The sequence below is a fragment of the Streptomyces sp. NPDC051940 genome, from assembly GCF_040680895.1.
GTDB lineage: Bacteria > Actinomycetota > Actinomycetes > Streptomycetales > Streptomycetaceae > Streptomyces.
The window spans coordinates 5,227-50,031 of record NZ_JBFAXR010000062.1 but is presented as its reverse complement, the minus strand read 5'-3'; the positions used below and the strand labels follow the sequence as shown (position 1 = coordinate 50,031).

Annotated in this window: 44 protein-coding genes, 1 pseudogene and 1 riboswitch; of the genes and pseudogenes, 23 read left to right on the top strand and 22 right to left on the bottom strand. The window is 73.4% G+C overall.

Annotated features, from left to right (window positions below; all coding sequences use genetic code 11):
- Nucleotides 1–452: 452 nt before the first annotated feature.
- A complete protein-coding gene (locus AB0M28_RS23440) occupies nt 453–734 on the bottom strand; it encodes an Lrp/AsnC ligand binding domain-containing protein (protein ID WP_365408160.1) in 282 nt (93 codons plus the stop codon).
- Between the two features lie 135 nt (nt 735–869).
- Between AB0M28_RS23440 and AB0M28_RS23435 the strand changes: the two genes are divergently transcribed.
- The 5 genes from AB0M28_RS23435 to AB0M28_RS23415 all read left to right on the top strand — a co-directional run bounded on the left by AB0M28_RS23435 (nt 870) and on the right by AB0M28_RS23415 (nt 6,368).
- On the top strand, nt 870–1,118 hold the full coding sequence (locus tag AB0M28_RS23435; RefSeq protein ID WP_365408157.1) for a hypothetical protein: 249 nt from the start codon (nt 870–872) through the stop codon (nt 1,116–1,118).
- Between the two features lie 29 nt (nt 1,119–1,147).
- Nucleotides 1,148–2,512 carry an NYN domain-containing protein gene (locus AB0M28_RS23430; protein ID WP_365408154.1) on the top strand — a complete coding sequence of 455 codons (1,365 nt, stop codon included), beginning with the start codon at nt 1,148–1,150 and terminating at the stop codon, nt 2,510–2,512.
- A 341-nt stretch (nt 2,513–2,853) separates the two neighbouring features.
- Complete coding sequence (locus tag AB0M28_RS23425) at nt 2,854–3,873, top strand: NlpC/P60 family protein (RefSeq protein ID WP_365408151.1); 1,020 nt, start codon at nt 2,854–2,856, stop codon at nt 3,871–3,873.
- A 206-nt stretch (nt 3,874–4,079) separates the two neighbouring features.
- Nucleotides 4,080–5,108, top strand: coding sequence for an NlpC/P60 family protein (locus AB0M28_RS23420; RefSeq protein ID WP_365408148.1), 1,029 nt, complete (start codon nt 4,080–4,082; stop codon nt 5,106–5,108).
- Between the two features lie 30 nt (nt 5,109–5,138).
- Nucleotides 5,139–6,368 carry a hypothetical protein gene (locus AB0M28_RS23415; protein ID WP_365408145.1) on the top strand — a complete coding sequence of 410 codons (1,230 nt, stop codon included), beginning with the start codon at nt 5,139–5,141 and terminating at the stop codon, nt 6,366–6,368.
- A gap of 53 nt (nt 6,369–6,421) precedes the next feature.
- Here AB0M28_RS23415 and AB0M28_RS23410 read toward each other — a convergent pair whose 3' ends face one another.
- From AB0M28_RS23410 to AB0M28_RS23380, 7 genes are all read right to left on the bottom strand, one after another.
- Nucleotides 6,422–7,627, bottom strand: a complete 1,206-nt coding sequence (locus AB0M28_RS23410; RefSeq protein WP_365408142.1) for a hypothetical protein — start codon at nt 7,625–7,627, stop codon at nt 6,422–6,424.
- A gap of 55 nt (nt 7,628–7,682) precedes the next feature.
- Nucleotides 7,683–8,447, bottom strand: coding sequence for an endonuclease/exonuclease/phosphatase family protein (locus AB0M28_RS23405; RefSeq protein WP_365408139.1), 765 nt, complete (start codon nt 8,445–8,447; stop codon nt 7,683–7,685).
- A 4-nt stretch (nt 8,448–8,451) separates the two neighbouring features.
- Nucleotides 8,452–9,396 carry an ROK family glucokinase gene (locus AB0M28_RS23400; RefSeq protein ID WP_365408136.1) on the bottom strand — a complete coding sequence of 315 codons (945 nt, stop codon included), beginning with the start codon at nt 9,394–9,396 and terminating at the stop codon, nt 8,452–8,454.
- Nucleotides 9,397–9,546: 150 nt separating this feature from the next.
- Complete coding sequence (locus tag AB0M28_RS23395; protein ID WP_365408133.1) at nt 9,547–9,972, bottom strand: DUF5304 family protein; 426 nt, start codon at nt 9,970–9,972, stop codon at nt 9,547–9,549.
- Between the two features lie 53 nt (nt 9,973–10,025).
- Complete coding sequence (locus tag AB0M28_RS23390) at nt 10,026–11,255, bottom strand: ArsA-related P-loop ATPase (RefSeq protein ID WP_365408130.1); 1,230 nt, start codon at nt 11,253–11,255, stop codon at nt 10,026–10,028.
- 2 nt (nt 11,256–11,257) lie between these two features.
- Complete coding sequence (locus AB0M28_RS23385) at nt 11,258–11,713, bottom strand: SRPBCC family protein (protein WP_365408127.1); 456 nt, start codon at nt 11,711–11,713, stop codon at nt 11,258–11,260.
- Between the two features lie 51 nt (nt 11,714–11,764).
- Nucleotides 11,765–12,526 (bottom strand): metallophosphoesterase, encoded by a 762-nt coding sequence (locus AB0M28_RS23380; RefSeq protein ID WP_365408124.1) that lies wholly within the window; start codon nt 12,524–12,526, stop codon nt 11,765–11,767.
- A gap of 72 nt (nt 12,527–12,598) precedes the next feature.
- On the opposite strand from AB0M28_RS23380, the gene AB0M28_RS23375 reads away from it, so the two are divergent.
- Nucleotides 12,599–14,398 (top strand): AMP-dependent synthetase/ligase, encoded by a 1,800-nt coding sequence (locus AB0M28_RS23375; protein WP_365408121.1) that lies wholly within the window; start codon nt 12,599–12,601, stop codon nt 14,396–14,398.
- Between the two features lie 56 nt (nt 14,399–14,454).
- Here the strand turns inward: AB0M28_RS23375 and AB0M28_RS23370 are convergent, their stop codons facing one another.
- Together AB0M28_RS23370 and AB0M28_RS23365 are read right to left on the bottom strand one after the other, a co-directional pair.
- A complete protein-coding gene (locus AB0M28_RS23370; protein ID WP_365408118.1) occupies nt 14,455–15,666 on the bottom strand; it encodes a DUF5931 domain-containing protein in 1,212 nt (403 codons plus the stop codon).
- A 32-nt stretch (nt 15,667–15,698) separates the two neighbouring features.
- A complete protein-coding gene (locus AB0M28_RS23365) occupies nt 15,699–16,460 on the bottom strand; it encodes a lysophospholipid acyltransferase family protein (protein WP_365408172.1) in 762 nt (253 codons plus the stop codon).
- A gap of 133 nt (nt 16,461–16,593) precedes the next feature.
- On the opposite strand from AB0M28_RS23365, the gene AB0M28_RS23360 reads away from it, so the two are divergent.
- The 6 genes from AB0M28_RS23360 to AB0M28_RS23335 all read left to right on the top strand — a co-directional run bounded on the left by AB0M28_RS23360 (nt 16,594) and on the right by AB0M28_RS23335 (nt 21,559).
- A complete protein-coding gene (locus tag AB0M28_RS23360; protein WP_365408115.1) occupies nt 16,594–17,424 on the top strand; it encodes an alpha/beta fold hydrolase in 831 nt (276 codons plus the stop codon).
- Nucleotides 17,411–17,995: a hypothetical protein gene (locus AB0M28_RS23355; RefSeq protein WP_365408112.1), complete on the top strand. Its 585-nt coding sequence runs from the start codon at nt 17,411–17,413 to the stop codon at nt 17,993–17,995. The genes AB0M28_RS23360 and AB0M28_RS23355 overlap by 14 nt, the downstream gene beginning before the upstream one ends.
- A 98-nt stretch (nt 17,996–18,093) precedes the next feature.
- Nucleotides 18,094–19,236 carry a glycosyltransferase family 4 protein gene (locus AB0M28_RS23350; protein ID WP_365408109.1) on the top strand — a complete coding sequence of 381 codons (1,143 nt, stop codon included), beginning with the start codon at nt 18,094–18,096 and terminating at the stop codon, nt 19,234–19,236.
- A 16-nt stretch (nt 19,237–19,252) separates the two neighbouring features.
- Complete coding sequence (locus tag AB0M28_RS23345) at nt 19,253–19,600, top strand: DUF488 family protein (protein ID WP_365408106.1); 348 nt, start codon at nt 19,253–19,255, stop codon at nt 19,598–19,600.
- Nucleotides 19,601–19,714: 114 nt separating this feature from the next.
- Complete coding sequence (locus AB0M28_RS23340; RefSeq protein WP_365408169.1) at nt 19,715–20,362, top strand: response regulator transcription factor; 648 nt, start codon at nt 19,715–19,717, stop codon at nt 20,360–20,362.
- A 168-nt stretch (nt 20,363–20,530) separates the two neighbouring features.
- Complete coding sequence (locus AB0M28_RS23335; protein WP_365408103.1) at nt 20,531–21,559, top strand: 6-phosphofructokinase; 1,029 nt, start codon at nt 20,531–20,533, stop codon at nt 21,557–21,559.
- Between the two features lie 60 nt (nt 21,560–21,619).
- On the opposite strand, the gene AB0M28_RS23330 is transcribed toward AB0M28_RS23335, so the two are convergent.
- On the bottom strand, nt 21,620–23,533 hold the full coding sequence (locus tag AB0M28_RS23330) for an anthranilate synthase family protein (protein WP_365408100.1): 1,914 nt from the start codon (nt 23,531–23,533) through the stop codon (nt 21,620–21,622).
- 206 nt (nt 23,534–23,739) lie between these two features.
- Entirely contained in the window at nt 23,740–24,210 is a 471-nt protein-coding gene (locus AB0M28_RS23325; protein ID WP_365408097.1) for a hypothetical protein, read from the bottom strand.
- A gap of 91 nt (nt 24,211–24,301) precedes the next feature.
- Here AB0M28_RS23325 and AB0M28_RS23320 point away from each other — a divergent pair, with 91 nt between their 5' ends.
- Together AB0M28_RS23320 and AB0M28_RS23315 are read left to right on the top strand one after the other, a co-directional pair.
- Nucleotides 24,302–25,669: a class II 3-deoxy-7-phosphoheptulonate synthase gene (locus AB0M28_RS23320; RefSeq protein WP_365408094.1), complete on the top strand. Its 1,368-nt coding sequence runs from the start codon at nt 24,302–24,304 to the stop codon at nt 25,667–25,669.
- A gap of 100 nt (nt 25,670–25,769) precedes the next feature.
- Nucleotides 25,770–26,015 (top strand): (2Fe-2S)-binding protein, encoded by a 246-nt coding sequence (locus AB0M28_RS23315; protein ID WP_365408092.1) that lies wholly within the window; start codon nt 25,770–25,772, stop codon nt 26,013–26,015.
- A gap of 11 nt (nt 26,016–26,026) precedes the next feature.
- On the opposite strand, the gene bfr is transcribed toward AB0M28_RS23315, so the two are convergent.
- Entirely contained in the window at nt 26,027–26,506 is a 480-nt protein-coding gene (bfr, locus tag AB0M28_RS23310) for a bacterioferritin (protein ID WP_365408089.1), read from the bottom strand.
- Nucleotides 26,507–26,685: 179 nt separating this feature from the next.
- On the opposite strand from bfr, the gene AB0M28_RS23305 reads away from it, so the two are divergent.
- Nucleotides 26,686–27,300, top strand: coding sequence for a sulfite oxidase-like oxidoreductase (locus AB0M28_RS23305; protein ID WP_365408086.1), 615 nt, complete (start codon nt 26,686–26,688; stop codon nt 27,298–27,300).
- 12 nt (nt 27,301–27,312) lie between these two features.
- Here AB0M28_RS23305 and AB0M28_RS23300 read toward each other — a convergent pair whose 3' ends face one another.
- The 7 genes from AB0M28_RS23300 to AB0M28_RS23270 form a co-directional block, all read right to left on the bottom strand.
- Nucleotides 27,313–27,852: a DUF4396 domain-containing protein gene (locus tag AB0M28_RS23300; protein ID WP_365408083.1), complete on the bottom strand. Its 540-nt coding sequence runs from the start codon at nt 27,850–27,852 to the stop codon at nt 27,313–27,315.
- 72 nt (nt 27,853–27,924) lie between these two features.
- Nucleotides 27,925–28,815, bottom strand: a complete 891-nt coding sequence (locus AB0M28_RS23295) for a deoxyribonuclease IV (RefSeq protein ID WP_365408080.1) — start codon at nt 28,813–28,815, stop codon at nt 27,925–27,927.
- Nucleotide 28,816: 1 nt separating this feature from the next.
- Nucleotides 28,817–30,736, bottom strand: a complete 1,920-nt coding sequence (gene pknB, locus AB0M28_RS23290; RefSeq protein ID WP_365408077.1) for a Stk1 family PASTA domain-containing Ser/Thr kinase — start codon at nt 30,734–30,736, stop codon at nt 28,817–28,819.
- A gap of 134 nt (nt 30,737–30,870) precedes the next feature.
- Complete coding sequence (locus tag AB0M28_RS23285; RefSeq protein WP_365408074.1) at nt 30,871–31,668, bottom strand: thiazole synthase; 798 nt, start codon at nt 31,666–31,668, stop codon at nt 30,871–30,873.
- 5 nt (nt 31,669–31,673) lie between these two features.
- The gene (gene thiS / locus AB0M28_RS23280) at nt 31,674–31,877 is read right to left on the bottom strand and encodes a sulfur carrier protein ThiS (RefSeq protein ID WP_365408071.1); all 204 of its coding nucleotides are present in this window, start codon (nt 31,875–31,877) and stop codon (nt 31,674–31,676) included.
- Entirely contained in the window at nt 31,874–33,064 is a 1,191-nt protein-coding gene (gene thiO / locus AB0M28_RS23275) for a glycine oxidase ThiO (protein ID WP_365408068.1), read from the bottom strand. The genes thiS and thiO overlap by 4 nt, the downstream gene beginning before the upstream one ends.
- Nucleotides 33,062–33,174, bottom strand: a riboswitch (TPP riboswitch). (Overlaps the previous gene by 3 nt.)
- A gap of 130 nt (nt 33,175–33,304) precedes the next feature.
- Nucleotides 33,305–33,727: an SRPBCC domain-containing protein gene (locus tag AB0M28_RS23270; protein ID WP_365408065.1), complete on the bottom strand. Its 423-nt coding sequence runs from the start codon at nt 33,725–33,727 to the stop codon at nt 33,305–33,307.
- Between the two features lie 176 nt (nt 33,728–33,903).
- Between AB0M28_RS23270 and AB0M28_RS23265 the strand changes: the two genes are divergently transcribed.
- The 5 genes from AB0M28_RS23265 (at nt 33,904) to AB0M28_RS23245 (ending at nt 38,775) form a co-directional block, all read left to right on the top strand.
- On the top strand, nt 33,904–35,082 hold the full coding sequence (locus tag AB0M28_RS23265) for an FAD-dependent oxidoreductase (protein WP_365408166.1): 1,179 nt from the start codon (nt 33,904–33,906) through the stop codon (nt 35,080–35,082).
- Between the two features lie 79 nt (nt 35,083–35,161).
- Nucleotides 35,162–35,527 (top strand): Rv2175c family DNA-binding protein, encoded by a 366-nt coding sequence (locus AB0M28_RS23260; RefSeq protein ID WP_365408062.1) that lies wholly within the window; start codon nt 35,162–35,164, stop codon nt 35,525–35,527.
- A 576-nt stretch (nt 35,528–36,103) separates the two neighbouring features.
- On the top strand, nt 36,104–36,766 hold the full coding sequence (gene thiE / locus AB0M28_RS23255; RefSeq protein WP_365408059.1) for a thiamine phosphate synthase: 663 nt from the start codon (nt 36,104–36,106) through the stop codon (nt 36,764–36,766).
- Between the two features lie 118 nt (nt 36,767–36,884).
- Nucleotides 36,885–37,814, top strand: a complete 930-nt coding sequence (gene metF, locus AB0M28_RS23250) for a methylenetetrahydrofolate reductase [NAD(P)H] (RefSeq protein WP_365408056.1) — start codon at nt 36,885–36,887, stop codon at nt 37,812–37,814.
- Between the two features lie 34 nt (nt 37,815–37,848).
- Entirely contained in the window at nt 37,849–38,775 is a 927-nt protein-coding gene (locus AB0M28_RS23245) for a hypothetical protein (RefSeq protein WP_365408053.1), read from the top strand.
- 41 nt (nt 38,776–38,816) lie between these two features.
- Here the strand turns inward: AB0M28_RS23245 and AB0M28_RS23240 are convergent, their stop codons facing one another.
- Together AB0M28_RS23240 and AB0M28_RS23235 are read right to left on the bottom strand one after the other, a co-directional pair.
- Nucleotides 38,817–40,298 (bottom strand): NAD(P)/FAD-dependent oxidoreductase, encoded by a 1,482-nt coding sequence (locus AB0M28_RS23240; RefSeq protein WP_365408050.1) that lies wholly within the window; start codon nt 40,296–40,298, stop codon nt 38,817–38,819.
- A 74-nt stretch (nt 40,299–40,372) separates the two neighbouring features.
- Nucleotides 40,373–41,002: a DUF4126 domain-containing protein gene (locus AB0M28_RS23235; RefSeq protein WP_365408047.1), complete on the bottom strand. Its 630-nt coding sequence runs from the start codon at nt 41,000–41,002 to the stop codon at nt 40,373–40,375.
- Between the two features lie 627 nt (nt 41,003–41,629).
- Here AB0M28_RS23235 and AB0M28_RS23230 point away from each other — a divergent pair.
- From AB0M28_RS23230 to AB0M28_RS23220, 3 genes and pseudogenes are all read left to right on the top strand, one after another.
- Nucleotides 41,630–42,034, top strand: a pseudogene (locus tag AB0M28_RS23230) (SAV_6107 family HEPN domain-containing protein); the annotation flags it as partial.
- A gap of 106 nt (nt 42,035–42,140) precedes the next feature.
- Entirely contained in the window at nt 42,141–42,911 is a 771-nt protein-coding gene (locus AB0M28_RS23225; RefSeq protein ID WP_365408163.1) for a methyltransferase, read from the top strand.
- A 271-nt stretch (nt 42,912–43,182) separates the two neighbouring features.
- The gene (locus AB0M28_RS23220) at nt 43,183–43,581 is read left to right on the top strand and encodes a DUF3040 domain-containing protein (RefSeq protein ID WP_365408044.1); all 399 of its coding nucleotides are present in this window, start codon (nt 43,183–43,185) and stop codon (nt 43,579–43,581) included.
- Nucleotides 43,582–44,805: the final 1,224 nt, after the last annotated feature.

Here is a 44,805-nt window from a genome sequence, read left to right as displayed (position 1 = left end):
GCCGAGGGATGCCTTCGGTGACCCTGCGGGGTGTGTCGGCTCCGCTGCGCTCCGCCGCCAAAGGCGCCCCTTTCCTGGGTGGACGGGCCCCTTCCGGGGTGACGGACTCCTTCCAGCCTGACCGGCCCCCTTCTCAGCGCGTCCGGCGTTTGAGGACTGAGGCGCGGAGCGCCGAATCGCGCCGCAGGCGCCAGCGCGCACCGCACCGCGCAGCGGGACCGGCGCCCATCCAGCCCGTCCGGCGTTTGAGGACGAGGCGCGCAGCGCCGTTCCGCGTCAGCCGGCGTGACCGCACCGGACCGTCCGGCTCGCGGGCGGAGCCCGTCGTCGGACGCAGCGGGGACAAGGCGCGCAGCCCCCCGCGCAGCGCCCGCGGCGGCGGCCCGCAGCAACGTGCCGGCAGGGCCGAGTGGCGGCGAGGGCGAGGGGCCCGGGGGTGCGCCCCCGGAGGCCTACTCGTCGAGGCCGATGGCGAACGCGGCCTCGAGGTCGTGCTGGCTGTACGTGCGGAACGCGATGTGCGTCTCCGTCGAAGCCACCCCCGGCACCTTGCTGATGTGCCCGGGGATGACATCCGCGAGGTCATCGTGGTGCGCCACCCGGACGACCGCGATGAGGTCGTGCGCCCCCGTCACGGAGTACACCTCGCTCACGCCCTCCAGCGCGGCGATCGCCTCGGCGATCTCCGGGATCCGGTCCACGCTGGTCTTGATGAGCACGATCGCAGTGATCATGACTGGTCGTCTCCCGTCTCCCGCCCGTCGCCGTGTCCACGCCGGGGCCGCGTCACTGTATCCGGCCGCCGTTTCCGGCGGCCCAGGCCAGTAGGGTTGCACACGAGACCCGACGACAGAGGATGGACCACGACGATGGCGGTACCCGTTCCCACGGCCGACACCCGTTGGCGCTGTGCCCTGTGCGGCAACCTGACGCGGTTCGACGTGACCCGTTCGTCCCGGACGGTGGAGTACGTCCACCTCGACCTGGCCGGTGAGGCGAAGGTCGAGGAGCGGGAGGTCCTCAGTGAGACCATCGAGTCGGTGCGCTGCCGTTGGTGCAACGCGGTGGACCAGATCGAGCTCGTGGACCGGCCGGGCGCGGAACCCGAAGCGAAGTAGCCGAAGCGAACGAAGAAGGTGACGGGCGGGTGGCGGAGCGTACCGGTGGTGCGGACCCCTCGCCGGACGAGGAGCAGACGTCCGGCGAGGCTCTCGACCGTCCTCTCCCCGAGGCCGTGCGACGGCGTGTCGTCGCCCTCGCCGGGGAGGGCTTCGGCGGTCTGACGGTCGCCGAGCTGCCCGCCCAGCTCCGGCAGTACGCCCGTTTCACCCCCTCCCGGCGGGCGAAGTTCATGGGCAACGCGATGGCCGCGGCCCTCGAGAACGAGCCCGTGTTCCGCCAGCGCATCGCCGTACGGCTGCGCGAACTGCAGCCGGAGCTGTCCGCGGCCGTGGAGGGCGGCAGCCCGCCCGCCGCCGCCGACCCCGTGGACGTCGCCGCCCTGGCCTACGTGCTGCGTCCCGACGGCTGGATCAAGCTCATCACCGCCGCGAGCGAGGAGGAGCAGCGCGTCCACGCCGAGAAGGTCGGCGAGGAGGCCAGCCGGGAGCTGGACCGGCTGCACCAGCAGGTGGCCGACGCGAAGACCGCGGCGCGCCAGGAGGCGGAGCGCGCCCGCTCCGAACACGACTCGCTCCGCAAGGAGAACGACGTACTGCAGCGCAAGCTGCGCTCGGCCCTCAGCGACGTCAAACGCGGTGAGGCCGCCGTACGGAAGCTGGAGGCGGAGCTGGCCGCCCTGAAGTCCGACTCCGCCACACAGCTCGGTGCGGCCGAGGGCGAGGCGCGGCGGCTGCGCTCGCGGCTGGCCGAGGCCGAGTCGGCGATGGAGGCCAGCCGGCGGGCGGTGCGCGAGGGGCGGTCCGTGGAGGACATGCGCGTACGGCTGCTGCTCGACACCGTCCTGGAGGCCGCGCAGGGCCTGCGCCGCGAACTGGCGCTGCCCCCGGCGGCGATGCGGCCCGCGGACACGGTGTCGGCGGTCGAGCCGGGGCAGATGTCGCCGAAGGACATCGCGGCCCGTGCCCTGTCGGAGACCGACCCGGCGCTGCTGGACCAGCTCCTGGCCCTCCCGCAGGCCCACCTCGTCGTGGACGGCTACAACGTCACCAAGACCGGCTATCCGACCATGCCGCTCGACAAGCAGCGGCTGCGGCTGCTCGGCGGCCTGGCGGTCCTCGCGGCCCAGACGGGCGCGGAGATGACGTGCGTCTTCGACGGCGCCGAGCTGGCGGCGCCCGTGCTCCTCGCCCCGCCGCGCGGCGTACGCGTCCTGTTCAGCAAGCCGGGTGAGACGGCCGACGAACTCATCCGCCGCCTCGTCCGCGCGGAGCCCTCCGGCCGTCCCGTGGTCGTCGTCTCCTCCGACAAGGAGGTCGCCGACGGTGTGGCGAAGGCCGGTGCGCGTCCGGTGGCGTCCGCGCTGCTGTTGAAGCGGCTGGCCCGTACCTGAGGACGGGCCGCCCGGGGCGCTGGGCGACATGGGCGGCATCATCTGGATCAGTGGGGTTGTGTGGCTGATGTCCGTAATTGCCCGGTGAAAAGCGGAGTTCGGAGTTCCAGCTTCATAGCACGACGTCAAGTCGCGGTCACTAGCTGTGTGATGTGAGTAAAGAATTGCGCCCTGAGGCGAGAAAATAGCCGCAAGGATTTGATCCGATCACAAGAGCATCACTAAGGTCGGGCCTCGAACCTTCGTACTGTCGATCACCCATTGGGGGTGGACGCGAGGGTCCCGCAGACACCGCGAAAGCCATCGCGGGCGACGCGGCGAAGGAAGAGGAGCTCGCCTCCGTGGCGTCCCACCGTCGACCTAAGCAGCCGAACCGCACCCGGGTGACCGTGCTCACCGCCGGGGCGGCCGCGGCTGTCGCGCTGACCACGCAGTCGGCTCATGCGGAACCGTCCAAGAGCGACGTCAAGAAGAAGGTTGACGCCCTCTACGAGCAGGCCGAGGCGGCCACCGAGAAGTACAACGCCGCCAAGGAGCGCCAGGAGAAGCTCACCGACCAGGTGGAGAAGATCCAGGACCAGGTGGCCCGCGGCCAGGAGGAGCTCAACGACCTTCGCGACGGCCTCGGCGCGCTGGCCGCCGCGCAGTACCGCGGCGGTGGCATCGACCCCTCCGTCCAGCTCTTCCTCTCGTCCGACCCGGACACCTACCTCGACCGGGCTTCCGCGCTGGACCAGCTCTCCACCAAACAGGCGGACGCGCTGAAGCAGATATCCGCCAAGCAGCGGACCCTGACCCAGCAGCGCCAGGAGGCCGGGCAGAAGCTCGAGGACCTCGAGGCCACCCGCACCGAACTCGGCAAGCGCAAGGCCGAGGTGCAGAAGAAGCTGGCCGCCGCGCAGAAGGTGCTGAACGAGCTGACCGCCGCCGAGCGCGCGGAGCTCGCCGAGGCCAACGCCGCCAGCCGCACCACCACCCGCCCGGACCTGGGCGGCGACGCCCCCGCCTCCTCGCGCGCGGCCGCCGCCCTCTCCTACGCCAAGTCCAAGGTGGGCCTGCCGTACGTGTACGGCGCCACCGGCCCCAGCTCCTTCGACTGCTCGGGCCTGACCTCCGCCGCGTACGCCTCGGCGAATGTCAGCATTCCCCGTACCTCGCAGGCCCAGTTCAGCGGTGCGGGCACCCGGATCTCCGAGAGCAACCTGATGCCCGGCGACCTGGTCTTCTACTACAGCGACCTGCACCACGTCGGCATGTACGCCGGCAACGGCCAGATCGTGCACGCCTCGAACCCGACGACGGGTGTGACGTACGCGCCGCTGCACAGCATGCCGTACATGGGCGCGGTCCGGGTCGGCTGATCCGGCGACGACAGCAACACGGCACGGGGCGGGGCACCTTGACGGGTCCCGCCCCGCGGCATGACATGCCGTCCGTTCGGGGGAATCCCCGCCACGCCGGATGACGCTCCGGGGCGGCGGTGACCTGCGGGGGATGGCGCAGTGTCACCTTCCGCGCCGCGCAAGGTCCTTGGACCCGGCGTGAGCGCGCCGTTACATTCTGCCGCGTGTCTTCTCACCGACGACCCAACGAACCGGTCGGCCTCCTGGGCCACCGCGGCGTCCGCGCCACGGTGCTCACGGCGGCCGCGGCCACCGCTGCGGCGACGTTCTCCGGCTCCTCGGCCGGGGCCGCCCCCCAGACCCGGCCCGCCAGCCCCGAATCGCGTGTGCAGGAGCTCTTCGCACAGGCGGAGCGGGCGACCGAGGAGTACAACGCGGCGAAGGAGCGCTCCGAGCGCCTCCACGACCAGGCCGAGCGGCTGCAGGACCGGGCCGCGCGCAGCGCCGCGGAGCTGAACGAACTGCGCGGCACCCTGGGCCGGCTCGCCGGAGCGCAGTACCGCTCCGGCGGCGTCGACCCCAATCTGAGCCTGCTGCTCTCGCAGGACCCCGACGGCTATCTGGAGCGGGCCGCCACCCTGGAGCGGATCTCCAGCCTGCAGACCGGCCGGCTGACGCGGATGCGGCAGGCCCAGCAGGCCCTGGAGCAGCAGCGGGCGCAGGCCACCGGCGTACTGGCCGATCTGGAGCGCACCCGCGACGTCCTCGCCGGCAAGAAGCGCGCCGTCGTCGCCAAGCTCGCCCAGGCCCGCCGGCTGGCCGCCTCGCTCCCCGGCATGGACGCGGCCGCGGCCAGCCGCAGCGGCGTGGAGCCGCTGCCCGGTTACGGCGCGGGCCTGCCGTCCTCCTCCCGCGCCGCGATGGCCGTGGCCGCAGCCCGCCGGGCGGTGGGCACCCCGTACGTCTGGGGCGGCACCGGCGGCGGCGGCTTCGACTGCTCGGGCCTGACGCAGTGGGCGTACCGCGAGGCCGGCGTCTCCCTGCCGCGCACCTCGCAGGGCCAGCGCTACGCCGGCCGCCGGGTGCCGCTGGGGCAGGCCCGGCCCGGCGACCTCGTGACGTACCGCGGGGACGCCAGCCACGTCGGGATGTACATGGGCAACGGCCAGGTCGTCCACGCGCCGTACCCGGGGGCGTCCGTGCGCTACGACCCCGTGGACATGATGCCCATCGCCTCCGTGACCCGGCCCTGAGCACCCTCCGGCTGCCCTACGATCGGTCGGGTGCACCACCTGAGCCGTTCCCTGACCGCCGCGCTGGCGCTGCTCGTCGTCTGCCTGACGACCGCCGCGCTCGCCGGCTGCGGCGGTCCCGCGGGCTCGGGGAGGCAGCCTCAGGAGGCCGTACAGGCCCTTCTGGACCGGCAGGCGAAGGCGCTCCTCGACCGCGACGAGCCGTCGTTCCTCGCCGCCGTCGACCCCCGGGCGGGGGACTACCGGACCCGGCAGGCGGCGCTCTTCCGCAATCTGACGGACGTGCCGCTGGCCGGCTGGGAGTACCGGCTCACCTCCCCGCCGCGGCGCGAGCCCTCCGGCCGGATACGGGCCGGGGCGGAGCTGCGCTACCGGCTGCGCGGATACGACGAGGCGCCCGTCACCGTCGAGCAGCCGCTGTACCTCAGCGAGCGCGGCGGACGCTGGTACGTGACGGGCACCGCGGCCGGCCCGCCGCAGCTGTGGGACGCCGGCCGGGTGCTGGTCGAGAGGGGCGCGCACAGCCTGGTGCTGGGCACCGGGACCGGGACGGCCGCCCGGGAGCGGCTCCGGGAAATACGTGACATCGCCGAGCGCTCCGTCCCCGCCGTCGACGACGCCTGGGACGGCCCCTGGGCGGGGCGGGTGGTGGTCCTGGCCCCCGCCACCCTCGACGGCATGGCGTCCCTGCTGGACGCCCCCGCCTCCGGATACCAGGGCATCGCGGCGGTGACCACGGGCGAGACCGGCGGCTCCGCGGCCCCCGCCGACCGGGTGGTGATCAATCCGGAGGCGTACGACAGCCTCGGCGGCGTCGGCCGGCGCATCGTGCTCACCCACGAGACCGCGCACGTCGCCACCCGCTCCGCCACCACCGCCGGCACCCCGCTGTGGCTCTCGGAGGGCTTCGCCGACTGGGCCGGCTACCTCGGCAGCCACACCACCGCCCGCCAGGCCGCACCGGAGCTGGCCCGCGCGCTGGGGCGCGGCGAGCTGCCGAAGACCCTGCCGGCGGACGACGACTTCCGCTTCGGCGGCGACGCGGACCACCTCGCGCGGGCGTACGAGGAGTCGTGGCTGGCCTGCGCGCTCATCGCCGAGCGCTGGGGCCCGGACCGGCTGCGCGCCCTGTACCGGGCGGTGGGCGCGGACAAGCGGCCCGGCGACGCGGTGGAGCGGGCCCTGCGGGCGGAGCTGGGCGTCGGCCGGGCCGAGTTCGTACGGCTGTGGCGGGCGTATCTCCGCGACCGCCTCGGCTGACCGGCGTCCTCCGTGATCGCCTCGGCCGGCGTCCGTCCGCCCCGCGCGACGCCTTACGGCGGCCCCGTTCCGTTCAGCCAGAACGCCCCGTACACCGCCGACACCACCGTCAGCGCGCCCGCCACGCACCACGCGGTCCGCGGCCGGGCGCGGGCCATCGCCTGTGCGGCGGGGAGCAGCAGGGGGAACGCCGGGAGCAGCAGCCGCGGCTTCGAGCCGATGAACCCCGACGCGCCCAGCGCCAGCACGACGACCGCCGCCGCGTACGTGAGCAGCGGCAGCGGCTGCCCCCGCCGGACGCACAGCACGAACACCCAGACCAGCAGGGCCACCCCCGCGCCGAGCGCCAGCCCCGCGAGCACGGCCGGTCCCGGGTCCGTCAGCCTGGCGCCGACGAACCGGGCGAAGGCCAGGCCCCCGTCGAAGCCGTTGCCCCACTCCGCCTGGATCTCGAAGTAGCCCAGTGGATCACCGGTCTCCGCCCCGACCCACAGCAAGAACCCGAGCCACCCCAGCGGCGCCAGCGCCATCCCGGCGAGCATCCGCCCCCGGCCCGGCGGGGGAGCGACGCCGGCCAGCAGCCGCCGTACCACCGGCACACCCCGCCGCCGCTCGTCCGCCGCCCACAGCACCGCGAGCCCCGTCAGCCAGATCGCGGCCACCACCGCCGCGCCCACCGGCCGCGTCAGCCCCGCGAGGGCCGACAGCGTGCCCGCCCACACCCAGCGGCCGCTCAGCACGGCGTACAGCGACCACGCCGCCAGCGCGGTGAACAGCGACTCGGAGTACGCCATCGACTGCACGATCCCCACCGGCAGCGCGGCCCACAGCACCGCCAGCGCGATCCCCGCCCGCGCGCCGTACAGCCGCTCCCCGATCGCGTACAGCCCGGCCGCCGCGAGCAGCGACGCCGCGGCGCTGACCACCAGCCCGGCGTCCGCGGGCGACAGCGGCGTCACCGCGGACAGCGCCGACTCCAGCCACGGCAGCAGCGGGAAGAACGCCATGTCGGACAGCACCCGGCCGTCCGGCGCGGTCAGCGTGAAGTCGTAGCCGTGCTCGACCACCCGCACGTACCAGAGCGAGTCCCAGCGCTCGGACAGCAGCGTGCGCACGTCCTTCGCGGGGCGGTCCGACCACAGGGCCAGGGTGGCGATCCCGAGCAGCCGGACGGCCGCGTAGAGCAGCAGCGCGGGCGCCGCGCGGCGCGGCAGGCGGGCTGCGGCGCGCCGGGGCACGGAGAGGGCGAGATCGGACACGCAGGCGATTATTCAGCACCGGGGGACGTGGGGCCGCGCGCCGGGTGCGGCGGGGTCACACCTCGCGGTCTGCCGGCACCCGCACCGCGGCCAGCACCGGGAGGTGGTCGGTGGCCGCCAGCAGATCCGCTTCCGTGACCCCCGGCAGGCCCGTCGGCACCCCGCAGCCCAGCACCTCCACGCCCCGGGAGGCGAAGAGGGCGTCGATGCGCTGGTGCGGGTCGGCGGGCGTGGAGGTGTGCTCCGTACCCCACGGCTCGACCGCCCAGCCGTCCTGCAGCTCCGCCGAGAGCCGGCGGAAGGAGCGGCCCTTCGGGCGTTCGTTCAGATCGCCGGCCACCACCAGATGCTCCGCGCCCAGCGTGCCGAGCCGGCCCAGCAGCAGCCCCGCCTGCTCGAAACGCTCGGCGGACGCCAGGCTCAGATGGCAGGAGACGACACCGAGGCGTGCGTGGGGGCCGAAGCGCAGCACCGCCATCGCCAGACCGCGCTGATGGAGCCCCGGGGTGCGGGGGAGGAGCACCTCCTCCGTGTGCTCCACATGCGCCCGCAGGGACGCCAGCAGCATCGGGCCGGCCGTCGTGGCCCCGCCCGTGACATACGTCAGCCCGGTGTGCCGGGCCAGCCGCGCCGCCTTCTTCCGCCAGCGGAAGAAGCGCGGCGCCTCCTGCACGCACACCACGTCGGGGGCGCAGGCCCGGATCACCCGGGCCAGCGCCGCCGTGTCGTCGCGCATGGAGCGGATGTTGTACGACAGCACGCGGACCACCGCCGAGCCCGCGGGCTCGGTGCGCGAGGCGGGGAGGTCCGCGAGCTCCATCCGGCTACCCCTGGCGGGCCAGGTCGGCGGCGCCGACGATGCCGGCGCGCCCGCCCAGCTGTGCGGCGAGCACGGGAGCCTGCGGGCGGCCCCACGTGTTGCCGACGAGCCAGCGGCGGAACGACTTGCGGATCGGCTCCAGCACCAGGTCGCCCTCGTCCGAGATGCCGCCGCCGACGATGAACGCCGACGGGTCGAAGAGGGAGGCCAGGTCCGCGAGACCGGCGCCCACCCAGCGGGCCAGCTCGCGGAAGGAGTCCACGGCCACCGGGTCGCCCTGGCGGGCGGCCTGGCTGATGTGCTTGCCCTGGATGCCCTGCGGGGTGCCGTCGCCCAGACCCAGCAGTATCTCCGCGGCGTCCGGGGTGGCCGCCGCGCGCTGCTGGCCGTACCGGACCAGGGCGCGGCCCGAGGCGTACTGCTCCCAGCAGCCCTGGCTGCCGCAGCCGCAGAGCAGGCCGTCCGGGACGACCCGGATGTGACCGAACTCGGCGGCGACGCCGTAGCGCCCGCGGTGCAGTCTGCCGCCGATGATGATGCCGCCGCCGATACCCGTACCGACGGTGACGCACACGACGTCGTCGTGGCCCTGTCCGGCGCCGAAGCGGTACTCGCCCCAGGCGGCGGCGTTGGCGTCGTTCTCCACGACGACGGGCAGGCCGACACGCTGCTCGACCTTGTCCTTGAGCGGTTCGTAGCGCCAGTTGATGTTGGGGGCGAAGAGAACGGTCGCGCGCTTGTCGTCCACGAAACCGGCCGCGCCGATGCCGACGGCCTCGATCTCGTACGCCGAGCTGGCTTCCTGGACGGCGGCGCAGATGGCGTCCACGACACCTTCGGGGGTCGCGGGGGTGGGCACCTTGCTGGTGTTGAGAATCGCGCCCTCTTCGTCGACCACACCGGCCGCGATCTTGGTGCCGCCGATGTCGACGCCGATGGTGAGTCCCATGTATCCCTCGGTTATTCGGTTCGAACCCCGCTGCAAGGGACTACGTTACCGGAGCACGCCACATGACCGGCCTGTGCAGGTTGCGGACGGTGCCGCTTTTGACCGGGCGGAGGGCGGTCGGCGGGCGGTTCGCGGGCGGGCCCGCGCCGCTCAGTCGAGGTCGATCCGTTCCGCGCCGCCGTCCGGTTCGTCCTTCGTCCAGCGGGCCTCGTCGCGCTGCACGGCTGCCCGGTAGGCGGCCACGAGCTCCTCCTTGGCGGCTGCCAGATGGTCGAAAAGCTCCGGATTGCGCTCGACCAGCGCCTCCGTCGCCTGCCGCGCCGTCACCACGAACTGGCGCGCCATCTCCTGCGCCGCGGACGTCGCGGCCCCGGCCGCGGCGGCGCCGGCCACCCGGGTCGCCGGGCCGGCGAACCGCTCCGCGACGGTGTCGAACAGCCGGCGCAGCTCCTCGGCGGCGGTGCCGGGCTGCGCGCCGTACTGCGCCTTGCGGCGCGCCTTCTCGGCGGCGAGGTCCTCGGCGCAGGCGTGCGCCCAGGCGTCGGAGTCGTGGGGGCTTTCGATGCGGTCCGTCATGTCTTCGACGGTACCCGAACGGGGGTGTGCGGTGAGGGGGTTGCCGGGCCGTTTCAGCCGCGGGGCCAGAGCGCGGGGTCCGGCGTGAACCGGACGCGGAGCTCCTCGTCGTGCAGCCCCGCGCGCTCGATGACGCAGCGGCGCAGGGCGGGCGGCAGGGGGAGGGCCCTGCGGTACGGGCCGACCGTGACGATCAGCTCGTCGCCGCGGCGGACCAGGCCCAGGTCCTCGCGCTCCGCGCCCGGGAGGGGCAGGCACCACACGAGGGCGCCCTCCGCGGCGAGGAGGTCGTCCACCCGCGGGTCCCCGCCGGGCACCCGGATGTCCGCGGCCGCGTCCGGCGGCAGCGCGTCCGCGAGCCGCCGCAGGTCCGCCGGCGTCTGCGGGTCACGGCCCAGATGGGGCACCTCGTACAGCGGGGCCTGGTCTCCGAGGTCCTTCAGGGCGCGGTGCTGGGACGCCGCCAGCTCCGCCAGCCACGGGTCCGGGGAGCCGGCCGGGAGGACGCGGTTGGCGATCACCGACTCCAGGGCCAGGCCGTGCAGGGCGAGCGCCGCCCGCAGGCCCGGGAGCTCCGCCGCCGCGCGGCGGCCGGGTTCCACCACGAGCCGTACGCGGACGTCCGGCGCCCGCACCGCCGACTCGGCGGCCGCGAGCGTCTCGTCCCAGCGCCGCGCCGCGTCGTACAGCTGCTCGGCGGGCGCGGGGACGCCCGCGAGCTGGGCCAGCAGCGGGCGCAGGGCGCGCGCGGCCTGGCGCTGCGGCGGGAGGAGGCGGGCCAGATAGCGGCGCAGCTGCTCGGGCAGGGCGAGCAGGCGCAGCGCCTGCGGGGCGGGCGGGAGGTCCACGACGGCCAGGTCGTACGAGCCGCTCGCGTCGGCGGCGGCGAGGGCGTGCAGCACGGCGAGGCTCTGCGCGCCCGCGAGGCCCGTCAGCTCCTCGTCCTCCAGCGGCACCGCGCCGAGGTAGTCCAGCGCGGCGGCGCCTCTCGCCTGCAGCGAGGCCATCCGGGTACGGAAGAAGGCGTCACCGTCGACCAGCACGGTGTCCGGCGCCGGGGTGCCGTCCGCGGGCTGCGGTCGCGCTCCCGGGGGCTCCGCCCCCGGACCCCCTTGTCGCGCCTGGCGGCGCTCGGCCTCAAACGCCGGCCGGGCTGGGATCGCGTCCGCGTCCGCCGTGATGAGGACGACGCGCGCGCCCGCGCGCCCCGCGCGCAGCGCGGACGCCGCCGCCACCGCCGTGCGGCCGGCTCCGCCGGAGCCGGTGACCAGGAGTGTGCGCAACGTCAGCCGGCCGAGCCCGTGACGCTCTCCACCCGGGCCTTCAGTCCGGGCAGCGCCCGGTCGATGATGACCTTCTCGACCTTCCGCTTCAGCATCCCGAACATCGGGATCTTGAGGTCGACGACGAGCTGGTAGGTGACCTCGGTCTGCTTCCCGCCGGCGAGCGGCCGCAGCGCGTACGAGCCGTCGAGCGCCCGCAGAAGCTGCGCCTTGACCAGCGTCCAGCGCACCTCGCTCTCACCGGACCAGGTGTAGCGCAGGACGTAGTCGTCCTTCAGCCCTCCGCCGTCGAGAACCATCCGCACCTGTTCCGGCCGCCCGTCCGCATCCGTGTCGAGCACCTCGGCCTGCTTGACCTCGCCGGCCCACTCCGGGTAGCGCTCGAAGTCCGCGATGACCGCCATGACCTCGGTGGGCGCGGCGTCGATCGTGATGCTGGAGCTGGTCTGTTCTGCCATCGGCCTCGGTCTCCTCGGTCCGCCCTTATGTTCAGGCAGCGTACCGACGTCTTACCACTCCAGCGCCCACGGGGTGCCCCGGGCCGCGAAGTGGCCGACGTTGACGCACTCGGTCCGCCCGATCCGCATCCGCCGCGCGAGCGGCTGGTGGACGTGCCCGAAGACGGCGTAGCGCGGCCGCACCGCGTGGATCGCGTCCAGCAGCGCCTGGCTGCCGCGTTCGAAGCGCCGCGCCACCGTGTCGTAGCAGAGCTCCGGTACGAGCGGCGGGATGTGCGAGCAGAGCACGTCGACGTCGCCGAGGGCGGCGACCTTCGCGGCGTACTCCTCGTCGTCGATCTCGTACGGCGTCCGCATCGGCGTGCGCAGCCCGCCGCCGACGAAGCCGAAGACCAGGCCGCCTATCTCCACGCGCTGGCCGTCCAGAACCGTCGTGCCGGGGCGCGTGAACTCGGGCCACAGCCGGGGGACGTCCACGTTGCCGTAGGTGGCGTACGTCGGGGCGGGGAACGCGGCGAAGAGCTCGGCGTACTGCTTGCGCACCGCGCCCTCGATCAGCGCGTCGCGGTCCAGGCCCGCCCAGAGCGAGCGGCCGAACTCGCGCGCCTCGTCGAAGCGCCGGGCGGTGCGCAGCGCCACGATCCTGGAGGCGTTCTCCGTGCCGAACAGATCGGGGAAGATGCCGCGCGAGTGGTCGGCGTAGTCCAGGAAGAGGATCAGGTCACCGAGGCAGACCAGGGCGTCGGCCCCGTCCCCCGCCCGCGCGAGATCGGAGACATTCCCGTGCACATCGCTCACCACATGGACCCGCATACGATCACCCTAGGCCAGACACCAGGCGATAGGGTCGTCCCGTAAAGCCAGTGCGCCTGAGGAGCATGCCGCGTGCGTGAGTACAGCCTTCCCGCCTTGTACGAGGTCCCGGCGGACGGCAATCTGACGGATCTGATCCGCCGCAACGCCTCCGTGCACCCCGAGGTGGCGGTGATCGCCCGGAGGGTGGACGGCGGGGCCTGGGAGGACGTCACGGCGGCGCGGTTCCTCACCGAGGTGCGGGCGGCGGCCAAGGGCCTCATCGCGGCGGGTGTGCGGCCCGGGGACCGGGTGGGGCTGATGTCCCGCACCCGGTACGAGTGGACCCTGATGGACTTCGCCATCTGGAGCGCGGGCGGCGTCACCGTCCCCGTGTACGAGACCAGCTCGGCGGAGCAGGTCCAGTGGATCCTGGGCGACTCCGGCGCGGTCGGGATCGTCGTGGAGACCGCGGAGCACGAGGAGACGGTCGCGTCCGTCCGGGACGGGCTCGCGGACCTGCGTGAGGTGTGGCGCATCGACGGCGGTGCCGTGGCGGAGCTGGCCGCCGCGGGTGCCTCCGTCACCGACGAGCAGCTGCACGAGGCCACGACGGCCGCCGGCGCGGACGACCCCGCCACCATCGTCTACACCTCGGGCACCACCGGCCGGCCCAAGGGCTGCGTGCTCACCCACCGCAGCTTCTTCGCCGAGTGCGGGAACGCGGTGGAGCGGCTGCGGCCGCTGTTCCGCACCGGGGACTCCTCGATCCTGCTCTTCCTCCCCCTCGCGCACGTCTTCGGACGGCTGGTGGAGGTCGCGACGGTGCTCGCCCCCATCAAGCTGGCCCACACCCCCGACGTGAAGAACCTCACCGACGACCTGGCCTCCCTGAAGCCGACGCTGCTGCTCGGCGTGCCGCGCGTCTTCGAGAAGGTCTACAACTCGGCGCGCGCCAAGGCCCAGTCGGACGGCAAGGGCCGGATCTTCGACCGCGCGGCGGACGTCGCCATCGCCTACAGCCGCGCCCTCGACACCCCCGGCGGGCCGTCGCTGGGCCTGCGGCTGCGGCACCGCCTCTTCGACAGGCTCGTGTACGGCAAGCTGCGCGCCGTCCTCGGCGGCCGGGCCACGCACGCGATCAGCGGCGGCGCGCCGCTGGGGGAGCGGCTCGGCCACTTCTACCGGGGCATCGGTTTCACGGTCCTGGAGGGCTACGGGCTCACCGAGTCCTGTGCGGCGACGGCCCTCAACCCGCTGGAGCGGCAGAAGATCGGCACGGTCGGCCAGCCGCTGCCGGGCGCGACGATCCGGGTCGCGGACGACGGCGAGGTGCTGCTGCACGGTGAGCACCTCTTCGCCGGCTACTGGAACAACGAGGCCGCCACAACGGAGGCGATGGCCCACGGTTGGTTCCACACCGGTGATCTGGGGGCCCTGGACGAGGACGGCTACCTCACGATCACCGGCCGGAAGAAGGAGATCATCGTCACCGCCGGCGGCAAGAACGTCGCCCCCGCGGTGATCGAGGACCGGATCCGCGCGCACGCGCTGGTCGCCGAGTGCATGGTGGTCGGCGACGGCCGCCCGTTCGTGGCCGCGCTCGTGACCATCGACGAGGAGTTCCTGGCCCGCTGGGCGGTGGACCACGGCAAGCCGGCCGGGTCGACGGCGGCGTCCCTGCGGGACGATCCGGACCTCGTCGCCGCCGTGCAGCAGGCCGTCGACGACGGCAACGCGGCGGTGTCGAAGGCGGAGTCGGTGCGGAAGTTCCGGATCCTGGACGCGCAGTTCAGCGAGGAGTCCGGACATCTGACGCCGTCGCTGAAGCTGAAGCGGGCCGTGGTGGCGAAGGAGTTCGCGACGGAGATCGACGCGCTGTACGCGAAGTAGGCGGGGGCGTACGCGAATCAGGCGGCGGCGTACGCGAGTCCGACCGCCCGCGCCCCTCAGCGCGGGGCCCTCAGCTCAACCTCCGTGCCCTGGCCCGGGACCGAGACGAAGTCGGCCGTGCCGCCGATGTCGCGCATGCGCCCGCGGATCGACTGGGCGACGCCCAGGCGCCCTTCGCCCTCCGCCGCCGCGAGGCGGCCCGCCGGGATACCGGGGCCGTCGTCGCGGACCGTGACCAGCACCGCGTCGGGTTCGTCCTCCAGCAGGATCCACGCCCGGGCGTCCCCGCCCGCGTGCCTGGCGACGTTGTCCAGCGCGGCCCCCACCGCCGCGGCGAGTTCGCGGGCCGCCGGCGCCGGCAGCAGCACCGGCGTCCCCGGCTCGGCGTACGAGACGCGCGTGCCGGCGTATCCGGCCAGCAGGGGACGCAGATCCACCGGGCCCGACGGCTCAGGATCCGGGGCGGGCGCCGGGGTACGGGGCCGCAGCAGGCGCGCGCGCCGACCCGCCCGGGCGGTCGCTTCGTCGTCCGCGCCGGGCGGACCGCTCGGCCCGCCCGCGACCAGCGTGCGCAGCGCGACCTCCTGCTCCCCGGCGAGCGCGCCCAGCTCCGCCGCCTCGCCCCCGATGGCCGCCCCGCGCCGCTGCACCATGCTCAGCACCTGCAGCACGCTGTCGTGGATGTCGCGCGCGAGCCGCTCCCGCTCCCGGGTCGCGGCCTCGATCTGCAGGGCCCGGGCGAGCGTGCGCTCGGAGACGCGGGCGACCTCGACGATGTAGCCGATGGCCGTGGACGCGACCATCAGCAGCACGATGTTGTGGATGTTGCCCTGGACGATCGAGCCCCGCTCGACGATGTTGGAGATCCCGATCGCCGTGGCCGCCCCGGCGCCCCAGCGCCAGCCGCCCTTGATCGCGAAGCCGAGCACCGCGCCGGCCGTCCAGATCGACGGCAGCGTCGCCTCACCGGCGAGGATGCGCTCGTCGGTCTCGACGGCCATCGTCAGCAGGATGCCGGTGAGCGCGACGGAGATGTCGGCGAAGAGGAAGCGGAACGTGCAGCGCTCGGCCGAGGACACCCGCCGGAACGTGGCGGCGGTCCACACGGTGAGCACCCCCATGAACGCCCAGCCGAGCCCCGGGCGCAGCACCTCGTCCTGCCGCATCGACCATCCGGTCAGCGCGTACACGAGCGTCAGCACCCGGAACCACGTGAGCGCCGTCCACAGCGGCTGCTCCACGGACATCCGCACGGGCCCCCTGGCCATGCCCCCCACCCCCTGCCGGACGCGGTCGCCGGCTACGCTGCGTCTTTCGCGTCCTTCGCGTCCTTCGCTTCCTTCTCCGCCTTCTCCCGCTCCGCCTTCTCCAGCTTCGCCGCCTCCGCGATCTGGCGCTTGGCGGCGGTGGCGTAGATGTCGACGTACTCCTGGCCGGAGAGCTTCATGATCTCGTACATCACCTCGTCGGTGATCGACCGCAGTACGAAGCGGTCGCCCTCCATGCCCTGGTAGCGGCTGAAGTCCAGCGGCTTGCCGATCCGGATGCCGGGCCGCATGAGCTTCGGTACGACCTGGCCCGGGGGCTGGATCTTCTCCGTGTCGATCATCGCGACCGGGATCACGGGCGCCCCGGAGCCGAGGGCCACGCGGGCCAGCCCGCCGGGCTTGCCGCGGTACAGGCGGCCGTCGGGCGAGCGGGTGCCCTCGGGGTAGATGCCGAAGAGCTCGCCGCGCGCCAGCACCTCCAGGCCGGCCTTGATCGCCGCCTCGCCGGCGCCGCGGGCACCCGAGCGGTCCACGGGGACCTGGCCGACGCCCTTGAAGAAGGCGGCGGTGAGCTTGCCCTTCACGCCGGGCGTGGTGAAGTACTCGGCCTTGGCGATGAACGTCACCTTGCGGTCGAGCACCGAGGGCAGGAAGAAGGAGTCCGAGAAGGACAGGTGATTGCTGGCCAGGATCGCCGGCCCGGACGCGGGGATGTTCTCCATACCCTCGACCCACGGGCGGAAGGCAACCTTGAGCGAGTTGCCGATGGTCATCTTCATCGCGCCGTAGAACAACCTCATTACCTCCCTGGCCTGACGAGGAGACCTTAACCTGCCCGGCCGGGACCGTCCCCTCCGGCGGTACTGTGGGGTATCCGATCCGAATGCGTCACCCCCTGGTTGAAGATCTAGTGAGACGGAGACTCCGGTGCCGGTCCTCCCCGGAGCCGAGCCGTTCCGCCGAACAGGCGATCCGGTCGGCGTCCTGCTGTGCCATGGCTTCACGGGCAGTCCGCAGAGTCTGCGGCCCTGGGCGGAGTACCTCGCCGCACGCGGACTGACCGTCTCCCTGCCCCTGCTGCCGGGCCACGGCACGCGCTGGCAGGACATGCAGCTCACCACCTGGCGTGACTGGTACGCCACGGTGGACCGCGAGCTGCGGTCGCTGCTCGACACGTGCGAGCAGGTGTTCGTCTTCGGTCTGTCGATGGGCGGCACGCTCGCGCTGCGGCTGGCCGCGGAGCACGGCGACGCGGTCTCCGGCGTGGTCGTGGTGAACCCCGCGAACAAGCTGCACGGCCTGGCGCCGAAGTTCCTGCCCGCCGTCCGCCACCTGGTGCGCACCACGCCCGGCGTCGCCGACGACATCGCCAAGGAGGGCTCGCACGAGCTCGGCTACAACCGGGTCCCGCTGCACGCCGCGCACTCCTTCCAGCAGCTGCTGCGGGTCGTCGACGGTCAGCTGCCGCAGGTCACGCAGCCGCTGCTGGTCCTGCACAGCCGGGTCGACCACGTGGTGGCGCCGGTGGACTCCACCCGGGTGCTGAGCCGGGTGTCGTCCACGGACGTCACCGAGACGGTCCTCGAGCGCAGCTACCACGTGGCGACGCTGGACCACGACGCCGAGCGGATCTTCGAGGACAGCTACGCGTTCGTCACCCGGCTGAGCGGGCACGGGGCGCCCGCGGAGAAGAAGGACGAGGTCCTGGTGGACGCCGTGGAGGCCGGAGAGGAAGAGGCGGCAAGTGGCGGAGCGTAACCCAGCCGGGGACCCCGAGGAGACCCGGGCCCAGGAGCCGGCGCCCGACGACGCCCCCGCGGCGGAGGGCCGGACTCCCGCGGCGGAGGGCCGGACCCCGGCCGACGGCGTACCGGAGCCGCTGGACGAGGAGGCCGCGTGGGCGCAGATCGTGGCGTCCTTCGGCGAGGAGGCCAAGGAGCCCCCGCACGAGCCGCCCGGCGGGGCGTCCCCCGCGGACACCCCGGACCACGTGCGCAGCATCACGGTGCTCCCGGCCGGCAGCGGCCCGCGTGACTGGGGCGCGGCGGAGTCCTCCGACGACGACTTCGACGAGTCGGACGAGGGTCACTTCGTCCAGCCCGACCCGGAGCTGCCGGAGGCGGACACGACCGCCAAGTTCGCGTGGATCGCGGTGCTGGGCGGGCCGCTGCTGCTGATCGTGCTGGTGCTGCTGGGCGAGCCGATCACCTGGTTCTGGGCCCTGCTCGGCATCGGCGGCTTCTTCGGCGGCTTCGCGACGCTCATCGCCCGGATGCGGCCAGGCGGGGAGGACGACGACGATCTGCCGGGAGGCGGGGCGGTGGTCTGAGGGGTCGGCCGGGGGACGACGCCCGCCGGCAGGGCGGCCGGGGGACGACGCCCTCCGGCACCGTCGCCCGCCCGGGCCCCGTTGTACTGTCGGCTCCGATGCACAAGACCCTGATCGTCACCAACGACTTCCCGCCCCGCCCCGGCGGCATCCAGGCGTTCCTGCACAGCATGGCCCTGCGCCTGGACCCCCGGCAGGTCGTCGTGTACGCCTCGACCTGGAACCGGACCGCCGAGGGCCGGTCCGCCACCGCGGCGTTCGACGCGGAGCAGCCGTATCCGGTGGTCCGCGACCCTACGACGATGCTGCTGCCGACGCCCCGGGTCACCCGGCGCGCGGTGGAGCTGCTGACGGAGCACGGCTGCGAGTCGGTGTGGTTCGGGGCCGCGGCCCCGCTGGGCCTGATGGCGCCGGCGCTGCGCCGGGCGGGCGCGCGGCGGATCGTGGCGACGACGCACGGCCACGAGGCGGGCTGGGCCCAGATGCCGGTCGCCCGTTCCCTGCTCCGGCGGATCGGTGAGGGCACGGACACCCTCACCTACCTCGGCGAGTACACCCGCTCGCGCATCGCGCGCCCGCTGACCCCGGCCGCCGCCTCCCGGATGGTCCAGCTGCCCCCCGGCGTCGACGAGAAGACCTTCCACCCCGGGTCCGGCGGCGCGGCCGTCCGCGAGCGCCTGGGGCTCACCGACCGGCCGGTCGTCGTGTGCGTCTCGCGGCTCGTCCCCCGCAAGGGGCAGGACACCCTGATCCAGGGCTGGCCGCGGGTGCTGCGCGCCGTCCCGGACGCGGTGCTGCTCATCGTCGGCGGGGGCCCGTACCAGGCCGACCTGGAGAAGCTCGCGGCCACCACCGGCGTAGCGTCCTCCGTCCGCTTCACCGGCTCCGTCGCCTGGGAGGAGCTGCCCGCCCACTTCGGCGCGGGCGACGTCTTCGCCATGCCCTGCCGCACCCGGCGCGGCGGTCTCGACGTGGAGGGCCTCGGCATCGTCTACCTGGAGGCGTCCGCGACCGGCCTGCCTGTCGTGGCCGGGGACTCCGGCGGCGCGCCGGACGCGGTCCTGGAGGGCGAGACGGGGTACGTCGTCCCCGGCGGCTCGCCGACGGCGGCCGCGGAGCGGATCGCCGAGCTCCTCCTCGACCCCGCGCTGCGCGCGCGGATGGGCGCGCGGGGACGGGAGTGGGTGGAGGAGAAGTGGCGCTGGGACCTGCTGGCGGAGAGGCTGAGATCGCTGCTGTAGCCCAGGGAGGCCGCCGATGGACGTCCGTATCCGCCGTATCTACGAAGCACCGTCGCCCGACGACGGTGCCCGCGTGCTCGTGGACCGCCTCTGGCCGCGGGGCGTCCCGAAGGAGGCGGCCCGGCTCGACGACTGGCCGAAGGCGCTCACACCGTCGGACGACCTGCGCCGCTGGTACCACGGCGACGGGGGCGACTTCGAGGAGTTCCGCCGCCGTTACGACGCCGAGCTGACCGCCCCGGAGGCCGCCGAGGCGCTGGACGCCCTGCGCGTACGGGCCGGGGCCGGCCGGGTCACGCTCCTGACCGCGAGCAAGGACGTGGAGCACAGCCACGCGGCGGTCCTGCGGGACCAACTGGGCTGACGCGGCCCCGGGCCCGGCCCCGCATCCCCGTTCCCCCGCCTGCGCGGTAGCCTCTGCCTGCGACGACGTAAGGGGGAGACCGACGTGAGTGCGGAACCGGACGGCATCAAGGTGATGGTCGTGGACGATCACCCCATGTGGCGGGACGCCGTCGCGCGGGACCTCGGCGAGGCCGGGTTCGACATCGTCGCCACCGCCGGGGACGGCCCGCAGGCCGTACGGCGGGCCAAGGCGGCCGCGCCCGACGTCCTCGTACTGGACCTCAACCTGCCGGGGCTGCCCGGCGTACAGGTCTGCAAGGACGTGCTCGCGGAGCGGCCCGAGACCCGCGTCCTCGTGCTCAGCGCCAGCGGCGAGCACGCCGACGTACTCGAGGCCGTGAAGTCCGGTGCCACCGGCTATCTCGTGAAGTCCGCCAGCACCGCGGACCTCGTCGACGCCGTCCGCCGCACCGCGCACGGCGACGCCGTCTTCACGCCGGGCCTGGCCGGCCTCGTGCTGGGGGAGTACCGCAGGCTCGCCACCGAGCCGCCGCCCGCCACCCCCGACGATCCGGCCGTACCGCAGCTCACCGAGCGTGAGACGGAGGTGCTGCGGCTGGTCGCCAAGGGGCTGTCGTACAAGCAGATCGCCGAGCGGCTGGTGATCTCCCACCGCACCGTGCAGAACCACGTCCAGAACACCCTCGGCAAACTCCAGCTGCACAACAGGGTCGAGCTGGTCCGCTACGCCATAGAGCGCGGACTCGACGACGAGGACTGACCGCCGGCCCCAACCGGACACCCGGACACCCCCATTCGCTCCTTCGGGTGGACGTGACCGGCCAACTCCCCGTCATCCCAAGGGAAGACCGCGCCACCCCATCCCGTGTGACGTGGATCACCGTTAGCGTGGGCGCCAACGGATCGATCCGTCAGAAGGGAACACGTGATGCGGGTAGGAGTACTGACCGGTGGCGGTGACTGCCCCGGGCTCAACGCGGTCATCCGCGCCGTCGTCCGCAAGGGTGTGCAGCAGTACGGATACGACTTCATCGGCTTCCGGGACGGCTGGCGCGGTCCCATGGAGGGCGACACCATCCCCCTCGACATCCCCGCGGTCCGCGGCATCCTGCCGCGCGGCGGCACCATCCTCGGCTCCTCGCGCACCAACCCGCTGAAGGTGGAGGGCGGGATCCGGCAGATCAAGGAGAACCTCGTCAAGTACGAGGTGGACGCGCTGATCGCGATCGGCGGCGAGGACACCCTCGGCGTCGCCGCCCGGCTCGCGGACGAGTACGGCATCAGGTGCGTCGGCGTGCCGAAGACCATCGACAACGACCTCTCCGCCACCGACTACACCTTCGGCTTCGACACCGCGGTCAACATCGCGACCGAGGCGATCGACCGGCTGCACACCACCGCCGAGTCGCATATGCGGGTCCTGGTCGTCGAGGTGATGGGCCGGCACGCCGGCTGGATCGCCCTGCACTCGGGCCTCGCGGGCGGCGCCAACGTCATCCTCATCCCCGAGCAGCGCTTCGACGTCGCCAAGGTCTGCGCCTGGGTCGAGTCCCGCTTCAAGGTCCGCTACGCGCCGATCGTCGTCGTCGCCGAGGGCGCGATGCCCAAGGACGGCGACATGGTGCTGAAGGACGAGTCCCTGGACGCGTTCGGCCATGTCCGGCTGTCCGGCGTCGGCGAGTGGCTGGCGAAGGAGATCGAACGCCGTACGGGTAAGGAGGCCCGTACCACCGTCCTCGGCCATGTCCAGCGCGGCGGCACGCCGTCGGCCTTCGACCGCTGGCTGGCCTCCCGCTTCGGCCTGCACGCCATCGAGGCGGTGCAGGACGAGGACTGGGGCAAGATGGTCGCCCTGCGCGGCACGGACATCGTGCGGGTGCCGCTGGCGGAGGCGACGGCGAAGCTGAAGACCGTCAGCCCGGAGGAGTACGCGGAGGTCGAGGTCTTCTTCGGCTGACCCCGCGACCGGCTCACAGGAGGGTGCCGCCTGTCCGGCACCCTCCTGTCGTACGGCCGTTCAGCCCACCAGCACCCCGGCCAGCAGCTCCCGCACCACCGTCGCCCCGTCCAGCGTCAGCACCGACTCCGGGTGGAACTGGACGCCCGCGAACCCCGGCCCGCGCAGCGCGTGCACGTCGCCCGTGGCCGGGTCCCGGCTCAGCTCCACCCGGTGCAGCGCCAGCTCCCGCGCCGTCGCCTCGTCGCAGCGCGCGGTGAACGTGTTGTAGAAGCCGACCGTCTCCGCGCGCCCGAAGAAGTCGATGTGCTCCTGCGCGCCCTGGAACGGCACGTCCTTGCGCACGATGTCCAGCCCCAGCTCCGCGGCCAGCAGCTCGTGGCCGAGGCACACGCCCAGCAGCCCGTGCCGGTGGTTCTTCACCAGCCCGGCCGCCAGCTCGCGCAGGAAGCGCATCTTGGGGTCGAAGGCGTCGTTCGGATCGCCGGGTCCGGGGCCCAGCACCACCGGACCCTGGTGGCCGAGCGCCGCCTCACGCAGCCCCGGTACGTCGTACCGGACCACCGTGACCGTGTGCCCGGCCGCCCGCAGCAGGTGCGCCAGCATCGCGGTGAAGGTGTCCTCCGCGTCCACGATCAGCACCGGCTGCCCGGCGGACGCGGGCGGCAGGTCCTGCATCCGCAGCCAGAACGGCGCCAGGTTCCTCCGCCGCGCCGCGAGCGCCGCCTGCACCTCGGGGTCGTCGGCGAGGCGGGGCCGGTCGCGGTCCGCTCCGCCGGCCGCCGGCCGCACCCCGAGCGCCGCCAGCACGCCCGCCGCCTTGGCGTGCGTCTCGGCGACCTCGCCGGCCGGGTCCGAGCCGCGCACCAGGGTGGCGCCGACCGGCACCTTCAGCCCGCCGTCCGCGGAGATGTCCGCCGTACGCAGCAGGATCGGCGAGTCGAGGGTCTGCGCACCCGAGGCGTCCCGGCCGACGAGGGCGAGCGCGCCCGCGTAGTAGCCGCGGCCCTCCTCCTCGTACCGGGCGATGACCCGGCAGGCGTTCTCCACCGGCGAACCGGTGACCGTCGCCGCGAACATCGTCTCCTTCAGCACCTCGCGCGCGTCCAGCGAGGTGCGGCCGCGCAGCTCGTACTCGGTGTGCGCGAGGTGCGCCATCTCCTTCAGTCGGGGGCCGACGACGACGCCGCCCCGGTCGCCGACGGTGCACATCATCTTCAGCTCCTCGTCCACGACCATGGAGAGCTCCTCGATCTCCTTGCGGTCGTGCAGGAACGCCAGCAGCCCGGCCCGGTCCGCGCCGCCCTCGGGGTAGCGGTACGTCCCGCTGATCGGGTTCATCACCGCGGTGCCGCCGGACATCCGCACATGCACCTCGGGGCTCGCCCCGACCAGCGTCCGCTCGCCCGGGCGGTGGACGACGAAGGTCCAGTAGGCGCCCTGCTCGCCGGTGAGCAGCCGCCGGAAGAGGGCGAGGGCGTCGGCCGCGCCGTAGCCGTCGATCCGGCCGTGGAAGGTCCGCCGGATGACGAAGTTCGCGCCCTCGCCGGTGCCGATCTCGTCCTCGTACACGCGGCGCACGATCTCCTCGTACTGCGCGTCGGAGACGTCGAAGGCCCCGCCGTCCACCCGCACCCCGTGCGCGGGCAGCGCCTCGAGGAGCTCCTCCAGCGGGAGCTCGTACGCCTCCTCGGGCCGCAGCACGGCGAGCGGCGTGCCGTCGTCGCGGGCCTCGAAGCCGCGCTCGCGGATCTGCCGGAACGGGATCATGACCAGGGCGTCGCTCACGGCCTCGCCGCGGACGCCGTAGACGAGGGGGACGTCGGCGAGCGTCGCCACCTCGATCACGGGCCCGGTGAGCACCTCCACGACGCCCTCGGGACGGCCGGGGGTGCGTCTGTGGAGCAGGGCGAAGGGCGCGGTGTCGGGTGAGAGCAGCTTGCCGACCAGGTCCTCGGCGGACTGTGGGGACATCGGGGGCGTTCCTTCCGTACGTGGGAGGAGGGAACGACCGCCGGAAACGCCGAAGGCCGCCCCTCGGGCGGCCTGTGCGTCGTCGTGGTTACGTCGTCACGCGCACGTCTGGAGGGCCGCCGTGGAACGGGGCCACCACCAGGACTGGGTCGAGTGCGCGAACATGCGGGGAAGCGTAGCGCATCCGCGGCGGCGGGGGCGGTACGTCAGTCCCAGGTGCCGTAGACGTAGACCGTGCCGGAGCCGGGGTCGACGACGACGGACGCGCTCTCCTCGTCGGGCACCTGCGCGGTCAGCGGCGCCCTGATCAGGTCCAGTCGCCAGTCCTCGTACGGCCCGCGCTCGTCCGCGAGCCCACCGAGCCCGGGCACGAGCCGGTACGCCGGACTGTCCGGGTACTCGGCCGTGCGCTCTCCCCACCAGGGCGCCACCCGGTCGGCGGGGAGGGTGAAGCGCATCCACATCTCGCCCCGCATGACGAAGCCGCTCGCCTGCGCGCACTGGACGTCCCGCGCGTCCGGCGGCGGTGGCCGGAAGATCCGGGCGCACTCCTCGGGCCGGGGCTGTACCGACAGTCCGAGCCCGAGTACGGCGAACATGCCGGCCACCGCCAGCGCCAGCAGGACGCCGAGGCAGGCGGCCACGCAGCCTGTGGGCTTGAGACCGTACGAGTCCATGTCATGTGCACCGTATCCACATGCCGTGACGCCTGTCTCACGGACTGGTCGGCTACCGGTGCGAACCGGGCGAGCCCGTACCCTTGGGCAGGTGAATGCCAATGCTCAGCTCGAGACGACCTCCGACGACGCCGCCAGCGCGCAGTCCTGGCGTGACCTGCCCGCCGCGCAGCAGCCCGAGTGGCCCGACGCCCAGGCCCTGCGTGACGTGATCGCCGAGCTCGAGTCCTATCCGCCTCTCGTCTTCGCCGGCGAGTGCGACCAGCTGCGCGACCGGATGGCCTCCGTGGCCCGCGGTGAGGCGTTCCTGCTGCAGGGCGGCGACTGCGCGGAGGCGTTCGACGCCGTGTCCGCGGAGCACATCCGCAACAAGCTCAAGACGATGCTGCAGATGAGCGCCGTCCTGACGTACGCCGGCTCGGTGCCGGTCGTGAAGGTCGGGCGGATCGCCGGGCAGTACTCCAAGCCGCGCTCCAAGCCCACCGAGACCCGCGACGGCGTCACCCTCCCGGTGTACCGCGGCGACTCCGTCAACGGCTTCGACTTCACCCCCGAGTCCCGCAACCCGGACCCCAGGCGCCTCGCGCGGATGTACCACGCCTCCGCGTCCACGCTGAACCTGGTGCGCGCCTTCACCACCGGCGGCTACGCCGACCTGCGCCAGGTCCACGCCTGGAACCAGGACTTCGTGAAGTCGTCCCCCTCCGGCCAGCGCTACGAGGCCCTGGCCCGCGAGATCGACCGCGCGATGAACTTCATGAACGCCTGCGGGGTGGACCCGGAGGAGTTCAGGACCGTCGAGTTCTTCTCGTCGCACGAGGGGCTCATCCTCGACTACGAGTCGGCGATGACCCGCGTGGACTCCCGTACGGGCGAGCTGTACGACGTCTCCGGCCACATGATCTGGATCGGCGAGCGCACCCGCCAGCTCGACCACGCCCACATCGAGTTCGCCTCCCGGATCCGCAACCCGCTCGGCGTGAAGCTCGGCCCCACCTCCACCGCGGAGGAGGCGCTGACGCTGATCGACCGGCTGGACCCGGACCGGATCCCCGGCCGGCTGACGTTCATCACCCGGATGGGCGCGGACAAGGTCCGCGACCGGCTCCCCACCCTGATCGAGAAGGTCACCGCGCAGGGCGCCCAGGTCGCCTGGGTCTGCGACCCGATGCACGGCAACACCTTCGAGGCGGCCTCCGGCCACAAGACGCGCCGCTTCGACGACGTGCTGGACGAGGTCAAGGGCTTCTTCGAGGTCCACAAGGAGCTCGGCACGCACCCGGGCGGCATCCACGTCGAGCTCACCGGTGACGACGTCACCGAGTGCGTGGGCGGCGGCGACGAGATCTTCGTCGACGATCTGCACCAGCGCTACGAGACGGCGTGTGACCCCCGCCTCAACCGCTCGCAGTCGCTGGACCTCGCGTTCCTGGTCGCGGAGATGTACCGGGACCAGTGAGGGCGTGCGGGCCCACTGAGACCGGGCTCACGCTTTTGGGACGACCCCTGGGCGGGTAAGGTAAGCATTACCTTTCCTTCCGGCCCGGGGGTTTTCCCGTATGTACGTGTGCTCGTGCTTCGGCATCACCGAAGAGCAGGTGCGCGAGCACGCCTCCGAGGGGCGCTGCACGCCCCGGGCCATCGCCTCCGCCTCCAAGGCCGGCACGGACTGCGGCTCGTGCGTACGCCGCATACAGGCCCTGCTGGGCCGGGGCGCGGGCTGCCCGCGCGGCGACCTCATCGCGGCGAAGGACCCCGAGGCGCTGGAGCCGCAGCCGGCCGCCGCCCTCGCGGAAGCCGCGTAGGCCCCGCCCCGTCAGGACTCCGGCTGCTCGATCAGCTGCGCGATGTACAGCGGCTCGCCCAGCTTCTCGATCAGCTCCAGCTGCGTGTCCAGATAGTCGATGTGGTGCTCCTCGTCCTCGAGGATCGACTCGAAGATGTTCGCCGAGGTGATGTCGCCCTTCGCGCGCATCACGTCGACGCCCCGCTTCAGCCGGTCGATCGCCTCGACCTCGACCTGCCGGTCGGCCTGGAACATCTCCGTCAGCGTCTGACCCACCCGGACGTGGAAGAGCCGCTGGTAGTTCGGCAGCCCGTCCAGGAACAGGATCCGGTCGGTGAGCACCTCCGCGTGCTTCATCTCGTCGAACGACTCGGCCCGCGTGTACTTGGCGAGCTTCACCCACCCGAAGTTCTCCTGCATCTTCGCGTGCAGGAAGTACTGGTTGATGGCGGTGAGCTCCGCCGTCAGCTGCTCGTTCAGGAACTCGATGACCTCGGGGTCGCCCTGCATGGCGCTTGATCCTTCCCTGCGTGAGGAGTTGCCGTCTCCGGCACCGATGCGCTGCGCATCCTTGCACCACCGAGCGATCCGATCCAGTAAGTGCATGCTTACTATGAGTTGCCCGTATGTGTCCCCGGACGGACCGCCCCAGGTCCTGACCACCCGCATCCGTCTGACACCATGGAGTCATGGGTCAGCTCGAAAGCCGCGCAGGGGCGCTTCCTCCAGGCCAGCGGCTGCAGAAGGGCTGGCCGGTCACCCACTACGGCCCCGTGCCCAGGTTCAAGCCCGACCGCTGGGAGTTCCGGGTCTTCGGCGCCACCGCCGACGGCGGCAAGCACTGCTGGAACCACGAGGAGTTCTCGGCCCTCCCGTACGAGACGGTGGTCGCCGATCTGCACTGCGTGACGAAGTTCAGCATGCTGGGCGCCGAATGGGGCGGCGTACTGGCCCGTACGGTCGTCGAACTGGCGCCGCCGGCGGACGACGTCACCCATGTGATGGTGTGGGCCGAGTACGGGTTCAGCTCGAATCTGCGCCTGGACGACTTCCTCGCCGACGACACCGTCTTCGCCACGCACAAGGACGGCGAGCTCCTCACGGCCGAGCACGGCTTCCCCGTACGGCTCATCGTGCCGCGGCTGTACGCCTGGAAGGGCCCGAAGTGGGTGCGGGGCGTGGAGTACATGACGGCCGACCGCCGCGGCTTCTGGGAGGAGCGCGGCTACCACAACATCGGCGACCCGTGGCGCGAGCAGCGCTACTCCTACCAGGAGGAGCCGGGCGAGGGTCCGGAGCTCTGAGCCCCGCGCCCGTCAGTGGTACTGGTGCACCACCGCGTGCCCCCTGCCCCGGCCGATCATCCACTTGTTCACCGGGGTCGTGACGACGAACGCCACGGCGAAGGCCAGCGCCAGGGCCCACCAGAACAGGGCGTCCGACAGCTGCGCGTCCATCGCGCCCGGGATCACCAGCAGGGAGGCGTTGTCGACCAGCTCCATCACCGCGATGGACACCGTGTCGGCGGCCAGGGCCACCCCGACCGCGGCCCTCAGGCTCAGCCCGGCGCGGGTGACGGCCCAGAAGGTGAGCGAGTAGCCGAAGAAGAACGCCAGCACGATCGACAGCGCCAGGGTGGGCGCGTTGTGCCAGGCCAGCGCGGTGCCGATCGCCATGCCGAGCACCTCGCCGATGGCGCAGCCGGTGAGGCAGTGCAGGGTGGCCTTGACGGCCATGGACCAGCTCGCCGGGCCGTGTCCCTGGTGTGCGGCGCCGTGTCCCTCGTGGGCCTCGCTGTGCGCGTCGGGTACCACGGGTGCGGCGTGGTGTGCGTGTTCCGGATGCCCGTGCTGCATGGGATTCCTCCAGCGCCTGATCGAGGGTCCTCTCGACGACGAGAACCATATACCCCGTCGGGGTATTCCGTATCAGATTCTCCGCAACTGCTTCAGCCGCCGGATGTCGCGCCCGTGACCCTTCTCGTCCTTGCCGCCGGGCGTCTCGATGATCAGCGGCACGCCCTCGGTCGCCGGATGGCTGAAGATCTCCTGGAACGCCGCCGCCCCGATCCTGCCCACGCCGATGTTCTCGTGCCGGTCGAGCCGCGAGCCCGCTCCGGCCTTCGAGTCGTTGGCGTGGATCAGCCGCAGCCGGCCCTCGCCGGCCACCGCGACCAGCTCGTCCAGCAGCGCCTTCATCCCGCCCGCCGGCGCCAGATCGTGCCCCGCGGCGAAGGCGTGGCAGGTGTCGAGGCAGATGCCGAGCCGCGGATGGCGGTCCAGGGCGTCCAGATACGGGCCCAGATCCTCGGCCAGCGAGCACAGCGAGAAACCCTGCCCGGCCGTCGGCTCCAGCAGGAACAGCGGATCGTCGTCGCGGTCCAGTTCGTCCAGCAGCGGCAGGACCAGCTCCCGTACCTGCGCGAGCGCCGTCTGGCGCGTCCGCCCGCCCGTCGCCGAGCCGGTGTGCACCACGACGCCTAGGGCGCCGATCTCGCGGGCGCGGCGCAGCGAGTGCCGCATGGAGTTCACCGAGGCGGTCGCGGTGGCCGGCGTGTGCGAGCCGAAGTTGATCAGGTAGGGGGCGTGCACGTACGCCGGGATCCGCGCCTGCTCGCAGGCCGTACGGAACGCCTCGTCCTCGCGCGGATCACCGTCCGGCGTGGCCCAGCCGCGCGCGTTGGCGACGAAGACCTGCACCGACTCGCAGCCCAGCTCGCGTGCCTTGGCCAGGCCCTTCTTCGCCAGCCCGCCGGCCACGGGCACATGGCTGCCGACCGGGTTGCGCAGCCGGGCGGGGGACAGTCTCCTCGGGCTCACGTCACCTGATCCAGATGGTGATCTCGCTACCGCGGGGCGCCTCGTCGCCGCCCTTCGCGGACTGGCTGAACACCTTGTCGCCGAAGAAGACCTGGTTGCGGTTGACCTCGAAGCCGGCGTCGCGCAGCTTCTGCTCCGCCTCGTCGGCGCTCAGGCCCACCACGTCCGGGACCTCGACCAGGTCCTGGCCCTTGGAGATCGTCAGCCGGATCGTGTCGCCCTCGGCGGCCTCGGCACCGGGTGCGGGATCGGTCGTGGCGACCTTGCCCGCGTCCTCGGCGGAGTACTCCCGTACGGGGGCGACCTCGACCTCGAAGCCCGCCTCGCGCAGCTCCTGCATCGCGGTGCCCTCGTCCTCACCGACGACGTCCGGCACCTCGACCGGCTGCCCCTTGCTGACGACCAGCGGCACGGCCGTACCGCCCGCGACGTCCTCACCCGCGGCGATACCCGAGGAGATGACCGAACCGGCCCGGTAGGAGTCGTGGAACTCCTCCGTGACCTTCCCGGCCCGCAGCCCGGCCTCCTGCAGAGCCTTCTTCGCCTGCTCGAGGGACATCCCCTCCAGCTGCGGTACGCGCGCCCGCTCCGGGCCCTTGGAGATCACCAGCGTCACCGTGCCGTGGTCGCGGATCCGCTCGCCCTGCCCGGGGTCGCTGCTGATGACCTTGCCGCGCTCGACGGTGGCGCTGAACGCCTCCTTGGTCCGGAACCGCAGGCCCTCCTTCTCCAGGGCGCCGGTGGCCTGCCCCGCGGTCTTGTTGAGCACCGCCGGGACCTTGGTGAACTGACCGGAGTTGATGTACCAGACCCCGGCCCCCACACCCAGCACGATCAGCGCGGCCAGCAGCGCGATCAGCCCGCGCCGCGGCACCCCGGGGGACCGCTGTCCGCGGCCCGGCGGGACGGGCGGGGCCGGCGGCGGACCCGGCGGCGGGCCCGCGGGCAGCACGCTGGTGCGGTTCAGGTCCGCCTGCGCCGCGGGGTCCTGCCGCGGCAGCACGCTGGTGAGGTCCTCGGAACCGCTGCGCTCCTCGCGCAGGGCCGTGGGCGGCATCGCGTCCAGCTGTACGTCGGTGAGCGCCGCCCGCACCGCGCGGGTCTTCTGCAGCAGCTCCACCGCGTCGGCCGGCCGCCGCTGCGGATCGCGGGCCGTGGCCGCCAGCACCAGTCCGTCCAGCTCCGGCGCCACCGCCGGGGCCAGCTCGGAGGGCAGGCCGACGTCCTTGTGTAGCGCCTGGTACAGCACCTGGGCCGGGGAGTCGCCGCGGTGCGGCTTGTAGCCGGTCAGCAGCTCGTACAGCATCACGCCGCACGCGTACACGTCCACGCGGGCGCTCGTCAGGCCGTGCTCGATCTGCTCCGGGGCCAGATACGAGACCGTGCCCAGCATCTGGCCGCCGGCGTTCGTGGTGTGCGTGTTCGCGGCCCGGACCAGGCCGAAGTCGGCGACCTTGACCCGGCCGTCGTCGCCGATCAGCACGTTCTCCGGCTTCACGTCCCGGTGGATCAGACCGCTGCGGTGCGCGGCGCCCAGCGCCGCGAGCACCGGCTCCATGATGTCCAGGGCGGCGCGCGGCTGCAGCGCCCCGCGCTCGCGCAGTACGTCGCGCAGGGTGCAGCCCGCGACGTACTCCATCGCCAGGAAGACGTACGGTCCGTCCACGCCCTGGTCGTAGACCCCGACCACGTTCGTGTGCGAGAGCGCGGCCGCGGCTTTCGCCTCGCGGATGAAGCGCTCCACCGACTGGGGCTCCGCGGCGAGCGCCGGGAGCATCACCTTCAGGGCCACCACCCGGTCCAGTCGCAGGTCCAGGGCGCGGTAGACCGTGGCCATGCCGCCGACGGCGATCCGCGCGTCGACGCGGTAGCGGCCGTCGAGCGTATGCCCGACCAGGGGGTCGTGAAGGGTCGTGTCCACGAGGGGATTCTACGAGGGACGCGACGGATGCCCCGATTCCGCGCGATCCCTGCAGCAGTACTGCAGCGAAACGGTGACCCACGTCACTCTGCGGTGAGTTGGGGGGCCCGGGCCGGCGAAGGGCGGGCTCTCCGTCACACGAACGCAGGCCGCTCCGGATCGAACGCCGCGCGCCCCTCCTCGGGCGAGCTGGCCCGGGCGAAACGCCGCCGCGGGATGCGCCCCGCGCGCCGCGCCAGCCGCCCGGCCGCCACCCCGTGCCGCATCGCCGCCGCCATCAGCTCCGGATCCTGCGCCCGGGTCACCGCCGACGCCAGCATCACCCCCGCACACCCCAGCTCCATCGCCTGCGCCGCGTCGGAGGCCGTACCGGCGCCCGCGTCGAGGATCACCGGTACGCCGGCCGCCTCGACGATCAGCTCGAAGTTGTGCGGGTTGCGGATGCCGAGCCCCGACCCGATGGGGGAGCCCAGCGGCATCACCGCCGCGCAGCCGGCGTCCTCCAGCCGCCGCGCCAGGACGGGATCGTCGTTCGTGTACGGCAGGACGGTGAAACCGTCGTCGACCAGCGTCTCGGCCGCGTCCAGCAGCTCCACCGGATCGGGCAGCAGGGTCCGCTCGTCGGCGATCACCTCCAGCTTCACCCAGTCCGTGCCCAGGGCCTCGCGGGCCAGCCGTGCCGTGAGCACCGCCTCGCCGGCCGTGTGGCAGCCCGCGGTGTTCGGCAGCACCCTGATCCCGTGCTTCGCCAGAACGGACAGCACGGAGCCCTGTACGCCCGGATCGAGGCGGCGCATGGCGACCGTCGTCAGCCCGGTGCCGGAGGCGAGCAGCGCCCGCTCCAGGATGTCGAGGCTGGGCGCGCCGCCCGTGCCCATGATCAGCCGGGAGGAGAAGGCCGTACCGGCGATGACCAGCGGATCGTCCGTCATCACGGTCACCCTCCCTGCACGGCGGTCAGCACCTCGACCCGGTCGCCGTCCCCGAGAGGGGTGGCGGCCCAGCGGCCGCGGGGGACGACCGTCTCGTTGACCGCGGCGGCGACGCCCGTCGGGGCGGTGGTGAGGGTGGCCACGAGGGCGTCGAGGGTGAGGCCGTCCGGGAGCTCGCGCGGCTCCCCGTTCACACGGATCGTGCTCATGCGTTCGCCGGCTCCTTCGCGGAGGTCCGTCCGGCGAACCGGCCGGCGGAGAAGGGACGCGCCTCGGGCGGCAGTTCGCCCGTCGTCAGCACCTCGGCCATGGCGTCGCCCGTCACCGGCGTGAGAAGGACGCCGTTACGGCCGTGACCGGTCGCCAGGTGCAGGCCGTCGAGGGCGGTCGCGCCGAGCAGCGGCGCGTTGTCGGGGGAGACGGGACGCAGCCCGGCGCCCGTCTCCACCAGCGGCAGCTCGGTCAGGCCCGGGATCAGCTCGTGGGCGTCGCGCAGCAGCTCGTACACGCCGCCCGCGGTGACCGTGGTGTCCCAGCCCGTCTCCTCGCTGGTCGCGCCGATCACCAGCTCGCCGCTCGCGCGTGGCACCAGGTACACGTCGGAGCCGCGCACCACCGCCCGTATCGTGCGGGAGAGGAACGGCGCGTACGCGGCGGGGATCCGCAGCCGCACCACCTGCCCCTTCACCGGCCGTACCGGGGGCAGCAGCTCCTCCGGTACGCCGGCCAGCCGGCCGCTGAGGCTGCCGGCGGCCAGCACCGTCTGCCCGGCGGCGACCGCGCTGCCGTCCTCCAGCACGACCCCCGCGGCCCGTCCGCCGCTCACCGTCAGCTCCCGAGCCCGCGCGCGGTGGAAGGCCACGCCCGCGCGCTCGCAGGCGGTCACCAGCGCCCGCGCCAGCAGCCGGGGGTCCGTCTGGTGGTCGCCGTCCACCCGCAGCCCGCCGCGGACACCGGGCGCGAGCATCGGCTCCAGCCGGCGGCACTCGCGGCCCGCCAGCCACTGCGACGACAGGCCCAGCTGCTCCTGGAAGGCGTGCAGTTCCCGCAGCTGCGCGCGGTCGTCGGCGTCCAGCGCGACGGCGAGCGTGCCGCAGGTGCGGTACGCGATGTCCGCTCCGGCCGCCTCCTCGAGCTCCGCCGCGAAGTCCGCGTAGCGGCGGGCGGAGCTCAGATTGAGGGCGAGCAGCTCCTGCTCGCCGTAGTGCGCCTCGGTGACGGGCGCGAGCATGCCCGCCGCCACCTGCGCGGCGCCGCCGCCGGGCGCCGGGTCGGCGACGGCCACCGCCAGCCCGCGCTGCGCGGTGCGCCAGGCCGTGACGAGGCCGATGATGCCGCCCCCGACGACGAGGACGTCGTGGACGGTGCTGTGTGTGTGCGTAGCGACTGGCCGCATGGCGGAACAGCCCCTCCCTTCGCCGGCATGACCCGGATCAGGTTCGTACGGTCGGGGGCCGGCCAGCCCCCCTCTCAGCCCGGTCCGTCCGGGCTCCCGCGAGTGGTCTACGCCCGCCAGCCTAGCGGCAACGCCCGGCCACTTGAATGCCGCATCGGCGGGGCCGGGCAGGCGTGGACCCCTGCCGCGGGGAGGGGCGGCAGGGGGCCTGGTGGTGCGGGGACGTCCCGGCGGAGGCGCTCAACGGGCCAGGAACGCCGTCAGGCCGTCCAGCAGGATGCCGCTGCCCTCCTTCGCCATGTCCCGCTCCTCGGCGGACGCACACGCCTGGCTGAGCACGATCTCGCACCCGCCGTCCACCGGACGGAGGGCCAGACCCATGACCGTCGGCTCGGCACCCGGGATGTCCATCGAGAGGGTCAGCTTCTCGTGCTCGACGACCTCGATGTACGAGCCGCCGAGCGCGAAGTACCCGCCGGGCGTGACCATCGTGGCCTGCCACTTGCCGCCGGGACGGACGTCGAGGGAGACCGAACCGGGGGCCGCGTTCGCCCACTGCTCGTAGTCGCCCGGCGTGGTCCATGCCTGCCAGACCCGCTCGGCGGGGGCGGTCAGGATTCGGGTCAGGGTGTAGTCGTACGTCATGGTGTGCTCCTCGGTCATGGCCCGTCGCGGGCCCCGGTGTTGCCCCCGTGTCGGGGTGCTCGCGGGGGTAGACCAGGGACCGCGGGAAAACTCATCGCGCGGGCGGAAGCGGTCGTCACGGGGGTGGGCTGACCTATGGTGACCATGTGAGTGAGCGGACCAGCGGCCGGCGGGCCGTGATCGTGGGAGCCGGTATGGCCGGCGTGCAGACGGCGGTCGCCCTGCGGGAACAGGGCTGGGCGGGCAGCGTCGTGCTGATCGGCGCGGAACCCCACCAGCCGTACGACCGTCCGCCGCTGTCGAAGGCGGTGCTGCTCGGCAAGGCGGAGGACTCCGCGTTCGACGTGGACTTCGAGGGGCTCGGGATCGAGCTCCGTCTCGGCGAGGACGTGCTCGCCCTCGACGCGGACCGGCGGACGGTGCGTACGGAGGCGGGAGAGGTGCCGTACGACGCCCTCGTCATCGCCACCGGCGCCGAGCCCGTCGCGCTGCCCGGCAGCGAGGGCGTACCCGGCGTCCATCTGCTGCGGACACTGGACGACGCGGAGCGGCTCAAGCCGGTGCTCGCCGCGCGGCACGAGATCGTCGTGGTCGGTGCGGGCTGGATCGGCGCGGAGTTCGCCACGGCCGCCCGGGAGGCCGGCTGCTCGGTCACGGTGGTCGAGGCGGCGGACCGTCCCCTGGCGGGCGCGCTGCCGGCGGAGGTCGCGGCGCCCATGGCCGCCTGGTACGAGGACGCGGGCGTCCGGCTGCTCACCGGCGTCGCGGTGGCGCGCGTCGCGCAGGGGTCGGTGGAGCTCGCCGACGGCCGGGTGCTCCCCGCGGACGCGGTGGTCGTCGGCATCGGGGCGCGCCCCGCGACGCGCTGGCTGGCGGGCTCGGCCGTGGAGCTGGCGCAGGACGGATCCGTACGGGCGGACGAGCGGCTGCGCACCTCGGCCCCCGACGTGTACGCGGTGGGGGACTGCGCGTCCTTCCCGTCGACCCGGTACGGGGAGCGGGTGCTCATCCACCACTGGGACAACGCGCTGCAGGGGCCGGCGACGGTCGCCGCCAACCTGATCGCCGACAGCTGCGCGGACCCGGCCCGGGTGACGTACGACCCGGTGCCGTACTTCTGGTCGGAGCAGTTCGGGCGCTTCGTGCAGTACGTCGGCTATCACCGGGTGGCCGACGAGCTGGTGTGGCGGGGGGATCCCGCGGGGGCGTCGTGGTCGGTGTGCTGGCTGCGCGACGGCGTGCTGGTGGCGCTGCTGGCGGTGGGCAGGCCGCGGGACCTGGCACAGGGGCGGAAGCTCATCACGCAGGGGGCGGAGCTGTCGCCGCTGCGGGCGGGGGATCCGGCGGTGCCGCTGAAGTCGGCGGTGCGGTGAGGGGCACTCCCGGCCCTGAGAACCCCTCTGATGGACGTGCCCCGTTCCCGGTGTCGGCGGCAGATGGCAGGCTTGTCCTGTGACCGAGATTGACGCAAAGACCGATGCACTCGTACCCGCGTGGCTGACCCTGCCCGACATCGCCGAGCGACTGGGCACGGAGGTGACGCGCGTGCGCCAGCTTGTGAAGGAGGGCCAGCTCATCGCGGTGCGCCGCGGTGAGAACCGGGTGCTCATGGTGCCCGCCGACTTCATCGGCGAGGAGAAGATCGTGAAGGGGCTGTCCGGCACCCTCACGCTCCTGAAGGACGACGGCTTCAGCGACGAGGAAGCCCTCGAGTGGCTGTTCACGCCGGACCCGACCCTGCCGGGCACGCCCGCGCAGGCGCTGCGCGAAAACCGCGGCACGGAAGTGAAGCGTCGGGCGCAGGCGCTCGCCGTCTAGCCCCTCGCGGCCTGCGGCCGCGCCGCACCTCGGACGCTGCGCGTCCATGGGTGCGGCGCGGTCCGCGGTGCGCTGCGGTTAGCGCTGGCTGACGCGGTCGGCGCTGCGCGCCTCGTCCTCAAACGCCGGACGGGCTGGATTCGGTGCCGGTTGCGCTGGGATGCCGGCGGAGCGTAAGCGGAGTCGGCGCAGCCCCACCGGGGCATCGCAGGTATACCTCGGCGGAGCGCAAGCGGAGCCGCTCGCTTCGTACCGGCGGAGCGTCAGCGGAGCCGCCCCGCTCCGTATCCGGCGGAGCGCCAGCGGAGCCGTTCGCTGGGCGGCGCAGGGCGCCGTCCCCTCGCGCTCCGGCCGGCAAGGCCCCCTGGGGCCGCAGAATCGCTTCGAGCCGCCGCGACAACCGGCCACGAACACCCACCCCACCCACCCCGTCCACCCACCCCACCCACCCCACCCACCCCGCCCACCCCGCCCACCCCGACCGGTGACCGCTGCATGCCTTACCCGCCCCCACCCCCCGCCGGAGGCTGAGGCAGAATCCCCCCAGCCACGACCCGACCACCCCCGGGGGACCCGATGCCGTACCGCGCAGCGCTTCACGACGCCAGGCTCTACCTCTGCACCGACGCCCGGAAGCGGCAGGGCGACCTCCCCGCCTTCCTGGACGCCGCGCTCGCCGGGGGTGTCGACATCGTGCAGCTCAGGGACAAGTTCCTGGAGGCCAGGGAGGAGCTCGAGCTTCTCGAGGAGTTCGCCGACGCCTGCCGCAGGCACGGGAAGCTGCTCGCCGTGAACGACCGCGCCGATATAGCGAGCGCCGCGCAGGCAGACGTACTGCACCTCGGCCAGGGCGACCTCCCCGTCCCCAAGGCCCGCGCAATCATCGGCGGCCGCACCCTGATCGGCCGCTCCACGCACTCGGCGGACGAGGCCGCACAGGCGGCCCACGACCCCGGCGTGGACTACTTCTGCACCGGGCCCTGCTGGCCCACCCCCACCAAGCCGGGCCGGCACGCCCCGGGCCTGGACCTGGTCCGGTACGCCGCCGCCCTGGAGACCGACCGCCCCTGGTTCGCCATCGGGGGCATCGACGCCGGGAACCTCGACCAGGTACTGGACGCCGGAGCCCGCAGGATCGTCGTCGTCCGCGCGATCACCGACGCCGACGACCCCGGAGCCGCCGCCGCGGCCCTCGCGGCCCGCCTGCGCGCCGCGACGGACGGCGACCGAACGCACTGAACGCAGCACCGCACCGAGCGTGACCGAAACGCATCCCGTGTCACGGTCCGCCCCGAACATTCGGGCATAAGGGGCGAGCCCTTGGGCCTGCGCGTACCGGCCGGTTAGCCTGCCTCGTATGGCCCACGGCACTGCGTCGACCAGGACCGATCGAGCGATCACCGTTCGTGAGCTTCTTGCGTCTGGAAAACAGTCTTATTCGTTTGAGTTCTACGCGCCGAAGACCCCGAAGGGTGAGCGCACCCTCTGGGACGCCGTGCGCCGTATCGAGGCCGTGGGACCGACCTTCGTCTCCGTGACGTACGGCGCCGGAGGCTCCTCCCGTGAGGGCACCGTCCGCGCCACCGAGCGGATCGCCACCGACACGACGCTGACCCCCGTCGCGCACCTCACCGCCGTGAACCACTCCGTGGCCGAGCTGCGCAACATCATCGGCCAGTACGCCGACGCCGGCATCCGCAACGTGTTCGCCGTCCGCGGCGACCCGCCCGGCGACCCGATGGGCGAGTGGATCGCGCATCCGCAGGGCGTGACGTACGCCGCCGAACTGGTCAGTCTGATCAAGGAATCCGGCGATTTCTGCGTCGGTGTGGCCGCATTCACCAATATGCACCCGCGTTCGGTGGACTGGGACTCGGACATCCGGCACTTCGTCGACAAGTGCCGGGCGGGCGCCGATTACGCGATCACGCAGATGTTCTGGCACCCGGAGGACTACCTCCGCCTGCGGGACCGCGTCGCCAAGGCGGGCTGCGAGACGCCGATCATCCCGGAGATCATGCCGGTCACGAACGTCGGCCAGATCGAGAAGTTCGCACAGCTGAGCAACGAGGAATTCCCGCAGGACCTCGCGGATCGCATTCTCGCGGTCAGGGACGACAAAGCAGCGGTACGCTCCCTTGGCATCGAGTACGCAACGGAGCTCAGCGCGCGGCTGCTGGCCGAGGGAATCCCCGGTCTGCATTTCATTACGCTCAACCACTCCACGGCGACGCTGGAGATCTATCAGAACCTCGGGCTGCAGCAGCGGTCCGGACAGCCGGCATGATGCGGCGGAAGGCAGGCGGAACATGGGCGAGGGCATGAGGACTGTCCTGTACATCGCCTTCGCGGCCGTGACTCTGTGGCTGCTGTGGGAAGTGCTGATGCAGTACAAGGCGCGCCTGCGCTGGCGCGCCGTGGCGCTCGCCGGCTTCCTGCTGGTGGCGGCGGGTCTGTTCGTGCTCGGCAGCCGGATCGTCATCGGCCTGGGCGCGGTGCTGTTCGCCTGGGGCCAGATCAAGGTGACGATGTCGTACCGCAGCGGCTTCTCCGACGGCTGGGCGCTCGGCCCGCACCCGGAGGAGGACGAGGAGGACGACCGCCCGCGCGGACGCCGCCGCCCCTCCGAGGAGTACGACGGCTACGAGGAGCCCGCGCCGCTGCCCAAGCGCGCCGGCACGCCGTACGAGGACGTCCCCGCCCAGCAGGAGCCCGCCCCCGCCGCGTTCTCCCCGTTCGGCGGCGGACCGCAGGCCGCCCCCGCGGCGGCCGGTGCCGCCGCCGGCTACGACGGGTACGGCAACGGCTACGACACCGGGAGCTACGCCACCACCGGCTACGACACCGGCGGCTACAGCACGGTGGGCGGCTACGCCCAGCAGGGCCAGGACAACGGGCAGATATACGCCCAGAACGACTCCTACGCCGGCTACAGCGACCCGTACTCCGGCACCCAGTACGCCGCCACCCCGACGTACTACGACTCCGGCACCGGCGGCTACGACACGGGCGCGGCCGCCACCTACGACTCGGGCTCCTACCCGACCGCCGGCGGCTACGACCAGCAGCAGCAGTACACCGACCCGGGCTACGCCGCGCAGGGCGGCTACGACCCCTCCTACGGCCAGCAGGGCGGCTACGCGCAGGACGGCACCTGGGTCCCGCAGCAGAGCGAGGGCTACGACTCGGGGCAGTACCCGACCCAGCAGCCCGGATACCCGGGGTACGAGGAGCAGTACCGGTACTGACGGCGGGCGGACGGGTCTCGACGACAGCCCCCCCCCGCAGCTCACCGCGAGCCGCGGAAGTCCGCCCCTTCGACGATCAGGCCGGCGACCAGCGCACCGGACATACCGGCGTGCGGCAGCCCGCCGCCCGGATGCGACCAGCCGCCCACGGCGTACAGGCCCGGCAGCGGCGTCGTGTTCCCCCGTGCCAGATACGCGCCGCCCGCGCCCGCCAGCGCGGGGCCCGGCACGGCAGCGGTGCCCGTCTCCCGGGCCGTGTCGGCGGGCGTACGGACCTCGCGCCACAGAACGCGCTCCCTCAGTCCCGGCACCGCGGCCTCCGCCACCCGCGTCATACGGTCGGCGAAAGCCTCGGCCGTCTGCTGCCTGTCCCAGTCCGCACCCGTCGGTACGACGGCGGTGAGCGTCACCGCCTCGTGCGCGCCGTCCGGCCGCTGCGTGGGGTCGTCGGGGCGCAGGACGGTGACCGAGGGGGCGTCGGGGGCGTCGCCCGTGCCGAACACCCAGGACGCCTCCGCCGCCGGGTCGGGACTGTGTACGACGGTGTGGTGGACGGCGTCGTCCGGGCGCGCGCCGCGCAGCGCCAGGCATACGACGACCCGTCCCGGCATGTCCACGGGACCCGGCGCGTCGTCGCCGAGCGCCGTCAGAGTCCGCGGCGGGACACCGGCCACCACGTGGTCCGCGACCGCCGTACTGCCGTCGGCGAACTCCACCCCCGCGGCCCGGCCGCCCTCCGCAAGCACGGCGGACACCTCGGCGCCGAACGAGAAGGACACCCGGCGCTCACGGCACCGCTCGTACAGGGCGTCGGCGAGCGCGCGCAGCCCTCCCTCGACGTACCAGCTGCCGAAGGTCTGCCGCAGATAGGGCAGCACCACGGCGGCGGCCGGCGCCCGCGCCGGGTCGAACCCGTACGCCAGGGCCTCACCCGCGAGCATGGCGCCCAGCCGCTCGTCGCCGAGCTGCTCGCGCCGGATCTGGTGCAGCGTCCGCGCCCGCATGGGCCGGCGGCGGCGCAGCAGCCCTCCGCGCGCCTCCACCGGCGGATACGGATCCTCGGCGAGCCCGCGGGCGGCGTCGCCCAGCGGCTCCTCCAGCAGCGGGCGGCGGGTCGCGTCCCAGACCTCCCGGCCGCGGTTCACCAGCTCCGCCCACTCCCGTCCGGCGGCCGGGCCCAGCGCGGCGTCCAGGGCCGTGATCACGCCGCCCCGCGCGGCGGGCAGGGTCACGGACGTGCCGTCGGGGAAGACGTGGCGCAGCGCCGGGTCCAGGGCGCTCGTACGGACGCACTCCTCCAGCGGGCGCTTGCCGGTCTTGAGGAACAGATCGCGGTACACGGCGGGCAGATGCAGCAGGCCGGGGCCGGTGTCGAAGCCGAAGCCGTCGCGGGCGAGCCGCCGCACGGCGCCGCCGTGCGTGTCGCCCCGCTCGTACACCGTCACCCGGTGCCCGGCCGTCGCCAGCCGCGCCGCCGCCGCCATGGCGCCCATGCCGGCGCCGATCACCGCAATCTCTGCCATGGCCTGGACCCTAACCCGGGCCACGGGCCGTACCCGCCGCTGGTCGCCGCGGGGGCGGGGTCCGCCGCCGGCCGCTACGGGCCGTACTCGCCGCCCGTCGGTCCGCTCGCGGCCCGCTGCCGCTCGCGCTCGATTCTGCGGGCCCGTCTGCGGCGGCGGAAGCGGCGGATGCGGTGGGCGAGGAAGAACAGCAGCACCAGGCCCAGGACCAGCAGCACGCCGGCGATGATTGCGGCCGCGACGGGATGGAAGACGGCGAGCGTGATCACGCTGCCGACGCCGAGGTCCTCGGCGATGCTCGCGACGACGTTGCTGAACGGCTCGGGGGAGGCGTTGATCGCCATCCGGGTGCCGGCCTTGACGATATGGCTGGCCAGGGCGGTGCTGCCGCCGACCGCGCCCGCGGTCAGCTCCTCCATCGACCCGGACTGCTCCGCCAGCAGCGCGGCCACGGAGCCGCCCACGACGGGGCGGATGAAGGTGGAGACCGTGTCCCACATCGAGTCGAGGTACGGGACCTTGTCCACGACGGCCTCGACCATGAACAGCGCGCCCGCCGCGATCAGCACCTCGGGCTGCTGCAGGGTCTCCGGCACCTCGTCGGTCACCCCGGCGGCGCCGAGGAGGCCGAGCAGCAGGACGACGGCGTAGGCGTTGATCCCGCTCGCCCAGCCGCTGGCGAAGACCAACGGAAGCACCGACACGTTGCGATCGTAGGGCGCCGGGGTACTCCGTGCCGCCCAGCGGCGGGGTCTTCATGGGTGCCCGCGGACGAACGCGCCGCCCCGGAGCGGAACGATCCCCCGTCGTTCCGCCCCAGGACGGCGCCTTTCCTTCCCCCTGAGCCGGTGCCACCGCCTCGCCGCTCCGCCGCCCCGTGCCGGCGGTGCGGGCTGGTCGGTGTCGCTCCGGCCTGCTCACCACTCTGCCGTCGGCGCAGGTCCGGGCCATCCGGGCAGGTACTCATTCCTCCCCCTAGGTACGGGTACTCACTCCTGCGTTCTCAACGCCACCGCGCCCGGGGGCCCGACGGGATTCCCCGGGTACGCGGCCACCGGCCCGGGGAGCCGGCCGCGCACCGGGCCGCCGGGCCCGGCCGACCGGGCCGCCCGCGGCTGCCGTTGGGCGCTCGCAGAGTGCATCGTGCCTGGTCAGAGCCGATTGTCAGTGGTGTGCCCCACGATAGGCACATACGACCGAACAGGACGTGAGACCAGGAGGCAACCATGGCAGTCAAGCCGACACGCCGTGCCGCTGCTGCTTACGGCCCCCCGACCGCCCCGTTTGAACAATTGGGCCACCGGGCGCTGCGCCGTCCGATGCCGCCACGCGCCGCGCTCGAACTACTGGCCCAGGCCCACGCCGGCCTGGAGGAGGCGGCCGTCCTGGAGACGGCCAACGAGCGCTACGCCACCGCGCATCTGGCAGCCCTGCGCACCGCCGCTGCGGTGCTCGCCGTGCGCGGGCGCCCCGAGGAGTCCCCACGGCGCAGGAAGCGCATCCGCAGCGCCTGGGAGGTGCTCCCCGAGGTCGCGCCCGAACTGGCCGAGTGGAGCGCCCTGTTCGCCGCGGGGGCCCGGATGCGGGCCCGCGCCGAGGCCGGGATTCAGGGGGCGGCCGGCTGGCGGGACGCGGACGATCTCGTGCGCGCGGCGGGGATGTTCGTCCGCATAGTCGAGCGGACGCTGGTGCTGCAGCCGCTGCTGCCACACCAGGAGGAGGCGGACGGCGCCTGACGGGGGGAGGCGGGGTGGGCAGCCTCTAAGCTGGGGCCGCCCACGACCGGAGCACCTACGGAGCACAGCCATGTCGCAGGACCGCAGCAGCGAGACCCCGGGTGCGATGGCCGCCCCCGCCCCGGGGCAGAAGGGGAGCACCCGGGCCCAGGCGCGTACGGCCGTGGTCTGGCAGGTGCTGAAGGAGGCGCTGGACCGGCGGGCCAAGGAAGGTCCCTCCGAGGTGCTCGACGTCCTGGACACCGGCGGCGGCACGGGCAACTTCGCGGTGCCCGTCGCCGCCCTCGGCCACCGGGTGACCGTGGTCGACCCCAGCCCGAACGCCCTCTTCGGCCTGCAGCGGCGGGCCGCCGAGGCCGGCGTCGCCGACCGGGTCCGCGGGGTGCAGGGCGACGCCCACGGCCTCTTCGAGGTCGCTGAGCGCGGCGGCTACGACGTCGTGCTCTGCCACGGCGTGCTCGAGTACGTGGACGACCCCGCGGAGGGCGTGCGCAACGCCGTCGCCGCACTGCGGCCCGCCGGGATCCTCAGCGTGCTCGCCGCGGGGCTCGGCGGGGCGGTGCTGGCGCGTGCCCTCTCCGGGCACTTCACCGCCGCGCGGCGGGCACTGGCCTCGCCCGAGGGCAGCTGGGGCGGCAGCGACCCGGTGCCGCGGCGCTTCACGCCCGAGCAGCTGACCGCGCTCGTCACCGCCGAGGGGCTGCGGATCGACGCGGTGCACGGGGTGCGGATCTTCGCCGACCTCGTGCCCGGAGGGCTCGCCGACCAGGAGCCGGGGGCCCTGGAGGCCCTGCTGGAGCTGGAGCAGGCGGCGGCCGAGTCGCCGGCCTTCCAGGCCGTGGCCGGACAGCTGCACCTGCTTGCCACCCGGAGGTGATTTCGGGGGCCGGGGTGGGCAAAGGCATCAGCAGAAGGTGCGAGTCCGAGGCCACCCCGGCCGAGGAGGCGTCGGGAGGCGGGCGGTGACAGGTGCTGTAGGCCACAGACCACCCGTTCGGCCCCTTCGCCCCGTATCATCTGGAGACACGGTCCGCCTTTGCGGATCGGCGGATTTGGCACAGAGGGGCGGGTTTCACGGGGGCGATTCCCTGCATATCCTGAAGGGGACCCCTGGTCGCCCCCCTGCGACCGACGAGTAGGAGGACTCCGTGCCGCTCTCGGAGCACGAGCAGCGCATGCTCGAGCAGATGGAGCGAGCGCTGTACGCCGAAGATCCCAAATTCGCGACAGCGCTTGAGGGAAGTGGGCTGCGTGTCTACACCCGTCGCCGGGTGTACCAGGCCGTGGCCGGCTTTCTGGTGGGTATCGCGCTCCTGATGGCCGGTATGGTCGCCAAGCAGATCTGGGTCAGCGTGGTGGGCTTCCTCGTCATGCTGGGATGTGCGGTGCTGGCGGTGACCGGCTGGCGCAAGGTCGGCAAGCCTGGCGAGGCTGCGGCTGCCGCGCCCCCTTCGGGTTCGGGAACGCGACGACAGGGGCGCGCGAAGCGCTCCATGATGAACCGGATCGAGGACCGCTGGCAGCGGCGGCGTGACGAACAGCAGTAGCTGACGCGGCGCGAGCAGGGCGCCCGGGGGCCACGCCCGGCCCCCTCCGACCCCCCGCCGCGCCCCTCACCACCATGCCCCCAGGCATGCCCACCCCGCGCCCCCACGCGGGGTTTTCCATTCCTGCGCCTGGAGACACCCGCGGCGCACTGCGCGCTAACGCGCCCAACCGCCCCCGGCGGGCATCCGCACACCGCGGCCCATCGAACGCACGGGAGCCCCTAGCCCGCACGCGGGCCGAACACCTCCCGGAAGCGTTCTCCAGGCCCGCCCGGACGGGCCCGGAGACCCCGGGAAGGGACGCCTGGCAGGACCTCCGGCGAGAGACCTCCGAAAGGAACGCCCGGAAAGCCGCCGAGAGGGACGCGGGGAAGGCACGCCGGGAAGCGGCGAGGACCTTTGGGGCCCCACGCAGGACGCCGGAGGCCCCCCGTGACGGGCTTCCGAGGGGACACCGGGGGGCTCCCGAAGCCCCCGGAGGGAACGCCCCCCACGAGGGACGCCGCCTTACGAGTACGGCCCCTCCAGGAGCCCCCCTCGCGAGGGAACAGCGTTAGGGAAGCCCCCAGGGGACGCCTCCCAAGAGGGAGCCCCGGGCCCGGGGAAGCACCTGTCAGCGGCCCTCCAGGGGGACGCCCCGAGAGAGGCCCCCGGGGAGGGCCGCCTGGGACCCCCCGGGAGGGGCCGCCCCGCGAGGGAGCGCCCCGCGAGGGAGCGCACCGCGCCAGGGACAACGCCCGCTAGGGACCACCTCCCGCAAGGGACCCTCCCGGGAGGGACCCCCGGGGAGGGGCCGCCCCGCGAGGGAGCGCACCCGTCAGGGAACAACGCTCCGCTAGGGACCACCTTCCGCGAGCGACCGCCCCTGCTAGGGACCACGTCCCGCCAGGGACAGCCTCCGCGAGGGACCGCCCCCGGCCAGGGGACGCCCAGGGAGGGAGCGCACCCCGTCAGGGAACAACGCTCCGCCAGGGACCACCTCCCGCGAGCGACCGCCCCTGCTAGGGACCACCTCCCGCCAGGGACAGCCTCCGCGCGGGACCGCCCCCCGCCAGGGAACGCACCCCGCCAGGGACAGCCTCCGCCAGGGACCACCTCCGGCGAGCGACCGCCCCTGCTAGGGACCACGTCCCGCCAGGGACAGCCTCCGCGCGGGACCGCCCCCCGCCAGGGAACGCACCCCGCCAGGGACAGCCTCCGCCAGGGACCACCTCCGGCGAGCGA

What these genes read in the sequence shown, in the direction of transcription:
- AB0M28_RS23440 (WP_365408160.1), bottom strand. Translation starts at nt 734, where the DNA reads ATGATCACTGCGATCGTGCTCATCAAGACCAGCGTGGACCGGATCCCG.
- AB0M28_RS23435 (WP_365408157.1), top strand. Translation starts at nt 870, where the DNA reads ATGGCGGTACCCGTTCCCACGGCCGACACCCGTTGGCGCTGTGCCCTG.
- AB0M28_RS23405 (WP_365408139.1), bottom strand. Translation starts at nt 8,447, where the DNA reads ATGGAGCTCGCGGACCTCCCCGCCTCGCGCACCGAGCCCGCGGGCTCG.
- AB0M28_RS23400 (WP_365408136.1), bottom strand. Translation starts at nt 9,396, where the DNA reads ATGGGACTCACCATCGGCGTCGACATCGGCGGCACCAAGATCGCGGCC.
- AB0M28_RS23395 (WP_365408133.1), bottom strand. Translation starts at nt 9,972, where the DNA reads ATGACGGACCGCATCGAAAGCCCCCACGACTCCGACGCCTGGGCGCAC.
- AB0M28_RS23385 (WP_365408127.1), bottom strand. Translation starts at nt 11,713, where the DNA reads ATGGCAGAACAGACCAGCTCCAGCATCACGATCGACGCCGCGCCCACC.
- AB0M28_RS23380 (WP_365408124.1), bottom strand. Translation starts at nt 12,526, where the DNA reads ATGCGGGTCCATGTGGTGAGCGATGTGCACGGGAATGTCTCCGATCTC.
- AB0M28_RS23370 (WP_365408118.1), bottom strand. Translation starts at nt 15,666, where the DNA reads ATGGCCAGGGGGCCCGTGCGGATGTCCGTGGAGCAGCCGCTGTGGACG.
- AB0M28_RS23350 (WP_365408109.1), top strand. Translation starts at nt 18,094, where the DNA reads ATGCACAAGACCCTGATCGTCACCAACGACTTCCCGCCCCGCCCCGGC.
- AB0M28_RS23345 (WP_365408106.1), top strand. Translation starts at nt 19,253, where the DNA reads ATGGACGTCCGTATCCGCCGTATCTACGAAGCACCGTCGCCCGACGAC.
- AB0M28_RS23340 (WP_365408169.1), top strand. Translation starts at nt 19,715, where the DNA reads ATGGTCGTGGACGATCACCCCATGTGGCGGGACGCCGTCGCGCGGGAC.
- AB0M28_RS23335 (WP_365408103.1), top strand. Translation starts at nt 20,531, where the DNA reads ATGCGGGTAGGAGTACTGACCGGTGGCGGTGACTGCCCCGGGCTCAAC.
- AB0M28_RS23330 (WP_365408100.1), bottom strand. Translation starts at nt 23,533, where the DNA reads ATGTCCCCACAGTCCGCCGAGGACCTGGTCGGCAAGCTGCTCTCACCC.
- AB0M28_RS23325 (WP_365408097.1), bottom strand. Translation starts at nt 24,210, where the DNA reads ATGGACTCGTACGGTCTCAAGCCCACAGGCTGCGTGGCCGCCTGCCTC.
- AB0M28_RS23315 (WP_365408092.1), top strand. Translation starts at nt 25,770, where the DNA reads ATGTACGTGTGCTCGTGCTTCGGCATCACCGAAGAGCAGGTGCGCGAG.
- bfr (WP_365408089.1), bottom strand. Translation starts at nt 26,506, where the DNA reads ATGCAGGGCGACCCCGAGGTCATCGAGTTCCTGAACGAGCAGCTGACG.
- AB0M28_RS23305 (WP_365408086.1), top strand. Translation starts at nt 26,686, where the DNA reads ATGGGTCAGCTCGAAAGCCGCGCAGGGGCGCTTCCTCCAGGCCAGCGG.
- AB0M28_RS23300 (WP_365408083.1), bottom strand. Translation starts at nt 27,852, where the DNA reads ATGCAGCACGGGCATCCGGAACACGCACACCACGCCGCACCCGTGGTA.
- AB0M28_RS23285 (WP_365408074.1), bottom strand. Translation starts at nt 31,668, where the DNA reads ATGACGGACGATCCGCTGGTCATCGCCGGTACGGCCTTCTCCTCCCGG.
- thiS (WP_365408071.1), bottom strand. Translation starts at nt 31,877, where the DNA reads ATGAGCACGATCCGTGTGAACGGGGAGCCGCGCGAGCTCCCGGACGGC.
- thiO (WP_365408068.1), bottom strand. Translation starts at nt 33,064, where the DNA reads ATGCGGCCAGTCGCTACGCACACACACAGCACCGTCCACGACGTCCTC.
- AB0M28_RS23270 (WP_365408065.1), bottom strand. Translation starts at nt 33,727, where the DNA reads ATGACCGAGGAGCACACCATGACGTACGACTACACCCTGACCCGAATC.
- AB0M28_RS23265 (WP_365408166.1), top strand. Translation starts at nt 33,904, where the DNA reads ATGGCCGGCGTGCAGACGGCGGTCGCCCTGCGGGAACAGGGCTGGGCG.
- thiE (WP_365408059.1), top strand. Translation starts at nt 36,104, where the DNA reads ATGCCGTACCGCGCAGCGCTTCACGACGCCAGGCTCTACCTCTGCACC.
- metF (WP_365408056.1), top strand. Translation starts at nt 36,885, where the DNA reads ATGGCCCACGGCACTGCGTCGACCAGGACCGATCGAGCGATCACCGTT.
- AB0M28_RS23245 (WP_365408053.1), top strand. Translation starts at nt 37,849, where the DNA reads ATGAGGACTGTCCTGTACATCGCCTTCGCGGCCGTGACTCTGTGGCTG.
- AB0M28_RS23240 (WP_365408050.1), bottom strand. Translation starts at nt 40,298, where the DNA reads ATGGCAGAGATTGCGGTGATCGGCGCCGGCATGGGCGCCATGGCGGCG.
- AB0M28_RS23225 (WP_365408163.1), top strand. Translation starts at nt 42,141, where the DNA reads ATGGCCGCCCCCGCCCCGGGGCAGAAGGGGAGCACCCGGGCCCAGGCG.